Origin of the sequence: Amycolatopsis arida (assembly GCF_900115565.1) — a bacterium.
GTDB classification, from domain to species: domain Bacteria; phylum Actinomycetota; class Actinomycetes; order Mycobacteriales; family Pseudonocardiaceae; genus Yuhushiella; species Yuhushiella arida.
In genome coordinates this window covers 167688-223633 of the sequence record NZ_FOWW01000010.1, presented here as the reverse complement: position 1 = coordinate 223633, position 55946 = coordinate 167688, and the positions used below count along the sequence as shown (strand labels likewise).

Annotated in this window: 57 protein-coding genes (2 of these 57 cut by a window edge); 29 read left to right on the top strand and 28 right to left on the bottom strand. The window is 73.8% G+C overall.

Annotated features, from left to right (window positions below; all coding sequences use genetic code 11):
* Nucleotides 1–1587, bottom strand: part of the annotated coding region (locus BM051_RS30395; RefSeq protein ID WP_177217000.1) for a caspase, EACC1-associated type (this coding region is incomplete at its 3' end). The annotated region extends 1404 nt beyond the left edge of the window; 1587 of its 2991 annotated nt are in view.
* Nucleotides 1562–1948 (bottom strand): hypothetical protein, encoded by a 387-nt coding sequence (locus tag BM051_RS24535; RefSeq protein ID WP_092535078.1) that lies wholly within the window; start codon nt 1946–1948, stop codon nt 1562–1564. The genes BM051_RS24535 and BM051_RS30395, both read right to left, overlap by 26 nt.
* Nucleotides 1949–2123: 175 nt before the next feature.
* Between BM051_RS24535 and BM051_RS24530 the strand changes: the two genes are divergently transcribed.
* The gene (locus tag BM051_RS24530; RefSeq protein ID WP_092535075.1) at nt 2124–3398 is read left to right on the top strand and encodes an amidohydrolase; all 1275 of its coding nucleotides are present in this window, start codon (nt 2124–2126) and stop codon (nt 3396–3398) included.
* A 39-nt stretch (nt 3399–3437) separates the two neighbouring features.
* Nucleotides 3438–3752, top strand: a complete 315-nt coding sequence (locus BM051_RS24525) for a DUF3099 domain-containing protein (RefSeq protein ID WP_092535174.1) — start codon at nt 3438–3440, stop codon at nt 3750–3752.
* Here BM051_RS24525 and BM051_RS24520 read toward each other — a convergent pair.
* Both BM051_RS24520 and BM051_RS24515 read right to left on the bottom strand, forming a co-directional pair.
* Complete coding sequence (locus tag BM051_RS24520) at nt 3749–4651, bottom strand: carbohydrate kinase family protein (protein WP_243859787.1); 903 nt, start codon at nt 4649–4651, stop codon at nt 3749–3751. The two genes, BM051_RS24525 and BM051_RS24520, sit on opposite strands and share 4 nt — an antisense overlap.
* Complete coding sequence (locus BM051_RS24515) at nt 4648–5664, bottom strand: pseudouridine-5'-phosphate glycosidase (protein ID WP_177216999.1); 1017 nt, start codon at nt 5662–5664, stop codon at nt 4648–4650. Before BM051_RS24515 ends, BM051_RS24520 begins: the two co-directional genes overlap by 4 nt.
* A gap of 82 nt (nt 5665–5746) precedes the next feature.
* On the opposite strand from BM051_RS24515, the gene BM051_RS24510 reads away from it, so the two are divergent.
* Nucleotides 5747–5992: a DUF3039 domain-containing protein gene (locus tag BM051_RS24510; RefSeq protein WP_092535072.1), complete on the top strand. Its 246-nt coding sequence runs from the start codon at nt 5747–5749 to the stop codon at nt 5990–5992.
* Nucleotides 5993–6108: 116 nt separating this feature from the next.
* Here the strand turns inward: BM051_RS24510 and BM051_RS24505 are convergent, their stop codons facing one another.
* Entirely contained in the window at nt 6109–7356 is a 1248-nt protein-coding gene (locus BM051_RS24505; RefSeq protein ID WP_092535069.1) for a YihY/virulence factor BrkB family protein, read from the bottom strand.
* Between the two features lie 264 nt (nt 7357–7620).
* On the opposite strand from BM051_RS24505, the gene BM051_RS24500 reads away from it, so the two are divergent.
* The 5 genes from BM051_RS24500 (at nt 7621) to BM051_RS24480 (ending at nt 14387) form a co-directional block, all read left to right on the top strand.
* Nucleotides 7621–9402: a DEAD/DEAH box helicase gene (locus BM051_RS24500; protein ID WP_243859785.1), complete on the top strand. Its 1782-nt coding sequence runs from the start codon at nt 7621–7623 to the stop codon at nt 9400–9402.
* A 345-nt stretch (nt 9403–9747) separates the two neighbouring features.
* Complete coding sequence (locus BM051_RS24495) at nt 9748–10872, top strand: sugar ABC transporter substrate-binding protein (protein WP_092535062.1); 1125 nt, start codon at nt 9748–9750, stop codon at nt 10870–10872.
* 115 nt (nt 10873–10987) lie between these two features.
* A complete protein-coding gene (locus BM051_RS24490) occupies nt 10988–11761 on the top strand; it encodes an ATP-binding cassette domain-containing protein (RefSeq protein ID WP_092535059.1) in 774 nt (257 codons plus the stop codon).
* A 14-nt stretch (nt 11762–11775) separates the two neighbouring features.
* A complete protein-coding gene (locus tag BM051_RS24485; RefSeq protein WP_092535056.1) occupies nt 11776–13194 on the top strand; it encodes a sugar ABC transporter permease in 1419 nt (472 codons plus the stop codon).
* A 23-nt stretch (nt 13195–13217) separates the two neighbouring features.
* A complete protein-coding gene (locus BM051_RS24480; protein ID WP_243859783.1) occupies nt 13218–14387 on the top strand; it encodes an ROK family transcriptional regulator in 1170 nt (389 codons plus the stop codon).
* A gap of 217 nt (nt 14388–14604) precedes the next feature.
* Here the strand turns inward: BM051_RS24480 and BM051_RS24475 are convergent, their stop codons facing one another.
* Nucleotides 14605–14787, bottom strand: coding sequence for a DUF7455 domain-containing protein (locus BM051_RS24475; protein ID WP_092535052.1), 183 nt, complete (start codon nt 14785–14787; stop codon nt 14605–14607).
* Between the two features lie 344 nt (nt 14788–15131).
* Here BM051_RS24475 and BM051_RS24470 point away from each other — a divergent pair, with 344 nt between their 5' ends.
* Genes BM051_RS24470 through BM051_RS24460 form a run of 3 tightly spaced genes read left to right on the top strand, consistent with a single transcriptional unit; the run spans nt 15132 to nt 18148 of the window.
* Entirely contained in the window at nt 15132–15950 is an 819-nt protein-coding gene (locus BM051_RS24470; protein WP_208326019.1) for an EamA family transporter, read from the top strand.
* Between the two features lie 39 nt (nt 15951–15989).
* The gene (locus BM051_RS24465) at nt 15990–17327 is read left to right on the top strand and encodes a type I glutamate--ammonia ligase (protein ID WP_092535049.1); all 1338 of its coding nucleotides are present in this window, start codon (nt 15990–15992) and stop codon (nt 17325–17327) included.
* Between the two features lie 8 nt (nt 17328–17335).
* A complete protein-coding gene (locus BM051_RS24460; protein WP_092535046.1) occupies nt 17336–18148 on the top strand; it encodes a DUF6885 family protein in 813 nt (270 codons plus the stop codon).
* Nucleotides 18149–18153: 5 nt separating this feature from the next.
* Here the strand turns inward: BM051_RS24460 and BM051_RS24455 are convergent, their stop codons facing one another.
* From BM051_RS24455 to BM051_RS24445, 3 genes are read right to left on the bottom strand one after another with little or no spacing between them, the layout of a single operon-like run.
* Nucleotides 18154–19629, bottom strand: coding sequence for an amino acid permease (locus tag BM051_RS24455; RefSeq protein WP_092535043.1), 1476 nt, complete (start codon nt 19627–19629; stop codon nt 18154–18156).
* A gap of 18 nt (nt 19630–19647) precedes the next feature.
* Entirely contained in the window at nt 19648–20304 is a 657-nt protein-coding gene (locus tag BM051_RS24450) for a response regulator (protein ID WP_092535040.1), read from the bottom strand.
* Complete coding sequence (locus BM051_RS24445; RefSeq protein WP_092535037.1) at nt 20301–21506, bottom strand: sensor histidine kinase; 1206 nt, start codon at nt 21504–21506, stop codon at nt 20301–20303. The genes BM051_RS24450 and BM051_RS24445 overlap by 4 nt, the downstream gene beginning before the upstream one ends.
* Before the next feature lie 102 nt (nt 21507–21608).
* Between BM051_RS24445 and BM051_RS24440 the strand changes: the two genes are divergently transcribed.
* Nucleotides 21609–22211 carry a hypothetical protein gene (locus tag BM051_RS24440; protein ID WP_092535034.1) on the top strand — a complete coding sequence of 201 codons (603 nt, stop codon included), beginning with the start codon at nt 21609–21611 and terminating at the stop codon, nt 22209–22211.
* A 31-nt stretch (nt 22212–22242) separates the two neighbouring features.
* On the top strand, nt 22243–22449 hold the full coding sequence (locus BM051_RS24435; RefSeq protein ID WP_092535031.1) for an MYXO-CTERM sorting domain-containing protein: 207 nt from the start codon (nt 22243–22245) through the stop codon (nt 22447–22449).
* A gap of 82 nt (nt 22450–22531) precedes the next feature.
* Here BM051_RS24435 and BM051_RS24430 read toward each other — a convergent pair whose 3' ends face one another.
* On the bottom strand, nt 22532–23947 hold the full coding sequence (locus tag BM051_RS24430; RefSeq protein WP_279587071.1) for an RNA polymerase sigma factor: 1416 nt from the start codon (nt 23945–23947) through the stop codon (nt 22532–22534).
* A gap of 264 nt (nt 23948–24211) precedes the next feature.
* On the bottom strand, nt 24212–24973 hold the full coding sequence (gene ppgK, locus BM051_RS24425; protein WP_092535028.1) for a polyphosphate--glucose phosphotransferase: 762 nt from the start codon (nt 24971–24973) through the stop codon (nt 24212–24214).
* 73 nt (nt 24974–25046) lie between these two features.
* On the opposite strand from ppgK, the gene BM051_RS24420 reads away from it, so the two are divergent.
* Nucleotides 25047–25856 (top strand): inositol monophosphatase family protein, encoded by an 810-nt coding sequence (locus tag BM051_RS24420; RefSeq protein WP_279587070.1) that lies wholly within the window; start codon nt 25047–25049, stop codon nt 25854–25856.
* Nucleotides 25857–25951: 95 nt separating this feature from the next.
* Here BM051_RS24420 and cei read toward each other — a convergent pair whose 3' ends face one another.
* Nucleotides 25952–26632 carry an envelope integrity protein Cei gene (cei, locus tag BM051_RS24415; protein WP_092535022.1) on the bottom strand — a complete coding sequence of 227 codons (681 nt, stop codon included), beginning with the start codon at nt 26630–26632 and terminating at the stop codon, nt 25952–25954.
* Nucleotides 26633–27065: 433 nt separating this feature from the next.
* Here cei and BM051_RS24410 point away from each other — a divergent pair, with 433 nt between their 5' ends.
* Nucleotides 27066–27374 (top strand): DUF4193 domain-containing protein, encoded by a 309-nt coding sequence (locus BM051_RS24410; RefSeq protein ID WP_092535019.1) that lies wholly within the window; start codon nt 27066–27068, stop codon nt 27372–27374.
* Between the two features lie 141 nt (nt 27375–27515).
* Here the strand turns inward: BM051_RS24410 and BM051_RS24405 are convergent, their stop codons facing one another.
* Nucleotides 27516–28064, bottom strand: a complete 549-nt coding sequence (locus BM051_RS24405; protein ID WP_092535156.1) for a DUF3093 domain-containing protein — start codon at nt 28062–28064, stop codon at nt 27516–27518.
* A 78-nt stretch (nt 28065–28142) separates the two neighbouring features.
* Between BM051_RS24405 and dut the strand changes: the two genes are divergently transcribed.
* Both dut and BM051_RS24395 read left to right on the top strand, forming a co-directional pair.
* Complete coding sequence (dut, locus tag BM051_RS24400; RefSeq protein ID WP_092535016.1) at nt 28143–28598, top strand: dUTP diphosphatase; 456 nt, start codon at nt 28143–28145, stop codon at nt 28596–28598.
* Between the two features lie 29 nt (nt 28599–28627).
* Nucleotides 28628–29320: a DUF3710 domain-containing protein gene (locus BM051_RS24395; RefSeq protein WP_092535013.1), complete on the top strand. Its 693-nt coding sequence runs from the start codon at nt 28628–28630 to the stop codon at nt 29318–29320.
* Nucleotides 29321–29387: 67 nt separating this feature from the next.
* Here BM051_RS24395 and BM051_RS24390 read toward each other — a convergent pair whose 3' ends face one another.
* From BM051_RS24390 to BM051_RS24380, 3 genes are all read right to left on the bottom strand, one after another.
* Nucleotides 29388–29774, bottom strand: a complete 387-nt coding sequence (locus BM051_RS24390; RefSeq protein WP_092535010.1) for a type II toxin-antitoxin system VapC family toxin — start codon at nt 29772–29774, stop codon at nt 29388–29390.
* On the bottom strand, nt 29771–30100 hold the full coding sequence (locus BM051_RS24385) for an AbrB/MazE/SpoVT family DNA-binding domain-containing protein (RefSeq protein WP_134046352.1): 330 nt from the start codon (nt 30098–30100) through the stop codon (nt 29771–29773). Before BM051_RS24385 ends, BM051_RS24390 begins: the two co-directional genes overlap by 4 nt.
* Nucleotides 30101–30197: 97 nt before the next feature.
* Nucleotides 30198–30917 carry an alpha/beta fold hydrolase gene (locus tag BM051_RS24380; protein WP_092535007.1) on the bottom strand — a complete coding sequence of 240 codons (720 nt, stop codon included), beginning with the start codon at nt 30915–30917 and terminating at the stop codon, nt 30198–30200.
* A 104-nt stretch (nt 30918–31021) separates the two neighbouring features.
* Here BM051_RS24380 and BM051_RS24375 point away from each other — a divergent pair, with 104 nt between their 5' ends.
* Together BM051_RS24375 and BM051_RS24370 are read left to right on the top strand one after the other, a co-directional pair.
* Nucleotides 31022–31399: an OB-fold nucleic acid binding domain-containing protein gene (locus BM051_RS24375; RefSeq protein ID WP_092535004.1), complete on the top strand. Its 378-nt coding sequence runs from the start codon at nt 31022–31024 to the stop codon at nt 31397–31399.
* A gap of 275 nt (nt 31400–31674) precedes the next feature.
* Complete coding sequence (locus tag BM051_RS24370) at nt 31675–32346, top strand: DUF3159 domain-containing protein (RefSeq protein WP_092535153.1); 672 nt, start codon at nt 31675–31677, stop codon at nt 32344–32346.
* Nucleotides 32347–32429: 83 nt separating this feature from the next.
* Here the strand turns inward: BM051_RS24370 and BM051_RS24365 are convergent, their stop codons facing one another.
* From BM051_RS24365 to BM051_RS29240, 3 genes are all read right to left on the bottom strand, one after another.
* Nucleotides 32430–33086 (bottom strand): potassium channel family protein, encoded by a 657-nt coding sequence (locus tag BM051_RS24365; RefSeq protein ID WP_092535001.1) that lies wholly within the window; start codon nt 33084–33086, stop codon nt 32430–32432.
* Entirely contained in the window at nt 33086–33751 is a 666-nt protein-coding gene (locus BM051_RS24360) for a potassium channel family protein (protein WP_092534998.1), read from the bottom strand. The genes BM051_RS24365 and BM051_RS24360 overlap by 1 nt, the downstream gene beginning before the upstream one ends.
* A gap of 90 nt (nt 33752–33841) precedes the next feature.
* The gene (locus tag BM051_RS29240; protein WP_166677839.1) at nt 33842–33985 is read right to left on the bottom strand and encodes a hypothetical protein; all 144 of its coding nucleotides are present in this window, start codon (nt 33983–33985) and stop codon (nt 33842–33844) included.
* Here BM051_RS29240 and BM051_RS24355 point away from each other — a divergent pair.
* Nucleotides 33978–36068 carry an APC family permease gene (locus BM051_RS24355; protein WP_092534995.1) on the top strand — a complete coding sequence of 697 codons (2091 nt, stop codon included), beginning with the start codon at nt 33978–33980 and terminating at the stop codon, nt 36066–36068. The two genes, BM051_RS29240 and BM051_RS24355, sit on opposite strands and share 8 nt — an antisense overlap.
* Nucleotides 36069–36094: 26 nt before the next feature.
* Nucleotides 36095–37294 carry a class I SAM-dependent RNA methyltransferase gene (locus BM051_RS24350; RefSeq protein WP_243859780.1) on the top strand — a complete coding sequence of 400 codons (1200 nt, stop codon included), beginning with the start codon at nt 36095–36097 and terminating at the stop codon, nt 37292–37294.
* Here the strand turns inward: BM051_RS24350 and BM051_RS24345 are convergent.
* The gene (locus BM051_RS24345; protein ID WP_092534989.1) at nt 37281–38843 is read right to left on the bottom strand and encodes a GMC family oxidoreductase; all 1563 of its coding nucleotides are present in this window, start codon (nt 38841–38843) and stop codon (nt 37281–37283) included. The two genes, BM051_RS24350 and BM051_RS24345, sit on opposite strands and share 14 nt — an antisense overlap.
* Before the next feature lie 35 nt (nt 38844–38878).
* The gene (locus BM051_RS24340; RefSeq protein ID WP_092534986.1) at nt 38879–40363 is read right to left on the bottom strand and encodes an aldehyde dehydrogenase family protein; all 1485 of its coding nucleotides are present in this window, start codon (nt 40361–40363) and stop codon (nt 38879–38881) included.
* A 281-nt stretch (nt 40364–40644) separates the two neighbouring features.
* Between BM051_RS24340 and dxs the strand changes: the two genes are divergently transcribed.
* The 5 genes from dxs (at nt 40645) to BM051_RS24315 (ending at nt 46223) form a co-directional block, all read left to right on the top strand.
* Nucleotides 40645–42558: a 1-deoxy-D-xylulose-5-phosphate synthase gene (gene dxs / locus BM051_RS24335; RefSeq protein WP_092534983.1), complete on the top strand. Its 1914-nt coding sequence runs from the start codon at nt 40645–40647 to the stop codon at nt 42556–42558.
* A 5-nt stretch (nt 42559–42563) separates the two neighbouring features.
* Nucleotides 42564–43499 (top strand): homocysteine S-methyltransferase, encoded by a 936-nt coding sequence (gene mmuM, locus BM051_RS24330; protein WP_092535150.1) that lies wholly within the window; start codon nt 42564–42566, stop codon nt 43497–43499.
* A 1-nt stretch (nt 43500) separates the two neighbouring features.
* On the top strand, nt 43501–44175 hold the full coding sequence (locus tag BM051_RS24325) for a response regulator transcription factor (protein ID WP_092534980.1): 675 nt from the start codon (nt 43501–43503) through the stop codon (nt 44173–44175).
* A gap of 131 nt (nt 44176–44306) precedes the next feature.
* On the top strand, nt 44307–45380 hold the full coding sequence (locus BM051_RS24320; protein WP_092535147.1) for a sensor histidine kinase: 1074 nt from the start codon (nt 44307–44309) through the stop codon (nt 45378–45380).
* A gap of 15 nt (nt 45381–45395) precedes the next feature.
* Nucleotides 45396–46223 carry an aldo/keto reductase gene (locus BM051_RS24315; protein WP_092534977.1) on the top strand — a complete coding sequence of 276 codons (828 nt, stop codon included), beginning with the start codon at nt 45396–45398 and terminating at the stop codon, nt 46221–46223.
* A 169-nt stretch (nt 46224–46392) separates the two neighbouring features.
* Here BM051_RS24315 and BM051_RS24310 read toward each other — a convergent pair whose 3' ends face one another.
* From BM051_RS24310 to BM051_RS24300, 3 genes are all read right to left on the bottom strand, one after another.
* A complete protein-coding gene (locus tag BM051_RS24310) occupies nt 46393–47634 on the bottom strand; it encodes an HRDC domain-containing protein (protein WP_092534974.1) in 1242 nt (413 codons plus the stop codon).
* A gap of 174 nt (nt 47635–47808) precedes the next feature.
* Entirely contained in the window at nt 47809–48525 is a 717-nt protein-coding gene (locus BM051_RS24305; RefSeq protein WP_092534971.1) for a response regulator, read from the bottom strand.
* 408 nt (nt 48526–48933) lie between these two features.
* Complete coding sequence (locus BM051_RS24300) at nt 48934–49497, bottom strand: DUF3000 domain-containing protein (protein ID WP_166677837.1); 564 nt, start codon at nt 49495–49497, stop codon at nt 48934–48936.
* 97 nt (nt 49498–49594) lie between these two features.
* Here BM051_RS24300 and hemE point away from each other — a divergent pair, with 97 nt between their 5' ends.
* From hemE to hemQ, 3 genes are read left to right on the top strand one after another with little or no spacing between them, the layout of a single operon-like run.
* Nucleotides 49595–50677 (top strand): uroporphyrinogen decarboxylase, encoded by a 1083-nt coding sequence (gene hemE, locus BM051_RS24295; protein ID WP_092534965.1) that lies wholly within the window; start codon nt 49595–49597, stop codon nt 50675–50677.
* A complete protein-coding gene (gene hemG, locus BM051_RS24290; protein WP_092534962.1) occupies nt 50674–52116 on the top strand; it encodes a protoporphyrinogen oxidase in 1443 nt (480 codons plus the stop codon). The genes hemE and hemG overlap by 4 nt, the downstream gene beginning before the upstream one ends.
* Before the next feature lie 26 nt (nt 52117–52142).
* The gene (gene hemQ / locus BM051_RS24285; RefSeq protein WP_092534959.1) at nt 52143–52844 is read left to right on the top strand and encodes a hydrogen peroxide-dependent heme synthase; all 702 of its coding nucleotides are present in this window, start codon (nt 52143–52145) and stop codon (nt 52842–52844) included.
* Between the two features lie 195 nt (nt 52845–53039).
* Here hemQ and msrB read toward each other — a convergent pair whose 3' ends face one another.
* The 4 genes in view from msrB to BM051_RS24265 are tightly spaced (at most 34 nt apart) and all read right to left on the bottom strand, a layout consistent with a single transcriptional unit that may run on beyond the window.
* The gene (gene msrB, locus BM051_RS24280) at nt 53040–53480 is read right to left on the bottom strand and encodes a peptide-methionine (R)-S-oxide reductase MsrB (RefSeq protein ID WP_092534956.1); all 441 of its coding nucleotides are present in this window, start codon (nt 53478–53480) and stop codon (nt 53040–53042) included.
* A 10-nt stretch (nt 53481–53490) separates the two neighbouring features.
* Nucleotides 53491–53790, bottom strand: a complete 300-nt coding sequence (locus BM051_RS24275) for a hypothetical protein (protein WP_092534953.1) — start codon at nt 53788–53790, stop codon at nt 53491–53493.
* Between the two features lie 34 nt (nt 53791–53824).
* Entirely contained in the window at nt 53825–55378 is a 1554-nt protein-coding gene (locus BM051_RS24270; RefSeq protein ID WP_092534950.1) for a serine/threonine-protein kinase, read from the bottom strand.
* On the bottom strand, nt 55375–55946 hold the 3' portion of the coding sequence (locus BM051_RS24265) for a TVP38/TMEM64 family protein (RefSeq protein WP_092534947.1). The gene runs 247 nt beyond the window's last position; only the last 572 of its 819 coding nucleotides appear in the window; its start codon lies beyond the right edge, outside the window; it ends in the stop codon at nt 55375–55377. Before BM051_RS24265 ends, BM051_RS24270 begins: the two co-directional genes overlap by 4 nt.

Genomic DNA, 55946 nt, shown 5'->3' with positions numbered 1-55946 from the left:
TCCGTCGACCTCCGGCGCCGCGATGACGAACCGCCCGCCGTCGTGCAGCCCGACGCCGGAGCGCTGGGGTAGCGTCGCCGCGAGGTCAGGGTCGATCCGCGACTCGGCCGGGTCGCTCAGCCGCAGCTCGACCCGGCCGAGCAGGAGCCGTTCCAGGTCCGGCGGCAGCTCCCGCCAGCTCCGCGCGGTGACCAGCACGTGCAGGCAGAAGTGCAACCCGGCGCTGGCGAGGGTGTGCACGGCACGGGCGAGCTCGGGGTGGTCCCGGGTGGCCTGCTCCCAGCCGTCCACGACGAGGAAGAGATCGGCGTGCTGGCCGGCGGGGAAGTCCGGGTCCCTGCGGGCGGCGCGGAACTTCTCCGCCGAGGTGATGCGCCGCTGGCGGAACAGCATTCGGCGCTCGTCCAGTGTCCTGGTGAGGTGAGCCAGCATCCTGGACAGCCGCGGCCCCCGCTCCGCGGAGTCGATCACCGCCCGCACGTGCGGCAGCCGGTCGAGCCCGACGAGCTGGCCGCCGGGGTCCACGCAGAAGAAGAGGGCCTCGTCGGCGGAGTGCGTCAGCGACAGGCTCACCACCAGCGTCTGCAGGAACGTCGACTTGCCCGAGTGCAGCTGGCCGACGACGGCGACGTGCCCGCCGTGGCCGGTGAGGTCGAGCTGCACGATGCCGCTGTGGCCGAGCGGCTCGGCGAGCTGCCCGACCGGCGCGCTGAGCGGAACGCGCTCGACCGGGGCCTCCCCGTCCGCGTGGGCCGGCAGCACCCGGTCGAGCGTGACCACCACCGGCTTGCCCGCCGGCCGCAGCGGGCCCATCGCGAGCCGGGTCCTGGCGACGGTGAAGTCGCCCTGGAGCTGGTTGTGCCGGGTGGGGGTCTGCTTGCCCTGCCGCCGGACCTCGGCGAACACGTAGCGGTACAGCTCGTCGCCGGTGACCACGCCGTCCCGGTCCAGGTCGGCGTCGCCGGTCTCCAGGCCCTTGATGACCGCCGAGGTGAACACCGACCGGTGCACGTCCCGGTCGAGGTACTGGTGCTCGCCCTCGAACGCGTACTGCAGCTCGTCGGTCGCGGTGATCACGCAGGTGCCCCGCCCGGCCAGCTGCGCCACCGGCACGTCGGCCGCCTTCGGCACCATGCCCCGGGTGAACGCGCCGCTGTAGCAGCAGTCCAGCAGCACCAGCTTCGTGCTGGCCCTGCAGTCCTCCAGCACACCCTGCACCAGCGCGCCGGACACCGCGGTGGACCGGGGCAGGGCCAGCTTGGTGTTGCTGGCGGCGAAGAACAGCTCGCCCTGGTCGTTCTTGATCCCGTGGGTGGAGACGTAGAGCAGCACCAGGTCGCCGGGCTCGCGGTCGAGGAACAGCGCCTCGAGCTGCTCCTCGATCTCGCCCTTGGTGCCGTCGACGATCTTGGTGACCGTGTCGAAGAAGCCGACGGCCGGGTCGAGCAGCAGGTCCTTGAGGTGGCCGGCGTCCTCGGCGGGCGCGCGCAGCCGGTGCAGCTTCGCGTCGAGGTAACGGGAGTTGGCGACCAGCAGGGCGTGCCGCTCGCTCCGCTCCGGCTCAGGCGTCGGCCGAGGACTGCTCATCGTCGGTCTCCGCCAGCAGCGACCGCAGGACGGCGAGCTGCTCCTCGGTCGAGTGGCCGGTGAGGGTGATGGTCCGGTCGCCCCGCTGCCAGGTGACCGACCGGCCCTCGTGGCGCTTGAGGTAGGCGACCACCACCTGGGCGACGGCGGCGATCGTGCCGGCCGAGAGCAGGCCGGTGAGGGCCAGCTGGCCGATGGCGGCCGCGCTGCCCGACTTCGCGCCGTCCGGCACCGCCGCCGCGGGCCGGGCCACGGTGACCCCGGGCACCGCGCGGAGCTCCCGGCCGAGCGCGGTGGTGAGCCGGTCGAGCTCCGCGCCGGTCTCCCGGGTGCCGGCCAGCGTCACCAGCAGCTCACTCATCGCGCATCCCCTCGGCACGGGCCTTCCCGGAGCGGGATTCCCCTCGGCACGGCCGCCGGCCCCACCCGGCCGGCCTCACGGACGGTCCTTGACTGTATACCAGCCGGATCCGACGGTTCCGCGGTTTCGCCGAAGTCGCCGTGCCCGGCACCGGCCGCCGTGATCGGATGGGGCGATGAGCGTCGAGAACCGCCGCGCCGTGCTGGCCGGGTTGGCCGAGCGGGTGCCCGCGCTGGAACGGCTGTACCGCGACCTGCACCGCCACCCCGAGCTGTCCTTCGCCGAGCACCGCACCGCGGGGGTCCTCGCCAACCTGCTCACCGGGGCTGGCTACACCGTGCACACCGGCATCGCCGGCACCGGCGTGCTCGGCGTGCTGCGCACCGGCCCGGGGCCGACCGTGCTGCTGCGCGCCGACATCGACGCGCTGCCGGTGGCGGAGCGGACCGGGCTCGACTACGCCAGCACGGCCCGCGGCGTCGACGCCGACGGTCGCGAGGTACCGGTGATGCATGCCTGCGGGCACGACCTGCACGCCACCTGGCTGATCGGCGCCGCGCAGCAGCTGGCCGCGCACCGCGACCGGTGGTCGGGCACCGTGCTCGTGGTGTTCCAGCCGGGGGAGGAGCGCGGCGAGGGCGCCGCGGCGATGGTGCGGGACGGGCTGTTCGACCACGCCGGCGCACCCGACGTCGTGCTCGGCCAGCACGTCGTGCCCGGCCCTGCCGGCTGGGTGCTCACCCGGCCCGGCGTGCTCATGGCCGCCACCGACGCGCTGCGGGTCGTGCTGCACGGCCGCGGCGGGCACGGCTCCCGCCCGGAGACCACGGTCGACCCCGCGGTGCTGGCGTCGTCGGTGGTGCTGCGGTTGCAGACCATCGTCTCCCGGGAGCTCGCGGCCACCGAGTCCGCGGTGGTCACCGTCGGCGCGATGCACGTCGGCACCGCCGGCAACGTCATCGCCGACTCCGCCACGCTCGAGCTGAGCGTGCGCACGTTCGACGAGCCGGTGCGCGCCAGGGTGCGGGCCGCGATCGAGCGGATCGTGCACGGCGAGGCCACCGCCGCCGGCAGCCCGCGGCCGCCGGAGATCACCGAGACCGCTTGGTTCCCGCTCACCACCAACGACCCCGCGGCCACGGAGGAGATCGCCGCGGTGTTCGGCGAGCACTTCGGTGCCGAACGGGCGACGGAGGCACCGCTGGTCACCGGCAGCGAGGACGTTGGCGAGCTGGCCAGGGCGGCGGGCGCGCCGCTGGTGTACTGGCTGGTCGGCGGGTTGGATCCGGACCAGGTGCTGGGGGCGATGGCGGCCGGCCGGTTCGAGCGGGACGTGCCGACCAACCACTCGCCGCTGTTCGCGCCGGTGCCGCACCCCACGCTGCGCACCGGCGTGGAGGCGATGGTCGTCGCGGCGCTGCATCGGTTTGCCGCCCCGGGTGTCGGGTAGCCGCCTGCGGTGGGAACATGGAGGCAGGAGGTGGTGTCGGTGAGCGGTCCGGACAAGCGGGACGCGCCGGTGTTGATCACCGCCGCCGAGCCCTCCTACGACGACCAGCACGCCGCGCGCAAGCGCAAGTACATGATCATGATGGGGCTGCGCTTCCCGTTCCTGGTGCTGGCCGGGATCTTCTACCACACCTGGTGGCTGGCGGTGCTGCTCATCGTGCTGTCCATCCCGCTGCCCTGGGTCGCGGTGCTGATCGCCAACGACCGGCCGCCGCGCAAGCGGGAGGACGTCCACCGCTACCAGCCCCAGCCGCGGGCGATCGAGCGCGTCGAGCACCGGGTGATCGACGGCTAGCCTCCCGGTGAGCGGACCGGCTGCGCGCCCACCTGGCGCACCGCGTCGCTGCCGGCCCGCACACCCGCCCGCACCGCCGCCTCGGGCCCGGCGCCGCGCAACCACGCGGTGAGCACGCCAGCGTCGAACGCGTCGCCCGCGCCGGTGCTGTCGACGCAGGTCGCCGGGGGCGCCGGCACCGAGACGACCCCCGCCGCGTCCACCCAGCTCGCCCCGGCCGGACCCGCCGTCACCGCCACCGCGCCGACCGTGCCCAGCAGGTCGCCCGCCGCCGCCGGGTCGGACCGCCCGGTGAGCGCGCGCAGCTCGGCGATGTTCGGCAGCAGCAGGTCCACCCCGCGCACGTCGGCGAGGAAGGCGTCCGGGTCGGTGAGCAGCGCCGCGGCCTGCGGGTCCACCGAGGTGGACAACCCCGCGGCGCGGGCGGCGGCCAGCGCCGCCAGCCCGGCGGGGCGCGAGGTCGGGTCCAGCAGCACGTAACCCGACAGGTGCAGGTGGGCGGCGCCGGCCAGCGCCGCCGGGGCCACGTCGGCCGGGGCGAACCGCGCGTTGGCGCCACGGTCGGGCAGCATGCTGCGCTGCCCCTCGCCGTCCACCAGCACCACCACGCAGCAGGTGGCCGCGTCCGGGTCGACGGCGAACGCGCAGCGCACCCCCGCGGCCTCCAGCTCGGCCCGCACCAGCCGCCCGCCGGTGTCGTCGCCCACCCGGGCCACCAGGGTGGGTCGCGCCCCGCACGCGCGCAGCCACAGCGCGGTGTTCGCGCCGGCGCCGCCACCGGTGAGCCGCACCTCGGCGCGGGCGTCCCCGCCGTGCACGATCGGGCCGTCGTGCCGGGCCACCACGTCCAGTCCGGCATCGCCGACCACCACGACGGCCGGCGCGTCCGGGCCGGTCACGCCCCCTCCTCGCCGCGCTCGTCGGCGGCGTTCCCCGGGGGTGCTGTGTCGAATCGTTCGCTCACACGCTCGCTCATGGCCGCGCCTCGCACGGCCACCTCCGCGGCCAGCCGGGCGTTGGCCACCACCAGCTCCTCGTTGGCGTTCAGGCTCGCCCCGCCGCTGGCGGTGTGGAAGTGCTCCAGCAGCACCGGGGTGACGGCGGAGCCGCGCACCCCGCGTTCGGCCAGCAACGCCATGCCCTCGGTCAGCAGCCGGTCGTGCAGCGCGGCGTCCAGCTCGGCCTCCGGCGGGATCGGGTTGGCCAGCACCACCCCGGAGCCGGCCAGTGCCCGGTGCGCGGCCACCGCTGCCGCCGCCTGACCGGGGTCGTCCACCCGCAGCGGCACCGGCAGGCCGGAGGAGCGGCGGTAGAACGCGGGGAAGTGGTCGGTGCGGTACCCGAGCACCGGCACCGAGTGGGTCTCCAGCACCTCCAGGGTCGCGGGGATGTCCAGCACCGACTTCACCCCGGAGCACACCACGAGGATCGGGGTGCGGGCCAGCACGCCGAGGTCGGCGGACACGTCCCAGGTGCCGGGCTCGCCCGGCGCGGGCAGGTGCACGCCGCCGAGCCCGCCGGTGGCGAACACCCCGATGCCCACCGCGTCGGCGAGCGCGGCCGTGCCGGCCACGGTGGTCGCACCCGACCGGCCGAGGCCGAGCGCGGGGCCGACGTCGCGCAGCGACAGCTTGGCCAGCCCGGCATCCGGGTCACACACCCTGTCCAGTTCGGCCGGGGTGAGGCCGATCATGGCGCGGCCGTCGAGCACGGCGATGGTGGCCGGGACGGCGCCGGCGTCTCGCACGGCCCGCTCCAGCCGCCGCGCCACGGCGAGGTTGCGGCCGGGCGGGAGGCCGTGGGACAGCAGGGTGCTCTCCAGCGCCACCACGGGGTGGCGCAGGGCCAGTGCGTCGGCCACCTCGGCGGCGACCGCCAGCCGGTCGCGGCGGGTCGGGGATGCGCTCGTCACGGGGGCACATCCTCACCGATCGCGGTGGTCGGGGGCGCACCGGCCTGGTTGTCGGCGCGGTCCGGTCGGGCATTATGGAGAGGTGAGTACGCAGACGTTGCCCGATGTCGACACCCGCCCCGAGGGCACCGACACCACCGACGACGACGCGCCGAAGATGTTCCACTACGTGCGCAAGAACAAGATCGCCGAGAGCGCGGTCATGGGCACGCACGTGGTGGCACTGTGCGGCGAGGTGTTCCCGGTGACCAAGTCGCCGAAGCCGGGTTCCCCGGTGTGCCCGGAGTGCAAGCGGATCTTCGACGGCCTGCCGCCCGGCGGCGAGTGACCGCGCTCCGGGTGCGCTGACCGCCGGGTCACACCTCGGCGGTCGGTGCACGCTGCCCGGACCCGTCGCTCACGCCACCTCGTCGTGCATCCGCGACCCAACTCACGTCGCGGTGATCACCGGTGCTCCGAGCGCTGTTCGGCCCGCCGGTCGGGCTGGTCCGGGTCGTCCCCGGACCGGTCCGGCTCCGGCCGGCCGGGCGGCTCCCCGCCCGGCCGGTGCGGCTCGGGCTCCCGCTCCTCCGCGGCGGCGTCGTCGGGCGGTGAGTCGCCGACCGGGGAGTCGGTGGACCGCCGCGGGTCGGCTCGGCGGGGGCGGCGCAGCGGCATGGTGGTGCGCTCCCACAGCCGGCGGCCCTCCTCCGCGCGCATCCGCACGTTGGCCCGCTCCATCTCCAGCCGGCGCCACTTCCGCCGCTGTCGCCGGGTCGGGCTCGCCGGCCACAGCTCCTGGATCGCGCTGTTGAAGTACGCGCCGCCGACGATGGCCAGCCCGATGAAGAACGTGAACAGCAGGAACGCGATCGGGGTCGCCAGCGCGCCGTAGGTGTAGCCGGTCGTGGTGATCCACGAGATGTAGAACCGCAGGGCCACGCTGGAGAGCAGGAAGACCACCATCGCCAGCGCCGCGCCGGGCAGGCCCCGGTGCCATGGCAGCTTGCGGGGCAGCGCCAGCTTGTACAGCGTCGCCAGCGCGAGCACGATGAGCACCCCGAGCGTCGGGTAGTAGAGCGCGCCGATCCAGAGGCTGATGGTCGGTTGCCAGGACGGCGGGAAGAACTCCGGCAGCAGGTCGGGCCCGATCGCGATCACCGGCAGCCCGATCACCACCAACACCAGCCCGGCCAGGTACAGCAGCAGCGCGAAGACCCGCTGCCACACCTCGTTGCGCACGCCGTACTGGCCGTGCGCGACGGTGATCGCGTCGACGAACGACGACATGGCCGACGAGCCCGCCCACAGCGAGATCAGGAAGCCGACCGAGACGATCTCGCCCTTCCCGGTGGTCAGGATGTCGTCGACGGTCGGCTCGATGATCTGGGTGACCACGCTGTCGTTGAAGATCTTGTCGGAGAACCCGAGGATTTGGTCGTGGATGGCCTGCACGATCCGCGGTCCGAACCAGTCGCCCATGAAGCCGACGCTGCCGAGCAGGCCGAGCAGCAGCGGTGGCAGGGACAGCGTCTGCCAGAACGCCGCCTCGGCCGACTCGGAGAAGATGTTGCCGCTCCACGCCTTGCTCAGGGTGCGGCGCAGCAGGGTCACCGGGCCCTTGCGCGCGTTCCGCCGCGCGGGTGACCGCTGCACATTCTCACCGTCCGGGGCACCGCCCGCCGCTGGTCCGCTCATCGCAGTGCCCAGCATGGTCCATCGGCCGGGGGATGGTGCGCCGCCCCCCACCGGCGTGTTCCATCTCGCGCGCGCCGGGGCCGGCCGTTGTCGGTGCGGGCCGGTAGGCTCGGCTCGGCGCCCTCACCCTGGGCCTCGGCTTGATGGGACTCGGTTCGAGTGGACTCGGTTCGATGGGACTCGGTTCGATTCCACCGGCCCGGCCCCGACCCGTGAGGGCCTTCGCATGCCGCTGGAGGGGTGTGCGCACCCATGGCCGCGAGAGGAGTTGGACCATCCTTGTCGGAGACGGCCCAACGGAGTTCCGCGCTGGCTGACGGGACCGCCCAGCGCGGGTTCTCCGCACCCGAACCGCAGCACGACGCCACCGCCCGCCCGCTGCGCGCCTGGCAGCGGCGCGCCCTGACGAAGTACCTGACGCGACGGCCGAAGGACTTCCTGGCGGTCGCGACGCCGGGCGCCGGCAAGACGGTGTTCGGCCTGCGGGTGGCCGCCGAGCTGCTCGCCGACCGCACGGTCGAGGCGGTCACCATCGTGACCCCCACCGAGCACCTCAAGCACCAGTGGGCGCAGGCCGCGGCCGTCGCCGGGATCGCCATCGACGCCAACTTCCGCAACACCACCGGCGTGACCTCCTCCGACTACCAGGGCGTCGCCCTCACCTACGCGCAGGTCGCCGCGCATCCGACCCTGCACAGGGTGCGCACGGAGAACCGCAAGACGCTCGTCATCCTGGACGAGATCCACCACGGTGGCGACGCGAAGTCCTGGGGCGAGGCGATCCGGGAGGCGTTCATGCCGGCCGTGCGCAGGCTCGCGCTGACGGGTACCCCGTTCCGCAGCGACGACGCGCCCATCCCGTTCGTGACCTACGAGCCCGACGGCGAGGGCGTGCTGCGCAGCAAGGCCGACTCCACCTACGGCTACGCCGACGCGCTCGCCGACGGCGTGGTCCGGCCGGTGGTGTTCCTGGCGTACTCGGGCGAGGCGTCGTGGCGGACCAGCGCGGGGGAGGAGTTCACCGCCCGGCTGGGGGAGCCGTTGACCGCCGAGCAGACCGCCAGGGCGTGGCGCACCGCGCTGGACCCCGGTGGCGAGTGGATCCCGGCCGTCCTGCAGGCCGCCGACACCCGGCTCACCCAGATCCGCGGCGGGGGCGTGCCGGACGCCGGCGGGCTGGTGATCGCCACCGACCAGGAGTCGGCGCGGGCCTACGCCAGGATCCTCGCCCGGATCAGCGGGGAGGCGCCGGCGGTGGTGCTCTCCGACGACCCGAGGGCCACCAGGCGGATCGCCGAGTTCGCCGAGTCCGAGCAGCGGTGGCTGGTGGCCGTCCGGATGGTGTCCGAGGGCGTGGACGTGCCCCGGCTGGCGGTCGGGGTGTACGCCACCAGCGCGTCGACGCCGCTGTTCTTCGCCCAGGCGATCGGCCGGTTCGTCCGGGCGCGGCGGCCGGGGGAGACGGCGAGCGTGTTCCTGCCCAGCGTGCCGGTGCTGTTGGAGCTGGCCAGCCAGCTGGAGGCCGAGCGCGACCACGTGCTGGGCACGCCGCACCGGGAGAAGGCCGGCTGGGACGACGAGTTGCTCGCCGCGGCCAACCGCACCGAGGACGAGCCGGGTCAGGAGGAGAAGGCGTTCACCTCACTGGGCGCGTCGGCCGAGCTGGACCAGGTGATCTACGACGGCAACTCGTTCGGCACGGCGGTGTTCTCCGGCAGCGAGGAGGAGCAGGAGTACCTGGGGTTGCCCGGGCTGCTCGAGCCCGACCAGGTGCGGGCCCTGCTGCGCAAGCGGCAGGAGGAGCAACTCGCCGACGCGAAGCGACGCAAGCCGGCGGAGGAGCGGAAGAAGGAGGAGGCGCCGCGGCCGCGCAGCGTGGGGGAGCGGATCCACGCGCTGCGCAAGGAGCTGAACGCGCTGGTGGGGATGTACCACCACCGGACCAACAAGCCGCACGGCGTGATCCATAACGAGCTGCGCCGAGTCTGCGGCGGCCCGCCCACGGCGATGGCCACCGTCGAGCAGCTCGAGGAGCGCATCGCCACCCTCCGCTCCTGGTAACCCCACCCGGCACACCGGCGTGTCCGCGGCCCGTGCACGTGTGTCCGCGTTCTGCGTACGGGTGTTCGCGTCACAGGGCGCGGACACCCGTCCATAGCGCGCGGACACAGGGGTACGGGTCAGCGCTGGTGATCTTTGTTGCCGAAACGTTTCCGACACAGTTACCTGGATCGATTCAGGTTCCCTTCCGTGAGGCGGAATCCGGGCATATGTTGTCGCGCACAACATTTCCGTGGGTGTGCCGGACCGACCGGGCGGGCGCGCTCACCACAGCGCCGGACCGCGACCATCTCGACGGTCCACTGACCTCCGACCAGCAGTGTCACCCGGAAAGGCTCGACCACGATGCGCACCAGACCCTTGGCCCTCGCCGCGGCGATCATGAGCGCCACGTTCGCCCTCGCCGCGTGCGGCGCGAACACCGCCCCCTCCGGCGACGGCGGCACGGGCGAGACCACCGCCGGCGGCGGTGCCAACGGCACCGTCGGCGTGATCCTCCCGGAGACCGCCACCTCCGCCCGCTGGGAGGGCTTCGACAAGCCCATGCTGGAGAAGGCCCTGCGCGCGGAGGGCTTCGAGCCCGATGTGCAGAACGCCCAGGGCGACGTCCAGAAGTTCACCACCCTCGCCGACGGCATGATCAGCCAGGGTGTCGACGTCCTGATCATCGCCTCGATCAACAGCGAGGTCGGCGGCGCGGTGGCCGCCAAGGCGAGGAACGCCGGCATCCCCACCATCGACTACGACCGGCTCAACCTCGGTGGCGGCTCCGACTACTACGTCTCGTTCGACAACGTGAAGGTCGGCGAGTTGCAGGGCCAGGGCCTGGCCGACGCGCTGAAGGACAAGCCCGGCGCGCAGGTGATCGAGATCCAGGGTGCCCCCACCGACAACAACGCCACGTTGTTCAAGGAGGGACAGCGCAACGTCCTCCAGCCGCTCTACGACTCCGGCGCCCTGTCCCTGGTGCAGAGCCAGCCCATCGACGGCTGGGACAATCAGAAGGGCGGCGTCGTCTTCGAGCAGATCCTCACCGGCAACGGCGGCCACGTCGACGGCGTGGTCGCGGCCAACGACGGCCTGGCCGGCGCGGTCATCACCGTGCTGAAGAAGAACGGGCTCAACGGCACCGTCCCGGTCACCGGCCAGGACGCCACCCCGGAGGGGCTCAAGAACATCCTGCGCGGCGATCAGTACATGACGGTCTTCAAGCCGATCCAGCAGGAGGCGAACGCGGCGGCCGAGTTGGCCGCGGCGCTGGCCAAGGGCGACACCGCCGCGGCCGACGCCATCGCCTCCGCGGTCAGCAAGGACCCGCAGGGCAACCGCGACGTCAGGTCGGTGCTGCTGGAACCGCAGCTGGTCACCAAGAACGAGGTCAAGACGGTCGTCGACGAGGGTTACGTGCCCGCCGCGGAGATCTGCGGCGGCGACCTGCAGCCGGTCTGCGCCGAGCTCGGCATCTCCTGACCGACCACAAGAGACGGTCCTGATCGGACCTGGGTGGGGGTGCGCGCCCCGACGGCGCGCCCCCACTCGCCGTGAGCCGGGACGGACCGGCGCGGACCGACGCGAAGGAAGCCCGATGACCGAACCCACCCTCCAACTGCACGCGCTGAACAAGAGCTTCGGCCCCGTGCACGTGCTGCACGACGTGGACTTCGCCGTTCGCGCCGGCGAGGTCACCGCCCTCGTCGGCGACAACGGTGCCGGCAAGTCCACTTTGGTCAAATGCATCGCCGGTATCCACGCCGCCGACTCCGGCACGGTCGCCTTCCAGGGCCGGCCGGTGCACATCCGCGGCCCCCGCGACGCCGCCGAGCTCGGCATCGAGGTCGTCTACCAGGACCTCGCCCTGGCTGACAACCTCGACATCGTCCAGAACATGTTCCTCGGCCGGGAGCGTGGCAACGTGTGGCTGCTCGACGAGGCCAGTATGGAACGCGCCGCCAGGGAGACCCTCGCCTCGCTGTCGGTGCGCACGGTGAAGTCGGTGCGCACCCCGGTCTCGGCGTTGTCCGGCGGGCAGCGGCAGACCGTCGCCATCGCCAAGGCCGTGCTGTGGGACAGCAAGGTGGTGCTGCTCGACGAGCCGACCGCCGCGCTCGGCGTCGCGCAGACCCGTCAGGTGCTCGACCTGGTGCGCCGCCTCGCCGAGCAGGGCCTCGGCGTGGTGCTGATCAGCCACAACATGGCCGACGTGTTCGAGGTCGCCGACCGGATCGCCGTGCTGTACCTGGGCCGCATGGTCGCCGAGGTGCGAGCCAAGGACGTCACCCACGCCCAGGTCGTCGAGCTGATCACCGCCGGCCGCTCGGGCGACCTCGGCCTCGCCCGCCCCGAGACCGCCGTTCTGTGAGCGAGAGAGATCCCATGACCCAGATCCCCACCGCCCCGCGCAACGCCGCGATCTCCGACTTCGGTATCGACACCACCACCATGTCCACGGGGGAGGCACTGCGCGACTACGTCGCCCGGCTGCGCGCCGGCCAGCTCGGCTCGTTGCCCGCGCTGCTCGGCCTGATCGCGCTGGTGGTCGTGTTCGCCGCGCTGTCGGACGTGTTCCTCTCGCTGACCAACGTCGCGAACCTGCTCGCCCAGGGCGCCGGCCAGACGATCATCGCGATGGGCATCGTGTTCGTGCTGCTGGTCGGCGAGATCGACCTGTCCGCCGGCACCGCATCCGGGGTCGCCGGCGCGGTGCTGGCCATGCACTACGTCGAGCAGGGCAACCTGCTGGGCGGCATGGGCACCACGGTGTTCACGATCTTCGTCCTGACGCTGGCGCTGGCCGCGGCGCTGGCCGCGCTGCTGCGGATCTGGGCCGGGACGGCGATCTCCACGCTGGGCATCGCCATCGCGGTGTCCGGCATCCCGGCCAACCCCTGGATCGAGATGCTGCTCGCGCTGTGCGTGGGCACCGCGATCGGCTGCATCACCGGCTTCCTCGTCTCCAAGATCGGAATGCCGTCGTTCGTGGTGACCCTCGCGCTGTTCCTGGCCTGGCAGGGTGTGATCCTGCAGTTCATCGGGGAGGGCGGGGTGCTCGGGATCAGCTCGTCGCCGGTGCTGAACCAGGTCGCCAACGGCAACCTCTCCACGCTGGGCAGCTGGCTGCTGTTCGTGGTGGCGACCGGCGGGTTCGCCGCGGTCACCCTCGGCCGGCACTTCTCCCGGCTGCGCCGCGGGCTGGTCACCCAGCCGACCCCGCTGGTGCTGGCCAGGGTGGGTGCGCTGGCCGTGCTCGGCGCGGTGGCGACCTACCTGCTCACCCTCAACCGCTCGGTGAACGCCAGCGTGGAGATCTCCGGCGTGCCGTACGTGGTCCCGATCGTGCTGGCGCTGCTGGCGATCGGCACCTACGTGCTCAACCGCACCCGCTACGGCCGGCACATCTACGCCGTCGGCGGCAACCGGGAGGCCGCCCGCCGCGCCGGGATCAACGTCACCAAGATCCGGGCGAGCGTGTTCGTGGTGTCCTCGTCGGTCGCCGCGATCGGCGCGATCGTGTACTCGTCGAAGGTCGGCTCGGTGGACCCCCAGGCCGGTGGGCTGAACACGTTGCTGTTCGCGGTGGGCGCCGCGGTGATCGGCGGGACCTCGCTGTTCGGCGGCAAGGGGCGGGTGTCCGACGCGGTGATCGGCGGCACGGTGCTGGCGGTGGTGGCCAACGGGCTCGGCCTGCTCAAGCAGCCCGCCGCCGTGGTCGCGATCGTCACCGGCCTGGTGCTGCTGCTCGCGGCGACGGTCGACGCGCTGTCCCGGCGGCGGGCGGCCGTCGCACCCCGCTGAGCGCCGATGCGAGACTGTCGGCCGTGAGCAGCACTGCGGTGGCCCGACCGGACGAGGTGCGCCGGCACAACCGCACGACCCTGCTCCGGTTGCTGCACGTGGCCGGCCCGCGGACCAGGGCCGCGCTGGGCACCGAGCTCGGGCTGAACCGCAGCACGATCAAGACGCTGGTGGACGGACTGGCCGAGGCGGGCGTGGTCGAGGAGCGGGTGCCCCGCCCCGGCCGGGGTGCCGGCCGGCCGTCGCTGCTGGTGCTGCCGCAACCCCAGGCCGCGGTGGTGCTGGCCGTGGACGTGTGGGTGGACCACGTGGCGGTCGCGCTGGTCGGGTTGGGCGGCCAGATCCTCGCCCGGCACAGCTGGAACCTGCACGGCAACGCGCGCGAGCCGGACGAGGTGATCACCCACGTCGTCGAGTCCGCGGCCGTGCTGGCGGCCGAGGAGGACGTGGCGCCGATGGCCGCCGGGGTGTCCGTGCCCGGGGTGGTGCGCCGGGCCGACGGGCGCGTCCACGAGGCGCCGAACCTGCGCTGGTCGGACGTGGCGCTGGGGGAGCGGCTCGGCGCGGTGCTGCGGATGCCCGTGGTGGTCGGCAACGACGCGGAGCTGGGCGCGCTGGCCGAGCACCTGCGCGGGGCGGCCCGCGGGGCGCAGGACGCGGTGTGGGTGTCGGCGGACGTGGGCGTGGGCGGTGGCGTGATCGCGCAGGGGGCGTCGCTGCGCGGCGCGACCGGCTACGTGGGCGAGATCGGGCACATGGTGCTGCGGCCCGGCGGCCGGCCCTGCTACTGCGACAACCGCGGGTGCTGGGAGACCGAGGTGGGGGAGGCGGCGCTGTGCCGGGCGCTGGGGCTTCCGGAGAGCGCGCCGCGCGGGGCGGTGGTGGCCGAGCTGCGCCGGCTGGACGGCGACGCCGGCGTGGCGCTGAGCCGGCTGGCCGACTTCGGTGAGTGGCTGACCCTCGGGCTGGTGAACGTGGTGAACCTGCTCGGGCCACAGCTGGTGGTGCTCGGCGACCTGTTCACCGCGCTGCCCGCCGCGGTGCTGGAGCACGTGGGCGCCGAGGTGCGCCGGCGCAGTATGGTCAGCAGGGCGGTCGGGGGCGTGCGGATCGAGACCTCCGCGCTCGGCAACGACGTGAAGCTGCTCGGCGCCGCGGAGGCCGCGTTCGAGGACGTGCTCGACCGGGTGTGACGGCGACCGGCGCGGCAGGTGAGGAGAGCACGGCAGAAGAGCGTGATCTCCATCACAAACACCGGAAATCCGGGCCTGGCGGCGCGCTGGCGGGCCGGCCGAGGTGCGCCGCCCGCGGTGCCCTCGGTGCCGACGACACGGGCGGGGACCCGATATGTCGGATCCCCGCCCGGAGTCGTCTCGTGCCGCCGAACCCGTCCCGGCGGCGCCAGCGGCCTCAGCCGTGCTGGATGTCGGCCGCCAGCTCCTTCAACCGTGCCTCGTGCTCGCGGCCGTGGTGGCCGCAGAACAGCAGCTCACCCCCGGTCTTGAGGACGGCTCGCACCTTGGCGGCTGCTCCGCACCGGTCGCAACGGTCTGCAGCGGTCAGTTCGGGGCGGGTGAGCGTCGGTGAAGTCATGGGAGTCTCCCTCCGTCCCGGCACCGGCAGCACCGATGCCATCATTCCAGCCGCGACCACTCTGGTGTTACCCCGGCGACCCGAAGGTCAACCGGCTCCGCGGTGCTCGCAGCCTCCACTCTTGCAGACGCCTGGCGGGTCGCAAGTGTTCCCGGCCCGGTGGGAGGCGCGTCACGGTGAATTACGCCGAACGTCGTAGACCGGTTCCGCACAGTGGGAGAAACGCACCCTCGCCACCGGTGTTTCCGGTGGTCAGGCACGATGCCAGGGTGGGAGTGCAGCTGTCCGGGGCCCGGCTGGGGGCCGTTCCGGCGCCGGGATTGTTCGTTCTCAGCGGAATGTCGATGTACCTCGGCGCGGCGCTGGCGGTCGGCCTCTTCGACGTCGCCGCGCCCGCCGGAGTCGCCTGGCTGCGCACGCTGGGCGCCGCGCTGGTGCTGCTCGCCTGGCGGCGGCCGGGCCGCGCGGCGTGGCGGGGCCGGCCGCTGCTGCTCGCCGGCGCCTTCGGCGTGGTCACCGCCGGGATGAACATGCTGTTCTACGAGGCCATCGCCCGGCTGCCGCTGGGTACCGCGGTGGCGCTGGAGTTCGCCGGCCCGGTCGCCGTGGCCGCGGTCGGCTCGCGCGGCGTGCGGGACATCGCCGCACTGGCGCTGGTGGCCTCCGGCGTGATCTGCATCGCCGACGTGCGGCTCACCGGCAGCCCGCTCGGGCTGGCCCTGGCCCTCGGCGCCGCGGCGGCCTGGGCCGGCTACATCCTGCTCGGCCGGCGGGTCGCCCTCGGCGGGGGCGGCCTCGACAGCCTCGCCGTCGGCTTCGCGGTGGCCACGGTCCTGCTGTCCCCGGTGGCGGTCACCACCGGCCCGGTCTGGAGCTCGGCGCACCTGCTGCTGCTCGGAGTGGGCGTGCTCGCTGTGTCCTCCACGGTGGTGCCCTACTGCCTCGACCAGATCGTGCTGCGCCGGGTCGGCCGGTCCCGGTTCGCACTGCTGCTCGCGCTGCTCCCGGTGACCGCCACGGTCATCGGCCTGGTCACCCTCGGCCAGGTCCCCACACCGCTGGAGGCGGTGGGCACGCTGGCCGTGGTGGCCGGCGTCGCGCTGGGCGCGCGGACCCGCCGCGGCGCCGGCGACCGCAACGACCCGATGCCGGAACCGCCGTAACCAGGTGACGGCACGCCGTCGCGCTGGCAGGATGCAACGATGACGACGGCGGAGGAGCTCGCGGACGCCGGAGTGCGCGGCGTGCAGCTCGCCTGGTGCGACAACAACGGCGTCCCCCGCTCCCGGATCGTGCCGATCGACGGGTTCGCCGACGTCGTCACCAGGGGCGTCGGGGTCACCTCGCTGTTCGCGGTGTTCGACAGCCACGACGGCATCACCTACGACCAGGACGTGTTGCCCACCCCGTCGGGGGACGTGCGGTTGCTGCCGGTGGTCGAGCGGGTTCGCCGGCTCGCCGGCCAGCCCGCGCTCGCCTGGGCGCCGGCCCGGCAGGTCGCCGCCGACGGCTCGCCGTGGCCGTACTGCCAGCGCGCCGTGCTGGAACGCCAGGTGGCGGAGGCGGCCCGGCGCGGCTACGAGCTGCGCGCCGGCTACGAGATCGAGTTCGCCGTCACCCCGCTCGGCAGCCGGAACGTGCTCTCCGCGCCGGGGCACCGCGGTCCCGCCTACAGCCCGCACGCCCTGGTGGAGCTGGACGGCTTCGTCGCCGCGCTGCTGCACGACCTCGAGGCCAATGGGCTGCGGGTCGGGCAGCTGCACGCCGAGTACGGGCCCGCGCAGCTCGAGCTGTCCCTCGCCGCGACCGACCCGGTCGCCGCGGCCGACGACCAGCTCCTGGCCCGGCAGACCATCCACGCCGCGGCCCACGCGCACGGCCTGCGGGTCTGCTTCGCGCCGCTGATCGCCCCGCACGTGCCCGGCAACGGCTGGCACCTGCACACCTCGCTCTGGCGGGACGGGCGCAACCTGCTGGCCGGTGCCGACCGGCCGGAGGGCGACGGCGCGGCCTACCTGGCCGGCCTGCTGCGCGACCTTCCGGCGCTCACCGCGATCACCGCGCCGAGTGTGCCGTCGACGATCCGGCTGCGCCCCGGCTACTTCGCCAGCGCCTACGTCTTCTGGGGCGTGCAGAACCGGGAGGCGCCGCTGCGGTACGTGCCGAGCACGCCGCTGCTCGGCGCCGGCCACGCCAACGTCGAGCTCAAACCGTCGGACGCCTCGGCCAACCCCTATCTCGCGCTGGCCGCGGTGCTCGCCGCCGGGCTCGGCGGTGTCGAGGACGGGCTGACCCCGCCCGACCCGATCAACGAGGACCCGGGCACCTGGTCGCCGGCCGAGCGGGTCACCCGCGGCGTGCACCGGCTGCCCGTCTCCGCCGGTGAGCAGGACGCGGCGCTGCGGGCCGCCGACCGGGTCTCCGGGGTGCTCGGGGAGGAGCTGCTCGCCGCCTTCCAGGCCGTGCGGGCCTCCGACGCGGCCTGGGCGGCGGAGCGTGACCTGGTCGAGATCGTCGAAGCGCACCTGTGGCGATACTGAGCCGGCGAGTGGGCGGTACCCGAGTCGCGTGGTGGGAGGAGGCCCGGTGGCTGCCGGGCGGCCGCGCGGTGGTCGACCTCGCCCGCGCGGAGCTGCCGCAGAAGGACGACCTGTGCGGGGCGTTCACCGTGCTCGTCGCGCTGCGCGCGCACGGCGTCGAGGTGCCCGACCAGGACACGGTCGCCGAGGCGGCGGGCACCGTGCGGCTCGCCGGTGGGCGGGCGAGCCGGCCGCCGGGGGAGCCGGAACGCCTCGACTTCCGGCTCCCGCCGCCGAGCACCACCGACCCGGCGCGGGCCGGTACGTCGGCGGCCGGGCTCGCGCGGGCCGTGCGCCGGCTGTCCGCCGACCGGCTACGGGCGGTGCCCGCCCGCGGCGACTGGACGGCCACCGCACTGCGCCGGCTGCTCACCGGCGTCGAACGGCTGCCCGTGGTCGCGCTCGTCGCGAACGTGGCGACCGGCGAGCTCGCCGCGCCGGACACCCCGTGGCGGGCGGTGGCCGACTACCTGGCCACCGGCATGCCACCGCTGTGGCTGTCCCGCTGGCGGGTCGGCCACTTCGTGCTCGTGGCCGGCCGGCTCGACGGCCCGGAGGGCAGCGCCGCGGTCGTCGTGGACGGCTACCCGTCACTGGGTGAGCGCGGGGTGTACCTGCAGCCGCTGCCGCACCTCGCGGCCGCGCTGCGCCGGGAGGGCAGGGCACCGGGCGGGGTGCTGCTGGTGGTGCGGGCCGCCGATGCCGCGGCCGCGCGGGACGTCGTGCTGGCCGCCGGGCTGACCCCCCGGCTGTGGGACAACGGGAGCCCGGCGCCGGACTGAACGCGCTAGTCCCGTAGCTCGTGAAAGTCCCGCGCGGCCGCGCGCTCGGCCTCCGCGAGGCGGGAGTGGCGGCGACCGTAGCAGGCGTAGAGGAGAAGCCCGGCGCCCAGCCACACGGCGAACCGGATCCAGGTGAGCACGTCGAGGTTCAACATCAGGTACAGGCACGCCAGCGCGGCCACGACCGGCAGCACGGGGGAGAGCGGCACCCGGAACGGTCGGCGCAGGTCCGGCCGCCGCCGGCGCAGCACCGGCACCGCCAGCGCGACGATGATCATCGCGGAGAGCGCGCCGATGCTCACCATGTCGGCCAGCTCGCTGATCGGCACGAACGCCGCGAGCAGCGCGATGAGCACCGCGCCGCCGATGGTCATCCGGTGCGGGGTGCCCCACCGCGGGTGCACCGTGCCCAGCGCCTTCGGCAGCAGGCCATCGCGGCCCATGGCGAAGCCGATCCGGCCGATGGTGACCAGTTCCACCATCATCACCGAGGTCAGCCCGGTCACCGCGCCGAGCGCGATCAGCGCGCCCACCCAGTGCATCCCGACCGAGTTGAACGCCGCGGCCAGCGGGGCGCCCTCGTCGATGTTGACGAACGGCACCATGCCGGTCAGCACCAGCGACACGCCGACGTAGAGCAGCGCGCACACCCCGAGCGCGCCGAGGATGCCCACCTTGAGGTCCCGGTCCGGGCGGCGGGCCTCCTCGCCGAGGTTGGCCAGCGCCTCGAACCCGGTGTAGGCGAAGAACACCACCGCCGCCGCGGTGAGCATGCCGGCGATGCCGTAGATCGACTGCTCCATCCCGAGCGCGGCCCGCACCACCGGCTGGTGCAGCACGTCACCGCCGCTGTCCGGGGGCCGCGCCGGCGGGACGAACGGCACGAGGTTGGCGCCACGGACGAAGAACACGCCCACGGCCAGGATCAGCACGCACACCGCGACCTTCACGACGACCAGGGTGTTGGTGAACAGTGCCGACTGCCGGATCCCGGCCACCGCCACCACGGTGAGCACCGCGATGACCAGCACCGCGCCGACGTTCACCGTGGCGTCCTCGCCGAACAGCTCCGGCGGCAGACCGAGCAGGTTGGCCAGGTAGCCCGACCAGCCGCGGGACACCACCGCGGCGCCGAGCGCGAACTCCAGCAGCAGGTCCCAGCCGATGATCCAGGCGAAGATCTCACCGAGCGTGGCGAACGCGTAGGTGTAGGCGCTGCCCGCGGTCGGCACGCCGGAGGCCAGCTCGGCGTAGCACAGCGCGGCCAGCCCGGCGACCACCGCGCTGATCACGAACGACAGCGTCACCGCCGGCCCGGCGTGGTTCTTCGCCTCCACCCCGGCAAGGGTGAAGATCCCGGTACCGATGATGATGCCGATGCCGAAGCCGACCAGGTCACGGCCACGGAGCCGGCGGCGCAGGCCGCCGGTGCGCTGCCGGTCGAGGATGTCGTCGACGTCGAGTGTCCGGAGCACGCCCATCGCGGGCACGGTAGCCGATCATCCGCGCGCGGCGTCCGGGTGTTCCCTGGCGAGGATCGCGGCCTGCACCCGGGAGCGCAACCCGAGCTTGGTGAGCACCCGGGACACGTGCGTCTTCACCGTCGTCTCGCCGATGACCATCCGCCGGGCGATCTGCGCGTTCGACAGGCCCTCACCGAGGCAACCGAGCACCTCACGCTCCCGCTCGGTGAGTTCCGCCAGGCCGGGCGGGGGCGCCGAAGGAGCGGCCGGGGCACTGGCGGCGAAGGCCGCGATCAGCGCCCGGGTGACCTGGGGCGCGAGCACCCCCTCCCCGGCGGCGACCAGGCGCACCGCCTCCACCAGCCGGTCCGCCTCGACCGACTTGAGCAGGAACCCCGCCGCGCCCGCGCGCAGCGCCGAGTAGACGTACTCGTCCAGGTCGAACGTGGTCAGCACCAGCACCTGGGCCAGCCCGTCGGTCACCAGCTCCCTGGTCGCCGTGATCCCGTCGGTGCCCGGCATCCGCACGTCCATCAGCACCAGGTCCGGCTTCAGCGCGCGAGCCTGGCGCACCGCCACGGCACCGTCGGCCGCCTCGCCGACCACCTCGATGCCGTCGGCACCGTCGAGGATCATCACCAGCCCCGCGCGGATCGCGGCGTGGTCGTCGGCCACCAGTACCCGGATGCTCATCCGCCGGGCTCCGGTATCGGCAGCACGGCACGGACGTGCCAGCCCGTGCCCGCGGGCCCGGCCGACAGCGACCCGCCGATCGCGGTGGCGCGTTCCCGCATGTTCAGCAACCCCGTTCCGGTGTCGGCGGTGGCCACGCCACCGCCGGTCAACTCGTTGCTCACCTCGACGCTGAGCTCGGCGCCCCGACGCAGGACCAGCAGCCGGACCCGCGTGCCCGGTGCGTGCTTCATCGCGTTGGTGAGCGCCTCCTGGGCGATCCGGTACGCCGTGAGATCCACCGCGGCCGGCAGCGCGTCGCCGTCGCCGACCTCGGAGTGCAGGTCGACGGTGATCCCCGCGGCCCGCGCCGAGCCGACCAGCCGGGACAGCTCGCGCAGCCGCGCCGGGGCGGCGAGGTCGTCCTCGGCGCCGTTGGCCCGCAGCAGGTCGATCATCGCCCGCATCTCCTCCAACGCGTGCACGCTGTTCTCTCGCACCGAACGCAGCACGACGCCGGCGGTCGCCGGGTCGCCCCGGGACAGCGCGGCCGACGACTGGATGGCGATCGCCGAGAGGTGCCCGGAGATCACGTCGTGCAGGTCCCGCGCCATCCGGGCGCGCTCGGCGGCCAGGGCGGCCGTACGGTCCAGCTCGGCGATCCGGGCCAGCTGGTCGGCGTTGGCCCGCTCGGCGGCGGCGATGTCGCGCTGCTCCCGCACGTTGATCGCCCACCACACGGGGGTGGCGACGAACGGCACGGTCACGACGGCGGCGAGCACCGCGAGCCGCCACTCGGGCACCAGCACGAGCGCGACCACCATCGCCCCCACGGTGAGCACGGCAGCCATCGGGATCATGGCCCGGCTCAGGCGGCGCGAGCCGTAGAGGGTGGCCGCGTAGATCAGGTCGGAGAGGACGATCAGCGGGGGCACGGACAGCCCGAGCACAGCGTCGACACCGACGCCCAGCGCGCCGAGGCCGAGTGCCATGGCAGGCGCCCCGCGGCGCAGCAGCTGCGCCGCGCAGATCGCCGCCAGCACGGCGAAGCGCGCCCACAGCGGCGCCGTGTCGTCGGGGCGGAACAGGACGTAGTACCGCGTGGTGTACAGCAGACCGCCCACGACGAAGAAAGCCACCGCGATCACCACGTCCTGCTGCGGTGGCGGCAACCGGTTCACCCGCAGCCGGGCGAGCCTCGTCCAGTCCGGCACGAGCACCATCACAGCACATCCCCGCCGGGCCGGCCGTCCTACCAAGTGATGACCCCGATGTCGTGCCGCCGCCCGACGCGCCATCGGCCGCCCCACCACAGACTCGGCGTCGTGGACAACATCGTCGACTTCGTCGCCGACAACCCGATGGCCGCGGTGATCGCCGCGGGCGAGGTGGGTTTCTGGGTCTTCATCGTCGCCGGGCTGACGGCGCGATACCTGCTGCGCCTGCCGCGCACCGGCGTCGTGCTGCTCGCCGCGACGCCGCTGATCGATCTCGTCGTGCTCGTCGTGACCATGGTCGACCTCACTCGCGGTGCGCAGGCGACGTGGGTGCACGGCCTGGCCGCGGTGTACCTCGGCTTCAGCGTCGTGTTCGGCCCCAGCATGATCCGCTGGGCCGACGCCCACGTCGCGCACCGGTTCGCCGGCGGGCCGGCGCCGACCAGGCCACCCCGCGGCAGCACGGCGAAACGGCGGCACGAATGGCGGGAGTGGGGCAAGTGCCTGCTCGCCTGCGCGCTGGCCGGCGGGGCGATGCTGCTGCTGATCTTCGTCGCGGGCTCGCCCGAGCAGACCAGGCAGTTGTGGGCGACCGGCGGCTGGCTGCCCCGGCTCGGCTGGGTGGTGGGGATCTGGTTCGTCGTCGGCCCGCTGTGGGCGGAGCTGGGCCCCCGGGACGGCGACCGCGCCGCGGCCCGCGACGGCTCGTGACAGGCTCGCGACAGAAGGGAAACGTCAGAACATGGTCGAGGCACTGGGGATTCTGCTGGTGATCCAGGGAGTGGGCGGGTTCGTCAACCGCGTCGCGGAGAGCTCGTCGTACAGCTGGTTCGTCCAGCTGCACCTGCTGCCGGCGTCGCTGCACATCCCGGCCAGCGTGGTGATGGCCGTGGTCGGCCTGCTGCTCGCCGGCGTGGGGGCACGGCGGCGCGGCAACTCGACACCGTGACCGGCCGTGAATCCGGCCGAGCCCCGGACACGGCATCGGCCCCGGACCGTGGTGGTCCAGGGCCGACGCCGTGGTCGTGCGCTCAGTCGAGATAGTCGCGCAGCACCTGCGACCGCGAGGGGTGGCGCAGCTTCGACATGGTCTTCGACTCGATCTGCCGGATCCGTTCCCGGGTGACCCCGTAGACCTGGCCGATCTCGTCGAGCGTGCGCGGCTGGCCGTCGGTGAGGCCGAACCGCAGCCGGACCACGCCCGCCTCGCGCTCGGACAACGTCTGCAGCACCGACTGGAGCTGGTCCTGCAGCAGCGTGAACGACACCGCGTCCACCGCCACCACGGCCTCGCTGTCCTCGATGAAGTCGCCGAGCTGCGAGTCGCCCTCGTCGCCGATGGTCTGGTCCAGCGAGATCGGCTCCCGCGCGTACTGCTGGATCTCCAGGACCTTCTCCGGGGAGATGTCCATCTCCTTGGCGAGCTCCTCGGGCGTCGGCTCGCGGCCGAGGTCCTGCAGCAGCTCGCGCTGGATCCGGCCCAGCTTGTTGATCACCTCGACCATGTGCACCGGGATGCGGATGGTGCGGGCCTGGTCGGCCATGGCGCGGGTGATGGCCTGCCGGATCCACCAGGTGGCGTAGGTGGAGAACTTGAAGCCCTTGGTGTAGTCGAACTTCTCCACCGCGCGGATCAACCCGAGGTTGCCCTCCTGGATCAGGTCCAGGAACGCCATGCCGCGGCCGGTGTAGCGCTTGGCCAGCGACACCACCAGGCGCAGGTTGGCCTCCAGCAGGTGGTTCTTGGCGCGCTCCCCGTCCCGGACGATCCACCGCAGGTCGCGACGCATCTGGGTGGAGAGCTTCTCGCCCTCCTCCTCGGCGGCCCGCAGCCGGTCCGCCGCGTAGAGCCCGGCCTCGATCCGCTTGGCCAGCTCCACCTCCTCCTCGGCGTTGAGCAGCGCCACCTTGCCGATCTGCTTGAGGTAGGCACGCACCGAGTCGGCGGAGGCGGTGAGCTCGGCGTCCTTGCGCGCCTGCCGCAGCGCCTCGGACTCCTCCTCGTCCCAGACGAAGTCGGGGTCGGTCGGCGACTTCACCCTGGCGGCGGGTGCGCCGTCATCCTCGTCCTCCGGCTCCTCGGCCTCCTCGGTCACCGTGGCGTCGACGACGTCGACCTCCACCGCGTCGACGTCGAGGTCGGACAGGTCGACGTCCTCCAGCTCGACGTCCTCGCCGGGGCCGTCCTGGTCGAGCTTGACCTCGTCGCCCTTGGTGGCCGACTTGGTGCCCTTGCGCCCCTTGCCCGCGGACTTCGCGCCGGACTTGCTGGTGGACTTCGCGGCGGTCTTCCGCGCGGCTGGCTTGCGGCCGGGCGACTTCGCGTCCGCCTCCGTGGCCGCGTCACCCGTGGTGGGGCCGGCCGCCGTGTCCTCGTCGGCGGTCGAGGTCTTGGCGGCGCTCGTTGATTTCGTCCCGCTTCGGGTTGCGGTTCTTGCGGCTGCCACGTACGCCCTTTCACAGCGGTCGATCACGACGAGCCGAGACACGGAGGCCTCAGCTGCCTCAGATTCGGGGATTCCGCCACGGCCTGCGGTTTTGCCGCCGCAGCCGTGGGCCGTGTTCCATTGTAACGACGATGCGCCGGTGAGTCGCCAAGCGATCAACTCCGGCGCGTGCGGCGGCGGCGGGGACCAGGCACGGACCATGGTCGGACCCGGGTACGGGCCGGTCACTGGCCGGTCACCGGCCGCGGAGGTGGGTACCCGGATTCAGTGCCCGAGGCCCTCGGCCGCGGCCAGCGCCGCGCCCACGATCCCGGCGTTGTTCTGCAACGACGCCACGACGATCCTGGTCCGCACGTCCAGCAGCGGAACCCACTTCTCCGCCTTCTTGCTCACCCCGCCGCCGACGATGATCAGGTCGGGCCAGACGAGGTTCTCCAACACGGTCAGGTAACGATCCACCCGCCGCGCCCATTCCGGATACGACAACCCCTCGTTGTCCTTGACCGACGCCGCCGCGCGCGACTCCGCGTCGTGGCCGTCGACCTCGAGGTGACCGAACTCGGTGTTCGGGACGAGCCGACCGTCGAGGAACAGGGCACTGCCGATGCCGGTGCCGAAGGTCAGCAGGGCGACCAGCCCGCTGCGCCCGGCCGGGTCGCCGAACCGGACCTCGGCGAGCCCGGCGGCGTCGGCGTCGTTGAGCACCGACACCTCGTCGAGGTCGCGGCCGATCCGCTTGGCGAACAGCGCGTCGGCGTCGGTGCCGATCCACGACTTGTCGATGTTGGCCGCGGTGCACGCCGTCCCCCGCTTGACCACGGCCGGAAGGGTGACGCCGACCGGGCCGTCCCACGCGAAGTGCTGGACGATCCTGGCCACGACGTCGGCGACCGCCTCCGGGGTGGACGGTTGCGGGGTGTCGATCCGGAGACGGTCGCCGATGAGCCGGCCCTTCTCCAGGTCGACCAGCGCGCCCTTGATCCCGCTGCCGCCGATGTCGATGCCGAAGCCCCGGGTCGCCGTCATTGGCGTCGTCCCTTCCTTCTCGATTCAGAAAGCCGTGTTCCGGCACTGTAGCCGGGTGTGGTCCCATGTTTGCGTGGGAGTTATCGAATCCGCACTCGCCGACGTTGCCGACAGGGTGGCCACCGCCGCCGCCGACCGGGTGCGCACCGCCGGCGAGGAGATGCGCGGTGGCCGGTCGGTGCGGGTGGACACCAAGAGCAGCATCACCGACGTGGTGACCGCGGTGGACCGCGACACCGAGCGGTTCGTCCGGGACATGTTGGCCGAGCTGCGGCCGGGGGAGGCCGTGCTCGGCGAGGAGGAGGGCGGCGCCCCGGGGGAGGGGGTGACCTGGGTGGTCGACCCCATCGACGGCACGGTCAACTTCCTCTACGGCTACCCGTGGTTCGCCGTCTCGGTGGCCGCGCAGGTGGACGGTGTGTCCGTGGCCGGCGCGGTGGTGGAGCCGGTCAGCGGCCGGCGGTGGACCGCCGCGCGCGGCGCGGGGGCCCGGGTGGACGGTCGCCCGCTGCGGGTGTCCGCGCCGACCGGTCTCGACGTGACGCTGCTGAGCACCGGCTACGCCTACCGGCGGGACCGGCGGACCCGGCAGGCCGAGATGGTCGCCGCGATGCTCGGCCGGGTGCGGGACGTCCGCCGTGCGGGCGCGTCGTCGCTGGACCTGTGCGCCGTGGCCGCCGGATGGGTGGACGCCTACGTCGAGCACGGGCTGTCCCGGTGGGACTGGGCGGCCGGCGCGCTGATCGCCGCGGAGGCCGGCGCCGTGGTCGCGCTGCCCGGCGAGGCCGCAGACCTCGGCGAGGACGCCACCTTCGCCGCGGCGCCCACGATCGCCGCGCCACTGCGCGCCGCACTGGTCGAGTCCGGCGCCGCCAAGGTCTGACCTACCCACCGGCCCCTCCGCGTGTCCGCGGCCCGCGCACGTGTGTTTGCCGTTCGCGTCGCCGCGTTGGCGCTTCCCGTCAGTGGTTCACCGGGTCAGCAGTGCGCGTCGCGGGCGGCCCTCAGCAGCGCCGGGTCCAGGTCGGGTGCTCCGCCGGCCGACTGCTCTCCGCCGGTGGCCTCGCCCTGGCTGTTCGACCACTCCCGCAGGTGCCGGAGGATGTCCAGGGTCTCCGTGCGCGGGCGGACGTCCCCGAACCGGGTGCCAATGGCCAGGTCAACGCTGGCGTCCTGGCGCTCGTCCCTGATCAGCTCGGCGCACGGCTCCACCAGGCTCAGCGTCCGCGCGGCGGCGGCACCGTTCGTGCCAAAACGGATCTGGCCTCGGCAGTCCGCCTCCGCCTTCTCGTACGCGGGGTCGTTCGCCGGCTCACTGGCCGCGGTGAACCCGAGCTGCCTCAACTCCTCCGTGGTGACCGCCGCCTGGTTGCGCGCCGCGCCGGCGTTGAGGACTCGGACCCCGACCTTGTCCGGCGGGAGCGGCGTGACGCCGTCCAGCCCGTCGTGCCCCAACCGGGTGTACGTCATCCCATCGGGCGGTTTCGCGGCGGGCTCGCAGCGGATGGCCTCGTCGATGTCGGCCCGGTTGGTGATCGCGTAGCCCCAGACGGACAGGGCGAGCACGGCGAGCACACCGAACACGATCAGCGCGGGCCCCGGCCGGCGCCTGCGGTACGGCCTCACCCCGCGCCCAGCCCGGCCGATTCCCGACGCCACCTGCCCCGTCCCCTTCCCCGATTCGAACGTGCCGTTATGAGCACTGTCGTTGCTGATGAGCCTAGGCGTTACCGGGGTAAGGGGACACCGTTGGGGCACCCGCCCGGTGGGCGTTTCGGCGCGCCGCGCTCTTGTCCCATGTCAGGGCGCCGCACTGGCCGCCAGCGACCCGAACGGGCGAACACCGTCCGAGTGGAGCTGGGCCTGTCGAGTGACATACGTCCCGCCCCCGGGAACCTGTTTCCTCGGCGGGAGACCCATGGGCTACCCTCTGCGGGCTCCGGGCGTAGATCGAGAACACGGAACAGAGATCTGCCTCACTGCGACGCCGGGCACAAAAAGGGGCGCTGGGACGTTGACCAGCGGCACGAAGGACTATCGCGATGGCCTCGGTCGGGCCATCGACACAAGCTGATCGCAGGGGTGAGGGACAATGGCGACCGACTACGACGCTCCGCGCCGCAGCGAGGCCGACGAGCTCGCCGAGGACTCGTTGGAGGAACTGAAGGCGCGGCGCAACGAGACCCAGTCTGGCGTGGTGGACGTGGACGAGGACGCCACCGCGGAGAACTTCGAACTGCCTGGCGCCGACCTGTCCGGGCTCTCCGGCGAGGACCTGACCGTCAAGGTGGTGCCCAAGCAGGCCGACGAGTTCACCTGCTCGGTGTGCTTCCTGGTGCACCACCGGAGTCGCCTGGCCGAGGAGAGCGGCGGTCGGACGATCTGCCGCGACTGCGCCTGACCGGCCTGACCGGCGACCACGCCGGCGGAGCCGGTCACGCGCCGGCCCGCGGGGCGTCCGCGGAAGGCGTGCGGCTCGGGGGATCGTCCACGGGGGCGGTCGAGCACCGCGCTCGGCCGCCACTCGCGTCTGTGACGTCGCTCACGCCTGGTCCGGCCGCGGCTCCGGCGGGGCCGGGCGGTGCTCGCGCAGCAACCCCGCCAGCTGTTCGGGGCGGCGAGTGCTGATCACCCAGTAGGGCGTCGGGTCGGCCGGGTCGGTGAGGTGGATCCGCAGCACCGGTCCCACCCAGCCCCGGTGCACGACGAACGCCGCCGGGTCGAGCTCCGGGCCGAGGGCCTTGCGCTTGCGGTCCCGGTCGATCACGTCGACCTCGCCGACGAACCGCAGCGGCAGGTGCGCGTCGCCGACCCACAGCTCCGGCTCCCCGGACTCGCCGGTGTCCCGCACCTCGACCTTGATCCGCCCCAGCGCCAGCAGCAGCGCGACCACCACCGGGAGCACGATCAGGTAGGGCAGCCAGGCGCGCACGCCCGGGTAGCCCATGTGCACCTCGGCGGCGAGCAGCGCGCCACCGACGAGCGGCAGCGGCCAGCCCCACCATGGAACGTGGAGGCGCTCGGTGTAGCGCGGCCGGCCGGAAGCACCCGCGGTGCCCGGCCCGCCCGGTGCCGTGCCCGGTGTCGTCATCGTGTCGGCCGTCCTGTCCGCCCGCCGTTCGGCCGCGCCCGTGCTGTCACCCACACCACCAGGGTAGTCTCGCCGCCCGTGTCCAGCGTGCAGGTCCTGCTGTCCCGGGTCGACCCCGACGTTCCACTGCCCAGCTACGCCCGGCCCGGTGACGCCGGCGCCGACCTGGTCACCACCTCCGACGTGGTGATCGAGCCGGGAGAGCGGGCGGTGGTCGGCACCGGTGTGGCGATCGCGTTGCCGCCCGGGTACGCCGGGTTCGTGCATCCGCGCTCCGGGCTGGCGGCCAGGGCCGGGCTGTCCGTGGTGAACACACCGGGCACCATCGACTCCGGCTATCGCGGCGAGATCAAGGTCTGCCTGATCAACCACGACCCGCGCGCCCCGATCGTGCTGACCAGGGGGGACCGGATCGCCCAGCTGGTCGTCCAGCGGGTCGAGCACGCCGAGTTCGTCGAGGTCGACCGGCTCGACGAGTCCGAGCGCGGCGCGGGCGGCTACGGTTCGACGGGTGGACACGCCGTCCTCGGCTAGGTTGGACGTGGGAAGGAAACGGAGAGTCAGTGGGGATTTTCGGACGTAAGCGCCGGGCGGACGGGGCCACGTCCCGGGGGCGGCACGCGGCCCCGGAGGTCGACGAGCTGCCCGACGGCGAGGCCGTCGAGGAGGCGGACACCGCCCTGCCGGACTCGGAGCCGGAGACGACCGGCCCGTTCGACGTCGCCGACGCGCCGGAGGACGAGAGCCCGCGGATCGACCTCGGGTCGGTGCGGGTGCCGGTGCCCGACGGTTCCCAGGTGCAGGTCGAGATGGACCAGCAGACCCAGCAGGTGCGCGCGGTGCACGTGGTGACCCCGCACGGCCAGGTCACGGTGAGCGCGTACGCGGCACCGCGCTCCGGTGGGCTGTGGGACGAGGTGGGGGTCGAACTGGCCGACCAGCTCCGCTCCGACGGCGCGAAGGTGGCCACCGGCGAGGGCGAGTGGGGCCTGGAGCTCTCCGCCGTGGTCGGCGAGGTGGCGCTCCGCTTCGTCGGGGTCGACGGGCCGCGGTGGATGCTGCGCGGGGTGATCGCCGGGCCGCAGTCGCTGGCCGCGCAGGCGCCGGCGACGCTGCGGGACATCGTGCGCGACACGATCGTCGTGCGCGGCGACGGGCCGATGCCGGTGCGCACCCCGTTGCCGATCACCCTGCCCCCGGCCGTCGCCGAGCACATCGCCCAGCAGCAGGCCCAGCAGCAGGCCCAACAGGGCTGAGTCCTGCCGTCAGGTCCTGCCGTCAGGCTGAGTCCCGTCGCCAGCGGGCGGAACTCAGCGGATCCCCTCAGCGGATGAACCGAACGCGGATGTCGAGGCCGAGCTCGGCCCACGCGCGGTCGGCGGTGACCGCCACCCCGTCGGCGAGGTCGGCGGCCAGGGCCAGGCAGGCCCGGTCCGCCAGGGACAGCCCGGCCCGACGGGTGGCCGGCCAGAGCCGCGCCGCGTTCGTCGCGGCGCGCACGTCGAAGGCGGCGACGGTCGTGCCCAGCGCGACGAGCGCGGCGGCGTCGTCCTCGGCGGTGTCGCTGCCGAGTTGGGCGAGCTTCTGGACGACCTCGGAGTAGTTGACCGCCGAGATCACCGAGCCGGGAACCAGCTCCGCCACCTGCTCGTGTCCTGGCTCGGCGCGCAGCAGGGCCAGCACGGCGCTGGCGTCCAGGACCGCCGTCACGCCGGGTCCGGCCCGTGCGCGCCGCGCCCGGCCAGCGTGGCGTCGGCGCTGACGTCCTCGTGGGCCGCTTCGGCCCTGCGGTCGGCGATCAGCGCGTCCGCCGCGCTCCCGCTGTGGCCGGAGGTCGCCGCGATCACCCGGCGCTGCACCCGGCGCAACAGGTGCTCCCACTCCTCGAGCACGACGCGGCCGTCCTCGACGTACGCGACGAGCCGTCGACCCGGCTCGATCCCGGCGGCCCGCCGGAGCGGCGCCGGGATCGTCACCCTGCCGTCCGGGCTGGCGGTGAGTTGCGCCCGGGGGGTCTGGTCGTCAACGGCTGCCATGACTCCACCATACCGGACAGGTTCCGATTTCCTGGCGGACAACCGTCGATCCGCCAGACCCGCGGGCCCTCGCCGGATCTCAGCCGGCTCGCCACGATCAGGCACTCGCGCGGGCCTGGAGCCAGGCGAGCACGGCGGCGCGGCCGAGCGACTCGGGGTCCCGGCCGAGCGCCACCAGCGTGGTCTCCCGCACCGTCGCGCGGGGCAGGGCACGTGCCCAGGCGTACGCGGTGGCCGCCGGGTGCACCGGGTCGTCCCCGCACGCCGCGATCCCCACCGGCACCCGCAGCGCGGCCAGCGCGGTCGCCAGCGGAGCCGGGTGCGCCGCCGCGGCCCGCAGGCTCGCCGCCAGGCCCGTGCCGTGCCGTTTCCACGCCCGCCGCAGCTCCGCGGCCAGCCAGTCGGGCACGCCGTCGGTCGCCAGCGCCAGCGCGGCGCTCACCCCGTGCCGGTCCACCAGGTCGGCCGATGCCCGCGCGGCCACCGCGGCCGGGGCGTCCGCCCGCCGGCCGATCCACGCCGGCAACGCGGCCAGGACACCCGCGCACCGCCGCGGGTTGCGAACGGCCCACTCGGTGGCGAGGTGCGCGCCGAGGGAGATCCCGCCGACGACGATCGGCTCACCGGCCGCCGCGGCGAGCTCGTCCAGCACGGCCAGCGACCCGGTGACCAGCGCCGCGCCGGCCGGCGGGGGCGGCGCCACCGCCCGGAGGCCCACCGCGCGCAGTGGCCCCTCGAACACGGCGCGGGCGAACACCTCGTCGGATCCGGTGCCCGGCAGCACCACGGCCTGACGCGCGGGGATAACGGAGCTCACGGTCCGATCCTTTCGTATGGGGGCGGGGCCGCCCGCGGAACGGCTACGCTGGAATCGCATGGGCCGAGAAAGTCGGGGGCCCCGGAGCACAGGAGCAGGCGCCTATGTCCGCCAAAGACGGCGGCTACTTCAGCCGGTTGGTGCGCAAGCTGACCAGCGACGTCGACGTCCTCGACGCCGACGACCTGTCCCAACGGTCCGCGGCCGGCGGTGCTCGGCGGGCCTGCGACTGCCGGTCCGGCGAGGAGGTGACCGTCCTCGGCCGGTTGCGCAGCGTGGAGCTGTGCCCCAGCAGCGAGGCGGCCACGCTGGAGGCCGAGCTGTTCGACGGCACCGAAGGGGTGATCCTGGTGTGGCTGGGCCGGCGCCGCATCCCGGGAATCGAGCCCGGCCGTACCATCAAGGCGCGGGGCCGGATGGCCGACCGGGACGGTCGGAAGGTCCTGTACAACCCGTACTACGAGCTGCAGACGACGTCGTAGCGGCGATCGCGGGTCCAACCTCCACCGACAAGAAGAAGTGGTCGCACACCGTGAGTGAACCCGCCCGCACCGAGCACCGGGCCGCGCCGGCCGACACCCGAGCCGAGGCCCAGGGCGCCGCGGACACGCCCGCCGGCACGGACACCGCCAACACCGGACCGGCTCCGGCTGGCACCGAGCTCCGTCCGCGGACCCCGGTGGAGGCCGGGACCACCGAGGACACCGAGGACACCGAGAGCTCGGACGGCGAGGGGGACGCCGAGGAGCAGGAGCGCATGCCGACCCTGCTCGAGCAGATGGGCGGCGTGTCCGGGCTGATCTACTCGTCGGTGCCGGTCATCGTGTTCGTGCTGGCCAACGCGCTGTTCGGGCTGCAGGTCGGGATCTGGAGCGCGGTCGGCAGCGCGGTCGCCATCACCGTACTGCGGATCGTCCGCAAGGAGCCGCTGCAACCGGCCATCTCCGGCTTCTTCGGGGTGGCGATCGCGGCCTTCATCGCCTACCGCACCGGGTCGGCCAAGGGCTTCTTCCTCTTCGGTATCTGGGCGAGCCTGGTGTACTGCGCGGCGCTCGTGCTGTCGGTGGTGGTGCGCTGGCCGCTGGCCGGCGTGGTGTGGAACGTCCTGAACGGCACCGGCATGGCGTGGCGCAGGGACAAGCCGTCCCGGCACGGCTTCGACATCGCCACCCTGGCGTTGGCGTCGGTCTTCGCCGCCCGGTTCGTGGTGCAGCGCTGGCTCTACGACGAGGACCACACCGGCTGGCTCGCGTTCGCCAAGATCGCGATGGGCTACCCGCTCTACGGGCTGGCCCTGCTCGTCGTGGTGTGGGCGGTGCGCCGCTCGGACAAGCGGCTCAAGGCGCTGGCCGAGGCCGAGGAGGCCGACGAGGCCGACATCGAGACCCGGCTGCGGGCCAAGTACGCCGCCCCACCCCAGCAAGCCTGACCCGTGTCCGCGTTCCCTGCACGCGTTCCCGCGTCGTGCGGCGCTGACACCTGGTCACAGAACGCGGACACACGGTGTGGGGGTCAGTAGCCGAGGGCGGTACGGATCTGGGGCTCGACGTCGGAGTGGGAGACGAACAGCAGCTCGTCGCCGGGCTCCAGCGGGTCGTCCGGGGACGGCACGATGACCCGCTCCCCACGCAGGATGGTGACCAGCGCGGCGTCCTTCGGCAGGTCCACATCGCGCACCGGCCGCCCGGCCAGCGGCGTCTCCTCCGGCAGGGTCAGCTCCACGAGGTTGGTCTGGCTCTGCCGGAACGTCATCAGCCGCACCAGGTCGCCGACGCTGACCGCCTCCTCGACCATCGCGGCCAACATCCGCGGCGTGGACACCGCCACGTCGACGCCCCACGCCTCGGTGAACAGCCACTCGTTGGCCGGGTTGTTCACCCTGGCCACCACCCGGCGGACCGCGAACTCCGTCTTGGCCAGCAGCGACACCACGAGGTTCACCTTGTCGTCGCCGGTGGCGGCGATCACCACGTCGCACAGCTCGAGCCCGGACTCCTCCAGCGTGGACACCTCGCAGGCGTCGCCGAGCACCCAGTCGGCCTGCTCGACCGTCTCCGGCACGAACTGGTCGGACTCCCGCTCGATGAGCATCACGGTGTGCCCGTTCTCCAGCAGCTCGGTGGCGATGGAGCGGCCCACCGCGCCGGCACCGGCGATCGCGACCCGCATCAGCTCTCCTCCTCGGGGGCGGTGGCGGCCACGGTCGTCACGTCACTGACCGTGCCCGAGTGCGCGGCCGCGTAGACGACGTCGTCGGCCTGCAGCACGGTCCTGGAGTCCGGCAGCACGCCGGTGCCGAACCGCATGACGAACGCCACGCGGGCGCCGGTGGCCCGCTGCAGGTCCCGCACGCTGCGGCCGATCCACGCCTCGTGCAGCGGCAGCTGCAGCAGCGCCATCGTGCCGGTGGGGTCCCGCCAGGTCGTCGCCACACCGTCGGGCAGCAGGGTGCGCAGGAACCGGTCGGTGGTCCACGGCACGGTCGCCACCGTGGGGATGCCGAGCCGCTCGTAGACCGCGGCCCGCTTCGGGTCGTAGATCCGGGCCACCACGTGCTCCACGCCGAACGTCTCGCGGGCCACCCGGGCGGAGATGATGTTGGAGTTGTCCCCGCTGGACACCGCGGCGAACGCGCCGGCCCGCTCGATCCCGGCCTCGACCAGCACGCCCCGGTCGAACCCGACCCCGACCACCTGCTGGCCGTGGAAGTCGCTGCCCAGCCGGCGGAAGGCCTGCTGGCTCTTGTCGATCACCGCCACGTCGTGGCCCAGCCGCTCCAGCGCGGCGGCGAGGGACGCGCCCACCCGGCCGCATCCCATGATCACCACGTGCACGCCTGCCTCCTCACCGTGTCGGTGCGTGTCGGTGCGTGTCGGTGCCGTGTGGGTTCCACCTTGCCGCGCCGAACCTACCCGTCGCGGACCCTACGCCGCGATCACCCGGCCCGTCGTCCGCCGGGAGTCGTACGGGCGCCCCGGCGGCTCGTCGCCTCCGTTGGAGAACGGGCGGCCCGGCGTGGGCCGGTCCGGGAGGGTGAACCGGGCGACATACCCTTTCGCGGTGCCCAAGTTCACCACGGTCGCGAAGAGGCTGGTCCTGGGTCGGCCGTTCCGCAGCGACCGGCTCTCGCACACGCTGCTGCCCAAGCGCATCGCGCTGCCCGTGTTCGCCTCCGACCCGATGTCGAGCGTGGCCTACGCGCCCGAGGAGATCCTCCTCATGCTCTCCATCGCGGGGGCCTCGGCATACGTGTTCAGCCCCTGGATCGGGCTGGTGGTCGCGCTGGTCATGGTCGCGGTGGTGGCCTCCTACCGGCAGAACGTGCGGGCCTACACCTCCGGCGGCGGCGACTACGAGGTGGCCACGGTCAACCACGGTCCGCGCTGGGGGCTGATGGTGGGCAGCGCGCTGCTGGTGGACTACGTGCTCACGGTGGCCGTGTCGATCGCCTCGGCCGCGGCCAACATCGGCTCCGCCATCCCGTTCGTCGCCACCCACAAGGTGGAGTTCGCGGTGGCGGCGATCGTGCTGCTCACCGCCATGAACCTGCGCGGCGTCCGGGAGTCCGGCACCACGTTCGCGATCCCGTCCTACGCCTTCGTGCTCGGCATCCTGGCGATGATCGTCTGGGGCGCGTTCCGAGTGTTCGTGCTGGACGAGTCGGTCCGCGCGGAGAGCGCCGACCTGGTCCTGCAGGAGGAGGGCGACCACCTCGTCGGGTTCGGCCTGGTGTTCCTGGTACTGCGGGCGTTCTCCTCCGGCAGCGCGGCGCTGACCGGGGTGGAGGCGATCGCCAACGGCGTGCCCGCGTTCCGCAAGCCGAAGGGCCGCAACGCCGCCACCACGCTGCTGATGATGGGCACGCTGGCCATCACGATGTTCCTCGGCCTGCTGTTCCTGGCCGGGGCCACCGGGGCGGTGCTGGCCGAGCACCCGGAGACGCAGCTGGTCAACGCCCCCGAGGGCTACGAGCAGAAGACCCTGGTCGCGCAGCTGGCCAACGCCGTCTTCGCCGACTTCGACCCGGCCATCTGGTGGGTGATCTTCTTCACCGGCCTCGTCCTGGTGCTGGCCGCGAACACCGCGTTCAACGGCTTCCCGGTGCTCGGCTCGATCCTCGCCCAGGACCGGTACCTGCCCCGGCAGCTGCACACCCGTGGCGACCGGCTGGCGTTCTCCAACGGCATCCTGTTCCTCGCCGGGTTCGCCATCGTGCTGGTGGTGGTGTTCGAGGCCGAGGTCACGAAGCTCATCCAGCTCTACATCGTCGGCGTGTTCGTGTCGTTCGTGCTCAGCCAGAGCGGGATGATCCGGCACTGGAACCGGTTGCTGCGCACCGAGACCGACCCGGAGGCGCGGCGGCGGATGCGCCGCTCCCAGGCGATCAACTCCTTCGGCCTGTTCATGACGGCCTCGGTGCTGGTCATCGTGCTGGCGACGAAGTTCCTCGCCGGGGCATGGATCTCGATCGTGGCGATGGCCGCGATCTACTGGTTGATGCGCGCGATCCGCCGGCACTACGACCGGGTGGGCGAGGAGTTGCGCGCCGAGGACCGCAGGCCCGCAGTGCTGCCCTCCCGCAACCACGCCGTCGTGCTGGTGTCGACCCTGCACAAGCCGACGCTGCGGGCGCTGGCCTACGCGAAGGCGACCCGGCCGGACGTGCTCGAGGCGGTGACCGTCAACGTCGACGACGCCGACACCCGCCGGCTGGTCGACGAGTGGGACAAGCACGACTTCCGCATCCCGCTGAAGGTGATCGAGTCGCCGTACCGGGAGATCACCAAGCCCGTGCTGGACTACGTGAAGCGGGTGCGCGGCGACAACCCGCGCGACGTGGTGACCGTGTTCATCCCGGAGTACGTGGTCGGGCGCTGGTGGGAGCAGCTGTTGCACAACCAGAGCGCGTTGCGGCTGAAGGGCCGGCTGCTGTTCCAGCCGGGCGTGATGGTCACCAGCGTGCCATGGCAGCTCGAGTCCTCGAAGCTGCGGTCCCGCCGCTCGACACTGGAGCGGCCGGCCGCCGGCGACGTCCGGCGCGGCCTGTACGGCGCGCAGCGGATCACCGAGCCGCGCGAGCCGCGCGGCTCGCGCGCCGACGCCGGCGCGCCGGCCCGCGGCGAGCCCCGGGAGCGGGAAACCAGGTCGTGACCGGCGGGCGGCGGGCAGAGAGCTGGGTGGGTCGCACGGTCGAGGCCGAGGTCGGCCCGGTCGCGCACGGCGGGCACTGCGTGTCCAGGGTGGAGGGCCGGGTGGTGTTCGTCCGGCACGCGCTGCCGGGGGAGCTGGTGCTGGCCGAGGTCACCGAGGACAGGGGTGGTGGGTTCTGCCGGGCCGACGCCGTGCGGGTGCTGCGCTCCTCACCGCACCGGGTGGAGCCGGTGTGCCCGCTGGCCGCGCCCGGGCTGTGCGGCGGCTGCGACTGGCAGCACGCCACCCCTCAGGCGCAGCGGGAGCTCAAGGCGCAGGTGGTCGCCGAGCAGCTGCGCCGGCTGGCCGGGCTGGACCTCGCGGTCGAGGTCGAGGCGCTGCCTGGCGGCCCACTCGGCTGGCGCAGCCGGGTGCGGCTGGTCGTCGACCCCGCCGGCCGGCCGGGCCTGCGGGCGCACCGCAGCCACCGGGTGATCCCGCTGGCCGGCTGCCCCATCTCGGTGCCCGGTGCGCTCGACGAGGCGCTGACCGGCGGGTGGCGGCCGGGCAGCGAGTTGGAGGTCACCGCCGACGCCGCCGGCCGCACCCACCTGCGCGAGCTGGCCCCCGCCCGCGGCGGGGCGGCCGGTCGCGGGCGGCACCGGGCCCGCCAGATCCAGGGCGGGGTGGCGGTGCAGTACGCCGCCGGTCGGGAGTGGCGGATCGCCGCGCACGGCTTCTGGCAGGTGCATCCCGCGGCGGCCGACACCCTCGCCACCGTGGTGGGGGAGTGGGCCGGCGCGCGGCGCGGTGGCCGCGCGTGGGACCTGTACGCGGGGGTCGGGTTGTTCGCGTCGGTGCTGGCCGAGCAGGTCGGCCCCGGCGGCGAGGTGCTGGCCGTGGAGTCCGGCCGGCGGGCCGTGGCCGACGGCGAGGCGAACCTGGCCGACCTTCCGCAGGTGACGTGGCGGGCCGGCCGGGTGGAGCAGGTGCTGGACCAGCGGGACGACCGCCCGGAGGTGGTCGTGCTGGACCCGCCGCGCAAGGGCGCCGGCGCTGCCGTGGTGGAGGCCGTGGCGCGGGCCACCCCGGATCGGGTGGTGTACGTGGCGTGCGACCCGGCGGCACTGGCCCGCGACGTCGCCACGTTCGCCGGCCACGGCTACTCGCTGGCGAGGCTGCGGGCGTTCGACGCGTTCCCGATGACCCACCACGTGGAGTGCGTGGCCCTCCTCACCCGCGACTGACCCCGGCGTCCTCCCTGAGCAGGTCGGCGCACTTCTCCCCGATGGCCATCGTGGTGATGCACGGGTTGACCGTGACCAGGAACGGCATCACCGACCCGTCGGCGACCCGCAGCCCGTCGACGCCGCGCACCCGCAGCCGGGCGTCCAGCGGCGCCATCCGGTCGCCGTCCGGGCCCATCTTGATGGTGCTCGACGGGTGGTAGACGGTGTTGTGCGTCTTGCGGATGTAGTCGGCGATCTCGTCGTCGCCGCGAGTGTCCACCCCCGGCGCGAGCTCCGGCCCCGCCCACTCCGCCATCGCCGGCTGCGCCACGATCTCGCGGGCCAGCCGGATGCCGTGGGTCATCACCCGGATGTCATGGGGATGGGTGAAGTACCGCGGGTCGACCCTGGGCTTGTCGCGGAAGTCGCGGGTGCGCAGCCGGACGGTGCCGGTGGACCGGGCGCGGGTCACGTTGGGTGTGAGGCAGAACCCGTTCTCGGTCGTGGGGTAGCCGTGCCGCAGGGTGTTCAGGTCGAACGGAACCGAACCGTAGTGGAACATCAGGTCCGGCCGGTCCAACCCGTCCTCGGTGGTGGTGAAGATGCCGATCTCCCACCACTGGGTGGAGACGGTGACCATCGGCCGCTTCGCCTCCCACTGGACCAGCCCCTCCGGGTGGTCCTGCAGGTTCTCCCCGACGCCGGGCGCGTCGACCAGCACGTCGACGCCGACCTCGCGCAGGTGCTCGGCCGGCCCGATGCCGGAGAGCATGAGCAGCTTCGGGCTGTCGATGGCGCCGGCGCTGACCACCACCTCGCGCCGGGCCCGCACCTCCTCGCTGTGCAGCAGGTCCTCGGTGAGCACCTCCACCCCGGTGCAGCGCCGGCCGTCGAACGTCAGCCGCTTGGCCCGCACGCCGGTGCGCACCTCGAGGTTCGGCCGCCGACCGAGGACCGGGTGCAGGTAGGACACCGAGGCCGACGCGCGCACGCCGTCCTCCCTGGCGTTGATCTGGAACCAGCTCGCGCCGCGCACCACGGTCTTCCCGGCGTTGAACTCGGTCCGCGGGATCCCCGCCTGCTCGCACGCCCGCAGCAGCGCCGTGCCGGCCGGGTCGGTGCCGGGCACCGTGCGGATCCGCACCGGGCCGGAGCGCCCGTGGTGCTCGCCGGGGCCGTCGTTGTTCTCCAGCCGGCGGTACAGCGGGAAGACGTCCGCGGCCGACCAGCCAGGCAGGCCGAGCGCGGCCCACTCGTCGAGGTCCTCGGCCGGCGCCCAGAACGCGATGCAGGAGTTGTGCGAGGAGCACCCGCCGAGCACCTTCGCCCTGGCGTGCCGCAGGAACGAGTTGCCCGACTCCTGCGGCTCCACCGGGTAGTCCCAGTCGTAGCCGGACTCCAGCAGCGCCATCCACCGGTCCAGCTCAAGCACCGCCTTGTCGTCCACATCGGACGGACCGGCCTCGAGAAGGCACACCGACACGTCCGGGTCCTCGGACAGCCGGGCGGCCACCACCGATCCCGCCGTGCCACCGCCCACCACGACGTAGTCGAACTCCCGCGTCACCGAACTCCTCCTCGCCTCGTTCGCCGCTGTCGCCGTCATCGGCGGGGGTCGCCGCCGGAGAACCAGCCGGACGGCGCCGGCCGCAGGTTCTGGTAGATGTGCTTGGTCTCCTGGTACTCGGCCAGCCCGGTGGGGCCCAGCTCGCGGCCGAAGCCCGACTGCTTGAACCCGCCCCACTCCGCCTGAGGCAGGTAGGGGTGGAAGTCGTTGATCCAGATGGTGCCGTGCCGCAGCCGCTGCGCCACCCGCTGCGCCCGCGAGGCGTCGTCGGTGAACACCGCGCCGGCCAGGCCGTAGTGGGTGTCGTTGGCGATCCGCACCGCCTCGTCCTCGTCGGCGAAGGTCTCCACGGTGAGCACCGGCCCGAACGACTCCTCCCGCACGGCCGTGTCGCCGCCGCGCACGCCGTCGAGCACGGTCGGCAGGTAGTAGAACCCGTTGGCGAGCCGGGGGTCGTCCGGGCGGCGACCGCCGGTGAGCAGCCGGGCGCCCTCGTCGAGTGCCGCCGCGACGTAGGCCTCGACCTTCTCCCGGTGCCCCGCCGAGATGAGCGGGCCGGCCTCGGCGTCCGGGTCGAACGGCCCGCCCAGCCGGATCCGCTCGGCCCTGCGCACCACCTCGGCGACGAACTCGTCGTGGATCTCGCGCTGCACGATCAGCCGGGAGCCGGCCGAGCAGACCTGCCCGGAGTGCAGGAAGATCGCGGTGACCGCGTAGTCGGCGGCGGTGTCGAAGTCGGCGTCGGCGAACACCACGTTCGGGTTCTTCCCGCCCAGCTCCAGCGCCACCTTCTTGACCGTCGCGGCCGCGGCGGCGGCGATCGTGCGCCCGGTGACCAGGCCACCGGTGAACGACACCAGGTCGACGTCCGGGTGCTCGGCCAGCGGTGCCCCGGCGTCGGCCCCCGGGCCGAGCACGAGGTTGGCCGCCCCGGCCGGCACGCCCGCGTCGGTGAGCAGCCGCATCAGCAGGATCGCGGTGCTCGGGGTCAGCTCGCTCGGCTTGAGCACGAACGTGTTGCCCGCGGCCAGCGCCGGCGCCACCTTCCAGGCGGTCTGCAGCAACGGGTAGTTCCACGGCGTGATGAGCCCGCACACGCCGACCGGCTCGTGCACCACCCGGCTGATCGCGTTCGGGTCGCCGCTGTCGACGACCCGGCCGGCGTTCATCGCGGCCAGCTTGCCGAAGTACCGGAAGCAGGCGGCGATGTCGTCCATGTCGATCTCGCTCTCCACCAGCCGCTTGCCGGTGTCCAGCGACTCGGCCCTCGCGAACTCCGCCTTGCGCTCCACCAGCAGGTCGGCCGCGCGCAGCAGCACGTCGCCCCGCTCGGCGGCCGGGGTGTGCGGCCACGGCCCGCTGTCGAAGGCGGCGCGGGCGGCGGCGATCGCCGCCTCGGCGTCGGCCCTACCACCCTCGTCGACGGTGGTCACCAGCGTGCCGTCGGCGGGGCAGCGGATCTCCCTGGTCCCGCCGCCGGCCGCGCCGACCCACTCGCCGCCGATGAAGAAGTCCGGCATCTGCTTGGCCTCCCCGTTTCCGTGCGGTGATCGCGATCGGGGCCGGATCCTACGTGCCGGGGAGGCGCCGGCCCATGCGTGACGAGACGCCGCTCACCCAGCACATCCGAACGGGTGGCTCGCGCGTCCCCCGAGGGAGTGGCCCGCCATCCCCGGTCCCCGCGGACCTCGTCCTGGAGCGCCGGCGGAGAACGGAGCAAGCCGTCGGCCGGGGTGGCGCCCGCTCCGTAGACTGGGCGGACGACCCGGAAACGCCGGAGACGGTCGAGGCGAGGTGGAGCGTGACGTTGCTGGAGTCCGTGCACGGACCCGCGGACCTGAAGCGGATGGACCACGTCGAGCTGGGCAAGCTCGCCGAGGAGATCAGGGCCTTCCTGGTCGAGAAGGTGTGCAAGGTGGGCGGCCACCTGGGGCCGAACCTCGGGGTCGTCGAGCTGACCATCGCCCTGCACCGCGTGTTCGACTCGCCGCGGGACGCGCTGCTGTTCGACGTCGGGCACCAGTCGTACGTGCACAAGATCGTCACCGGGCGGCACGGCGAGTTCGACACGCTGCGCCAGCTCGGCGGGATCGCCGGCTACCCGGCGCGCGCGGAGAGCGAGCACGACCTCGTGGAGAACAGCCACGCCTCGACCGCGCTGTCCTACGCCGACGGGCTGGCGAAGGCGTTCCAGCGCGCCGGCGGCGGGCGGCACGCCGTGGCGGTGGTCGGCGACGGCGCGCTCACCGGCGGCCTGTGCTGGGAGGCGCTGAACAACATCGCCGCCGACCCGCACCGGCCCATCGTCATCGTGGTCAACGACAACGGGCGGTCGTACTCGCCGACCATCGGCGGGCTCGCCGAGCACCTCGCGGCGCTGCGGCTGCGGCCCGGCTACGAGCGGATCCTCGACGGCGGCCGCGAGCTGCTGCGGCACACCCCGGTGGTGGGCCGGCCGGTCTACGCCGCGCTGCACGCCGCCAAGGCCGGCATCAAGGACGCGCTCAGCCCGCAGGTGATGTTCTCCGACCTGGGCCTGAAGTACCTCGGCCCGGTGGACGGGCACGACGTCGCGGCGCTGGAGAAGGCGCTGCACAGCGCGCGGTCGTTCGGCGGTCCGGTGATCGTGCACGCGGTGACCGAGAAGGGACACGGCTACCCGCCGGCGGTCAACCACGAGGCCGACCAGATGCACCAGACCGACCCGATCGACCCGGCCACCGGCCGGCCCCCGGTGAAGGGGCCGAGCTGGACCTCCGTGTTCGGCGCGGAGCTGGTGGCGATCGGCGCCGAGCGGCCGGACGTCGTGGCGATCACCGCGGCGATGCTGCGCTCCACCGGCCTGGAGCCGTTCGCCGAGGCGTTCCCGGACCGCTGGTTCGACGTCGGCATCGCCGAGCAGCACGCCGTGACCTCCGCCGCCGGGCTCGCCATGGGCGGGCTGCGCCCGGTGGTCGCGGTGTACTCGACTTTCCTCAACCGGGCGTTCGACCAGGTGCTGATGGACGTCGCGCTGCACCGCCAGCCGGTCACCCTGGTGCTGGACCGGGCCGGGATCACCGGCCCGGACGGGCCGAGCCACCACGGGATGTGGGACCTGTCGCTGCTCGGCATGGTGCCCGGGATGCGGGTGGCCGCGCCGCGCGACGCGGCCACCCTGCGCGAGGAGCTGCGCGAGGCGGTCGCCGTCGACGACGGCCCGACCGCGCTGCGGTTCTCCAAGGGCGGCGTGGTGGAGTCGCTGCCGGCGGTGCGCCGGATCGGCACCGTCGACGTGCTGCGCGACCCCGCGGCCGGCGCCGGCCGGGACGTGCTGCTGGTGGCGGTCGGTGCCTTCGCCGCGCTCGGCTGCGCGGCCGCGGACCGGCTGGCCGACCAGGGCATCGGGGTCACCGTGGTGGACCCACGCTGGGTGCTGCCGGTACCCGGTGAGCTGGTCGAGCTGGTCCGGGACCACCGGCTGGTGGTGACCGTGGAGGACAGCGGTCGGCACGGCGGCTTCGGCTCGGCGCTGGCCGCCGCGCTGCGCGACGCCGAGTGCGACACGCCGTTGCGCGACCTCGCCGTGCCGCAGCGGTTCCACGAGCACGGCTCCCGCGAGGAGGTGCTCGCCGGGATCGGGCTCACCGCGCAGGACGTGGCGCGCCGGGTCACCGAGTGGGCCGCCAACCGGATCGGCGAGCCGGAGCGCGCCACCCCCGCCCCGCGGGACTGACCGCGATGCGGTTGCGCGACGCGCTCGCCGCCGGCGAGCCGCTCGTGCTCGACGGCGGGCTGGCCACCGAGCTGGAGGCCCGCGGCCACGACCTGTCCGACGCGTTGTGGTCGGCGCGGCTGCTGCTGGACGACCCGGCCGCCGTGGTCGCCGCGCACGAGGCGTTCTACCGGGCCGGCGCCGTGGTCGCCACCACGGCGAGCTACCAGGCCGACTTCGCCGCGTTCGCCGCGCGTGGGCTGTCCCGCGCCGAGACCGCGGCGCTGCTGCGGCGCGGCGTCGAGCTCGCCGCGCGGGCCCGCGACCGGGTGGCCGGCGACCGCGTGCCGCGCTGGGTGGCGGCGTCGGTCGGCCCGTACGGCGCGACGCTGGCCGACGGCTCGGAGTACCGCGGCCGGTACGGGCTGAGCGTGGCCGAACTGGTGGCCTTCCACCGGCCGCGGCTGGAGGTGCTGGCCGACGCCCGGCCGGATGTGCTGGCCCTGGAGACCGTGCCGGACGTGGACGAGGCCGAGGCCCTGGTCCGTGCGCTGGACGGCCTTGGCGTCGACGCGTGGCTGTCCTACACCGTCGCCGGCGGCCGGACCCGCGCCGGCCAGCCGCTGGCCGAGGCGTTCGCGGTGGCGGCCGGGGTGGACGCGGTGGTGGCGGTCGGGGTGAACTGCTGCGACCCGGCGGAGGTGGCGGACGCGGTCGAGATGGCCCGCGCGGTGACCGGCAAGCCGGTGGTGGCCTACCCGAACAGCGGGCAGGGGTGGGACGCCGAGCGGCGGGTGTGGACGGGGACCCCGCGGTTCGCGGCGGGGGCGACGGCCGAGTGGGTGCGCCGGGGCGCGCGGCTCGTCGGCGGCTGTTGCCGGGTCGGCCCCGGCGAGATCGCCGATCTCGCCGGTCGCGAGCCCTTCTCAGGTGCTCTCAGGAATCTGTGGCACCGTGGATGACGTGCGGATCCTGGTGGTGGAAGACGAAGCGCCCCTCGCCGAGGCGATCGCCCGCGGGCTGCGCCGCGAGGGGATGGCGGTGGACGTCGCGTTCGACGGTGACGAGGGGCACGAGAAGGCCTCGATCACCCGGTACGACGTGGTGCTGCTGGACCGGGACCTGCCCGGCATGTCCGGTGACGACCTGTGCCGGGAGATCGTCACCTCCGGCGAGCTGACCCGGGTGCTGATGCTCACCGCGAGCGGGGACGTCGCCGATCGGGTGGAGGGCCTGTCCCTCGGCGCCGACGACTACCTCGCCAAGCCGTTCGCGTTCCCCGAGCTGGTCGCCAGGGTGCGGGCACTGGGCCGGCGGGCCACCCCTGCCGCGCCGCCGCTGCTCACCGCCGGCGACGTCGTGCTCGACCCGGCCAAGCGCACCGTCTCCCGGGGCGGGCGGCCGGTCGAGCTGACCCGCAAGGAGTTCGGCGTGCTGGAGGTGCTGCTCGCCGCCGGCGGGTCCGTGGTGAGCAGCGAGGAGCTGCTCGAGCGGGTGTGGGACGAGAACGCCGACCCGTTCACCACGACCGTTAGGGTCACCGTGATGACACTGCGGAAGAAGCTCGGCGAGCCCGGCGTCATCGAGACGGTCGTCGGGTCGGGCTATCGGGTGCCCGGCGCGGGCCGCGCGGGCTGAGCCGGGGGAGAGGGACAACGGATGGTGACCCCAACGGGCCGGCGAGCCGCCGGCCCGCGCTGACGCGATTGCCCGCGACGAGGCCGCTTCCGGTGCGCAGCCTGCGTGCCCGCATCACCCTGCTCGCCACGATGCTGGCCGCCGCGGTCAGCATCGTGTTGCTGTGGCTGGCGTGGCGGCTGGTCGGTGACGCGGTCGCCGCGGTGCCGCAGCTCCCGCCGGGCAGCATGGTGCGGGTGGACGGTGTCGACGTCGAGGCGTCGGCGCTGGCCGAGCACCTGCGGGAGCACGCCCGCGGGCGGGTGCTGGTGGTCGGCGCGGTGGCGTTCTGCTTCGTGGTCGCCGCCGCCGGGATCCTCGCGTGGACGCTGACCTCGCGGGTGCTGCGGCCGCTGCGGGAGATCACCGACACCGCGCACCGGCTGTCGGTGGACTCGATGGGGGAGCGGATCGGCCGGCTGTCCACGAAGGACGAGCTGGCCGAGCTGGCCGAGACGTTCGACGCGATGCTGGACCGGCTGCAGGCGGCGTTCGAGGCGCAGCGGCACTTCGTCGCCAACGCCAGCCACGAGCTGCGCACCCCGCTGTCGGTGATCCGCACCGAGCTGGACGTGACCCTCGCCGACGACGGCGCCGACGCGGCCGAGCTGCGTCGGATGGCCGCGGTGGTGCGCGACGCCACGTCGCGGGCCGAGCGGCTGGTCGGCTCGCTGCTGCTGCTCGCCCGCACCGACGGCGCCGGGGTGGTGATCACCGAGCCGGTCGACCTCGCCGCCGTGGTGGACAGCGCGTGGAAGGCGGTGCGGGCGGAGGCCGAGCGGCGGGGGCTGCGCGCGACGTTCGGCACCGCGCCGGCACCGCTCACCGGTGATCCCGCGCTGCTGGAACGGGTCGCCGGCAACCTGCTGGAGAACGCCGTGCGGCACAACGTCGACGGCGGGTGGATCGAGGTGTCCACCCAGGCCGGGGCGGGCGTGGCGGTGCTGCGGGTACGCTCCTCCGGCGGGCTGGTGGACCCGACCACCGTGGACGAGCTGTTCGAGCCGTTCCGGCGGGCCGGGATCGCCCGCACCGCCCGCTCCGGCGCCGGGCTGGGACTGTCCATCGTGCGGGCCGCCGTGCAGGCGCACGGCGGCACGGTGACGGCGGAGCCGGTGGTCGGTGGGGGGTTGGCGATCACCGTGCGGCTGCCCGTCTCCCGGTGAGCTACCGTGCCGGTCATGACTGTGACGTCACGGACGGTCGAGATACGCGAGAACGTGTTCATGCCCCGGCTCGGGTTCGGGGTGTACAAGATCCCCGCCGACGAGACGACCACCCTGGTGCGCACCGCGATCGAGCTGGGCTACCGCGGCATCGACACCGCGTCGTTGTACGGCAACGAGCGCGGGGTCGGGCAGGCGGTGCGCGACTGCGGCCTGCCGCGGGAGGAGCTGTTCGTCACCACCAAGCTGTGGAACACCGAGCACGGCTACGACGCGGCGCTGCGGGCGTTCGACACCAGCCGGCGCGAGCTCGGCCTGGACTACGTGGACCTCTACCTGGTCCACTGGCCGCAGCCGCGACTGGACCGGTACGTGGAGACGTGGCGGGCGCTGGAGAAGATCCTCGCCGACGGCGGCGCCAGGGCGATCGGGGTGTCCAACTTCCAGGCGCCGCACCTGGAGCGGCTGCTGGCCGAGACGGACATCCCGCCGGCGGTCAACCAGGTCGAGCTGCACCCGTGGTTGCAGCAGGCGGCGCTGCGGGACTTCCACCAGCGGCACGGCATCGTCACCGAGGCGTGGCGGCCGCTGGGCGGCGGGCCCGAGCTGTTCGCCGAGGAGGTGGTCCGGACGGTGGCTCAGAAGCATGGCAGGACGCCGGCCCAGGTGGTGCTGCGCTGGCACCTCGAGATGGGGCACGTGGTGATCCCGAAGTCCGCGCACTCGGAGCGCATCGCGGAGAACGCCGCGATCCTCGACTTCGAGCTGGACAGCCAGGACATCGCCGGCTTCGCCACCCTGGAGCGTGGCCAGCGCCTCGGCCCCCACCCCGACGAGACCTAGCGCGTAGCACATCCGTGGCAAGCGAGGCCCATTAGTGCTACGGCGGGCCTCCCGACGTATAACGACCTATACCGTCGCGCTCTTGTTCGCCGGCGGCACGACCGAAGCCAGCCAGCCCTCGCCCGCCGACTGCCGCGGAGGCCGCGGACAGGGTCAGGGCCAGCCGCGGTCAGGCGGTGGCGTGGAGGGCGCGGCTGAGCGACTCGGCGGTCAGCTCGACCTGCCACGGTCGGGCGCCGCCGGCGCGCAGCGTCTCGGCCACGCCCTCGGGGGAACGATCCTCCGGCGGCTGCCAGCACGTGCGGCGTACGAGGTCGGGCAGCAGCAGGTTCTCCACCGGCAGCCGGTGGTGCTCGGCGAGCGAGGTCAGCTCCGTCCTGGCGGCCGCCAGCCGGGCCGCGGCGTCCGGATCCTTGTCCGCCCACCGATTCACCGGGGGCGGGCCCTCGGGTGGTCCCGCCGGCGCCGGCAGCTCCGACTCCGGCAGCACCCGCGCGGCCTGCAGCCGCCGCAGCCAGTGGCTGGAGTACCGGCGCTGCACCCGCCCGCCGAAGACCGGCAGTGCCTGCAGGTCGGCCGCGGTGCGCGCGTCGGCGAGCACCGCGCTGATGATCGCGCTGTCCGGCAGGATGCGGCTCGGCGCTCGGTCCCGCTTGCGGGCCAGCTCGTCCCGCGCCTCCCACAGCGCCCGCACCGCCGCCAGCTTCCGCGGGCTGCGGATCTTGTGGATGCCCGAGGTCCGCCGCCACGGCTCACTGCGCGGCGCCGCCGGCGGCGCGGTCCGCACCGCCTCGAACTCCTGGTAGGCCCACTCGAGCTTGCCCTGCGCGGACAGCTCGGCCTCCAACTTCTCGCGCAACGGGATCAGCAGCTCGACGTCCAGCGCCGCGTAGTTCAGCCACGGCTCGGGCAACGGCCGGGTGGACCAGTCCACCGCGCTGTGGCCCTTCTCCAGCCGGTAGCCCAGCAACTGCTCGACGAGCGTGCCCAGCGCCACCCGCTCGAACCCGGCGAGCCGCCCGGCCAGCTCGGTGTCGAACAGCCGCGCCGGCCGCAGGTCGAGCTCGGCAAGGCAGGGCAGGTCCTGCGACGCCGCGTGCAGCACCCACTCCTCGCCGTTGATCACCTCGACCAGCGGTGACAGGTCGCCGTCCAGCGCGACGGGGTCGACGAGGACGCTGCCCGCGCTCTCCCGGCGCAGCTGCACCAGGTACGCCTTCGGCCAGTACCGGTAGCCGGACGCGCGCTCGGTGTCCACCGCGACCGCGCCGGTGCCGGCGGCCAGCCGCGCGCACGCCGCCCGCAGCGTGGCGGGGTCGGTGACGACCGGGGGAGTGCCCTCGGTCGGCTCGGTCAGTGGGATGGGCGCGGACTCCTCCGCCGCCTCGGAACCGGATGCCGCGTTCTCCACTGTGTCTTTACCGCTGCCCTCTACCGCTGTCCTGCCGCTGCCGTACCGCTGTCGCTCGTGATCGCCGTGCCCTGATGAGGCCGTCCCGCACCGAACCCTCGATCGAGGGATCGAACCATGACCCTACGGGACGGGCGTGCCGCGCCTGGTCGCCCGCCCCGCAGGGCCGTCGGTTCAGCGGATGACGCCGGCACGCATGGCCAGTGCGACCATCTGCGCCCGGTCGCCGGTGCCGAGCTTGCGCCCGATCCGCGACAGGTGTGACTTCACCGTGAGCGCGGACAGGCTCAGCTCCTCACCGATCTCCTTGTTGGACTGGCCGTCGGCGACCAGCTGCAGCACCTCGACCTCCCGCGCGGACAGCTCGCGCGGCGTGTTGTCGGTGCCGGCGACCCTGGTGCCGGTGGCCAACACGGGTGCCACGCTCGGGTCGGCGTACACGCCGCCCTCGAGCACCCTGCGGACGCCGTCGGTGACCACCACCGGCGACGCGGACTTCAACAGGTACGCCTGCGCGCCCGCCTGGAACGCCGAGCGCACCGCGTACGGATCGTCGGACGACGCGAGCACCACCACACGTGGCCAGCCGCTGCTACGGAGCTCCGTAACCAGCTCGATGCCACTGCCGTCGGGCAACCCGAGGTCGAGGATCGCGAGGTCGCACGGCCCGGTGGCCGACGCCCTCGCCCTCGCCTCGGCCACCGTGGCGGCCTCGTGGACGGTGCCCGCGCCCATCTGTGCGAGTCGTGCGGCGATTGCCTCCCTCAGCAGCGGGTGGTCGTCGACCACCAACACGGAAAACAGCTCTTCCCGCGGATGCGGAACCATGCTCGCCGGCAATGCGCCGGCTGGCGTGGATCGGACGGCCTGAGATAAGCCGACGGCAGCCACGTCACTACCTCCCTGGAGTCGGTCGTGCCCCCCGACCGGCACCGGGACTTTCGGCCGATCAGCCGCGCCAGCTTTAGACCGAAAGTGGTGTCGTCGGAAGCACTCTAGCCGCACGAGTGGGTCAGCGGGGGGTTCTAACGGGTATGGATCTGGATCTGTTGGTGACTTCAGGCCCCGACGTAGCACGATCGGGCGACAACACGCCGAGTGGCTAACGTATTGCGCTGGGAGCACGATGAAGAAGGATTACCGGCACCGCTCAGCGCGTGCAGACGGCGTGTGCACCGGGCCCGGCGGGCACCGGGAGCCGGGCACGGACGGTCGTCGAGGCGGTCGCCGAGTCGTGCTCCGGGTCGTCTCACCCGGGTGACCGCCGTCGCGACGGGGAGCGGCTCGGCGGGAGCGGGCTCAGGAGGACTGGCGCTGGCCGAACATCGTCACGCCCACGGGCGGCAGCCCCACCATACTCGCCAGCAGCTGGCAGAACGCGGCGCCGTGCGGCCCCAGGTCGGCGTTTGTCGGCGTCCACGACGCCCGCACCTCGAGGTCGTCGGTGCGGGCCGGCCCGGCGATGTCGCCGAACCGCGCGGAGGAGGTCTCGGTGACCGTGCCGCCGAGCGCGGTCCAGGTCGCCTCGGAGTTCTCCAGCGCCTCGGTCAGCCACGACCAGCCCACGGCCGGCAGGAACGGGTCGGTGGCCAGCTCCCGGTCGAGCTCCGCGCGCACGTACACGACGAGGCGGAGCACCCCGTTCCACGACTCCTGGCCGTCCGGGTCGTGCAGCAGGACCAGCCGGCCGGACGCGAGCACGTCCGCGGGTCCGGTGACCTCGCCGGCGAGCGCGTAGGACCAGGGCGCCAGCCGCTGCGGCGGGCGGATCGGCTCCAGGGTCACCTCGGGCCGGGGCCGCACCGAGCGCAGCGCCGCGACGGCCTCGCGGAACAACTCGGGCGCTTGCGTCTTGGCGGTCACCGCCCGACCATACGGCGCCGAGCGCCCGGGTGGGGCGCAGGCACGCCGAGCGAGCCGCCCCGAACGTCCCATGTCTGCCCGTGGGACGATAATCCCGATGCCTCTCCCTTCGCAGTCCGAGCAGACGGAGCGCTCCCAGCCCCCGGCGGCGCGCCGGGACCTCGCCGACGCCCCGTTCCTCGTCGCCGCCCGCGGCGGCCGCCCCGCGCACCTGCCCGTGTGGTTCATGCGGCAGGCGGGCCGGTCGCTGCCGGAGTATCGGGCGCTGCGCGCCGACGTGTCGATGCTGCGCGCCTGCTTCGACCCGGAGCTGCTCACCGAGATCACCCTGCAGCCGGTACGCCGGCACGGGGTCGACGCCGCCATCCTGTTCAGTGACATCGTGGTGCCGCTGCGCGCCGCCGGCGTCGGCATCGACATCGTCGCCGGCACCGGCCCGGTGGTCGCCCGGCCGGTGCGGTCGGCGGCGGACGTCGCGGCGCTGCCCGCGCTCGAGCCGGACCAGGTCAATCCGGTGGCCGACGGGGTGCGGCTGCTGGTCGACGCGCTGGACGTCACCCCGCTGATCGGCTTCGCCGGCGCGCCGTTCACGCTGGCCTCCTACCTGATCGAGGGCGGCCCGAGTCGGCACCACGAGCACACCAAGGCGTTGATGCACGCCGAGCCCGCGTTGTGGCACCGGCTGGCCGACCGGCTGGCCGACATCGCGCTGACCTTCCTGCGCACCCAGCTCGACGCCGGGGTCGACGCGGTGCAGCTGTTCGACTCCTGGGCCGGCGCGCTGTCCGAGCGGGACTACCGCGAGTTCGTGCTGCCGCACTCGGCCAAGGTGCTCGGCGGGCTGGCCGACGCCGGGGTGCCGAGGATCCACTTCGGGGTCGGCACCGGTGAGCTGCTCGGCGCGATGCGCGACGCGGGCGCCGACGTCGTCGGGGTGGACTGGCGGGTCCCGCTGGACGAGGCCGTGCGCCGGTTGGGCGGGCCGCCACCGGTGGTGCAGGGCAACCTCGACCCGGCCCTGCTGCTGGCCCCGTGGCCGGTGGTCGAGGCGCAGGCCCGGCGGATCGCCGCCGAGGGCAGGGCCGCCGGCGGGCACATCTTCAACCTCGGCCACGGCGTGCTGCCGGAGACCGACCCGGCCGTGCTCACCCGGCTCGTCGAGCTGGTCCACACGCTGTGAGCGGGACCGTCGCCGTCGTGGGCGGCGGGATCGCCGGCCTCACCGCCGCCTACCGGTTGCGCACGCTGCTCGGCGACCGCGTCGAACTCCTCCTCTGCGAGGCCACCGGGACGCTCGGCGGGAAGCTGCGCACCGTCGAGCTCGCCGGGTGGCACTACGACGTGGGCGCCGAGGCGTTCCTCGCCCGCCGGCCCGAGGCCGTGCGGTTGGCCGAGGAGCTGGGCCTCGGTGCGGCGCTCACCCACCCCACCCCCGCGCGGCCGCGGATTCGCGCCGGCGGTGTCACCCGCGAGCTGCCCCGGGACACGGTGATGGGGGTGCCGGCCGCGCGGGGTGCCGTGGACGCCGTGCTGTCGCCGGCGGGGCGGCGCGCGGTGGCCGTCGAGCCGAACCTGCCGCTGGCCCTGCCGACCGGCGACGTCGCGCTCGGCCCGCTGTTGCGTGCCAGGTTCGGCGACGAGCTGGTGGACCGGCTGGTGGACCCGCTGCTCGGTGGCGTCTACGCGGGCGGCGCCGACTCCCTCGGGCTGCGCGCGACGTTGCCCGCGCTGGCCGCCGCCGTCGACGCGGGCGCCGGCTCGCTCACCGCCGCGGCCGCCGCGGTGCGCCCGGCGACTGGATCATCGGCGCCGGTGTTCGCCACGCTCACCGGTGGCCTGCGCGCGCTGGTGGACCGGCTGACCGAGCGGGCCGGCGCGCGGCCGCGCCAGGGGGTGCCGGTGCGCGCGCTGCGCCGCCGGCCGGGTGGGTGGCGGCTGGTGTTCGGCGCCGCCGCGCCCGGCCACGCCCCCGAGGGGGCGGCCGAGCTGGACGCCGACGCGGTGCTGCTCGCGGTGCCCGCGCCGGCGGCGCGCAGGCTGCTCGCCGAGCCGGTGCCGGCCGCGTCCGCCGCGCTCGGCGAGATCGAGCTGGCGTCGATGGCGGTGGTGGCGCTGGCCCTGCCCCCCGGCACTCCGCTGCCGGAGGCGTCCGGGGTGCTCGTCGCGGCGGGGGAGCGGCACGCCGACGGCACGCCCTTCGCCGCCAAGGCGTTCACCTTCTCCAGCCGCAAGTGGGCCCACCTCGCGGACCCCGCCGCGCCGGTCCTGGTCCGCGGGTCGGTCGGTCGGTTCGGCGAGCCGGACGCGGTGCGCCCCACCGACGCCGAGCTGGTCCGGCGGGTGCGGGCCGACCTGGCCGAGCTCACCGGGGTCGCCGCCGAGCCGGTGGCGAGCCGGGTGGTGCGGTGGGGTGGCGGGCTGCCTCAGTACGGCGTCGGGCACCGGGAGCGGGTGGCCCGCGTGGAGCGCGCCGTCGCCGAGGTGCCCGGGCTGGCCGTCGCCGGGGCGAGCCTGCACGGCGTGGGCATCGCCGCGTGCGTCGCCACCGCCGAGGCCGCCGCCCGCGCGCTCGCCGCCGGTGTCGGTGGCGGTGCCGGCGGTGGCCTCGCCGCCGGCTGAGCCGGGCGTGGTGGGACGATGGGCGCATGGCGAGGCTGAACTACGCAGAGCTCAACGAGACCATCCGTTACACCGCCTGGTCGGTGTTCCGGGTCGAGCCGGGCCGGCTGCCCGGTGATGTCGCCGACCGCGCCCGCGCGGCCGGTGAGACGGCCGAGTACCTGGACGGGCTGGCGGACAAGGGCGTCGTGGTCCGCGGCGTGTATGACGTCGCCGGTCTGCGCGCCGACGCCGACTACATGGTGTGGTGGCACGCGGAGGCCGTCGAGCAGGTGCAGGCCGCCTACACCGGCTTCCGGCGGACGCCGTTGGGCCGGGTGTCCACCCCGGTGTGGAGCCAGGTGGCGCTGCACCGGCCGGCGGAGTTCAACCGCAGCCACATCCCCGCGTTCCTCGCCGGTGAGGAGCCCCGTCGGTACGTGTGCGTGTACCCGTTCGTGCGGTCCTACGAGTGGTACCTGCTGCCCGACCAGGAGCGCCGCGCGATGCTCGCCGAGCACGGCAAGGAGGCGCGGGACTACCCGGACGTGCGGGCCAACACGGTGGCCTCGTTCGCCCTCGGCGACTACGAGTGGATCCTCGCCTTCGAGGCCGACGAGCTGCACCGCATCGTCGACCTCATGCGGCACCTGCGCGGCACCGAGGCGCGCCGGCACGTCCGCGAGGAGATCCCGTTCTACACCGGCACCCGCGTGCCGGCGGCCGAGCTGGTCGCCAACCTCCCGTAGCCAGGCTGTCGTGAAAGCCCGGTGGGTCGCTCGTTCCGGCCTGCCGGCGAACGCCGTGCGGGCCGTCGGTCGGCACGATCGCCGGGCTCCCGGCCTCGTCGTCGGGCGTGGTGGTCCACGTGTCGTGCCCGGACAGCAGGGCCAGCGCGCGTTCCAGACCGAGGTGCGCGGAATCGACGGTCACTGCGTCGACCGCTACCGCTGGTCCGCGGGGGCCAGCTTCAGCGCGATCGAGTTGATGCAGTAGCGCTGGTCGGTGGGGATGTCGTAGCCCTCGCCGGTGAAGACGTGGCCGAGGTGGCTGTGGCAGGACGCGCACAGCACCTCGACCCGGTGCATGCCCATGCTGCGGTCCTCGCGCAACAGCACGGCATCGGAGTCGGCGGGGTCGTAGAACGACGGCCAACCGCAGTGGCTGGCGAACTTGGTGTCGCTGCGGAACAGCTCGGCGCCGCACGCCCGGCACAGGTACACGCCGGTGGTCTCGGTGTCGGTGTACTCGCCGGTGAACGGCGGCTCGGTGCCGGCCTCGCGCAGCACCGCGTACTCCCGCGGGGACAGCTGCGCGCGCCACTCCTGCTCGGACTTCACCACCCGGGGGGTGGCGCCGATGACGGGTTTCCTGTCGGGAGTCATCACCGCCAGGTTACCCGCCCAGCCACTCCAGCGCCCTGCCGATGGTGTCCCAGGCGGAGACCAGCACCCCCACCAGGATCAGGCACACCACCACGACCGCGACCAGCCAGCGCAGGCCACCGGTCCGGTTGGTGGAGTCGGCGAAGTCGGCGATCCCGGCGAGGGACGCCTCGACGGTGAAGGTGGGACCGGAACGCTGCATCCGGTCCAGGTGCGCGGCGAAGGCCTGGGCCTCCGGGTCGTCCGGGTCGAGGCCCACCAGGTCGTCGTCGAACCGCGGGTGCCGCACCGGGCCCCTGTTATCGACCATGGCTCAACGGTAGGCCACGGCCGGCCGTAGCGCATCAACCTTCGGAGTCGCCGCCTGGTCGGGGATCCCCGTCGATGAGCAGCACGCCGCCGGACTCGATCACTCGGAGGACCACCGTCTGCGGTCCTTCGCCGAGGTCGACGTTGAGCTGCATGTCAACGGAGCCATCGGCGTTGTTGCCCTTGTACGCGTGGATGCCGCGGTAGCCCCGCACGGTGTGCTCGGCCCAGTACTCGCGGAAGTCCTCCTGGCTGCCGAAGCGTGCCTGCGCGGCGGGCGTCAGGAGGTTCCACGACCCCGCGGGGTTGTCGTAGAAGTCCTCGATTCGTTGCCCGGCCGTCTGCCACTGCAACTGGCCCCCGGTGTGCTTGGTCTGACCGAGCGGAGGAACGGGCGGGCTGGACGATGGCTGCTCGGAGGTGGGAGCCGAGGGCTGGGCCTGGGCTCCGGGGTCCTGACCGCCGCCGCTGTTGACGAGCACGATGGTGAGCAGGGTCGCGGCGAGGACGACCACGGCGGCGATCGCGCCGAGGACGAGGGGCTTGCGTCTGCCCGTGCCGCCCCCGCCCGACGTGTTCCCCGAGGTGGGCGGCACCGAGTCGAACGTGGAGGTCGGCGGGGGAGCCGTGGCCGCGCCCGGCTTGTCGGCGCCCGGCCGGTCGGCGCGCTGCCACGGCGGCCGGACCGCGCCGTTGCTGAGCGGTGCCGGCACCGCCGCCGGCTGCCGGCCGCCGTGCCCGCCTCCGGTCAGTGGCGGGGACACCAGGGTGGGGGACGGGCCCGGGCTGTCCCCGGCGAGCGCGGCCAGCTGCTGCCGGGCCTCGCTCATCGACGGCCGCTCGGCGGGGTCGCTGCGCAGCAGGCTCATCAGCAGCGCGGTGGCCGGCCCGGCCGACTTCGGCGGGATGATCTTGCCGTTGGCGGCGGCGTAGAGCAGGGCGAGCTGGTTGGCGTTGTTGCCGTACGGCGGCTGGCCCTCGATCGTGTGGTAGAGCGTGGCGCCCAGCGCGAACACGTCGGAGCTGGGCGCCGGGTCGGAGCCGCGGGCCAGCTCCGGCGCCAGGTAGGCGGGTGTCCCGCCGATCAGCCCGGTCTGGGTCAGCGTGAGGTCGCCCGCCGCCCGGGAGATGCCGAAGTCGGTGATCTTCGCGACGCCGTTCTCGGCGACCAGGATGTTGCCCGGCTTGACGTCGCGGTGCACGATGCCCGCCCGGTGCGCGGCCACCAGCGCGGCCGCCACCTGCTGTCCGATCGCGGCCACCTCGCCCAGCGGGAGGGTGCCGCGCTCGGCGATGATCGCGGACAGGCTCTTCGACGGCAGGTACTCCATCACCAGGCACGGGTCACCCGCGTGCTCGGCGATGTCGAACACCACGACCGCGTTGGGGTGCTGGAAGCGGGCGGCGTTCTTCGCCTCGCGCATGGCCCGCTGGCGCACGTTCTGCCGCTCCGCCTCGGACAGTCCCGGCTGGGTCAGGATCTGCTTGATCGCGACCGACCGCTCGAGGCGCTCGTCCAGGGCACGCCACACGACGCCCATGGCGCCGCTGCCGATGTGCTCCTCGAGGCGGTAATGGCCTGCGATCACGTGACCGGTGTCGATGACGGCTGCTCCTCGCCCAACTGTCCGCAAGAGTTCGGATTGGTGGCACGCGTCCCGGGCGCGCCCGCGGCCGAGTGTAGCGGGCGCAGGGCCGCGGTCGCCGTCAGCCGCCGCCGCGGGTCGCCGTGCCGGCGATCCTTGTGATGGCACGGATTCCCGCGCGCCGGGCGGGATCCGACCGGGCGCACGGCGCGGTACAGACCGGCCGCGCCGGCGAGGGCGAACGCCGCGTAGCAGATCAGCAACGCCGGTGGCGTGCCGCCGGTGAGCGCGTCACCGAGCAGCACCACGGCGGCCGTTCCGGGCAGGCTGCCGACCACCGTGCCGGCGAGGTAGGGCCGCGGCCGTACCGACGACAGCCCGCAGCAGTAGCTCAGCGGCGCGAACGGGATCACCGGGATCAGCCGCAGCGACGCCACCGCGAGCGCCCCGCCGCCGGCGAGCCGCTCGTCGACCGTGCGCACCGCGGGTCGCCGCAGGTACTTCGCGACGAGGTCTCGGCCGAGCGCGCGGGCGAGCAGGAAGCCGAGCGCCGCGGAGATCGCGGTGGCCG

What these genes read in the sequence shown, in the direction of transcription:
- BM051_RS24535 (WP_092535078.1), bottom strand. Translation starts at nt 1,948, where the DNA reads ATGAGTGAGCTGCTGGTGACGCTGGCCGGCACCCGGGAGACCGGCGCG.
- BM051_RS24490 (WP_092535059.1), top strand. Translation starts at nt 10,988, where the DNA reads ATGACCGAACCCACCCTCCAACTGCACGCGCTGAACAAGAGCTTCGGC.
- hemQ (WP_092534959.1), top strand. Translation starts at nt 52,143, where the DNA reads ATGGCGAGGCTGAACTACGCAGAGCTCAACGAGACCATCCGTTACACC.
- BM051_RS24340 (WP_092534986.1), bottom strand. Translation starts at nt 40,363, where the DNA reads ATGCCGGACTTCTTCATCGGCGGCGAGTGGGTCGGCGCGGCCGGCGGC.
- BM051_RS24475 (WP_092535052.1), bottom strand. Translation starts at nt 14,787, where the DNA reads ATGACTTCACCGACGCTCACCCGCCCCGAACTGACCGCTGCAGACCGT.
- BM051_RS24275 (WP_092534953.1), bottom strand. Translation starts at nt 53,790, where the DNA reads ATGGTCGATAACAGGGGCCCGGTGCGGCACCCGCGGTTCGACGACGAC.
- BM051_RS24445 (WP_092535037.1), bottom strand. Translation starts at nt 21,506, where the DNA reads ATGGTGCTCGTGCCGGACTGGACGAGGCTCGCCCGGCTGCGGGTGAAC.
- BM051_RS24385 (WP_134046352.1), bottom strand. Translation starts at nt 30,100, where the DNA reads ATGGCAGCCGTTGACGACCAGACCCCCCGGGCGCAACTCACCGCCAGC.
- BM051_RS24435 (WP_092535031.1), top strand. Translation starts at nt 22,243, where the DNA reads ATGGTCGAGGCACTGGGGATTCTGCTGGTGATCCAGGGAGTGGGCGGG.
- BM051_RS24505 (WP_092535069.1), bottom strand. Translation starts at nt 7,356, where the DNA reads ATGCTGGGCACTGCGATGAGCGGACCAGCGGCGGGCGGTGCCCCGGAC.
- ppgK (WP_092535028.1), bottom strand. Translation starts at nt 24,973, where the DNA reads ATGACGGCGACCCGGGGCTTCGGCATCGACATCGGCGGCAGCGGGATC.
- BM051_RS24410 (WP_092535019.1), top strand. Translation starts at nt 27,066, where the DNA reads ATGGCGACCGACTACGACGCTCCGCGCCGCAGCGAGGCCGACGAGCTC.
- BM051_RS24495 (WP_092535062.1), top strand. Translation starts at nt 9,748, where the DNA reads ATGCGCACCAGACCCTTGGCCCTCGCCGCGGCGATCATGAGCGCCACG.
- BM051_RS24365 (WP_092535001.1), bottom strand. Translation starts at nt 33,086, where the DNA reads ATGCGGGTCGCGATCGCCGGTGCCGGCGCGGTGGGCCGCTCCATCGCC.
- BM051_RS24470 (WP_208326019.1), top strand. Translation starts at nt 15,132, where the DNA reads ATGTACCTCGGCGCGGCGCTGGCGGTCGGCCTCTTCGACGTCGCCGCG.
- BM051_RS24405 (WP_092535156.1), bottom strand. Translation starts at nt 28,064, where the DNA reads ATGACGACACCGGGCACGGCACCGGGCGGGCCGGGCACCGCGGGTGCT.
- BM051_RS24465 (WP_092535049.1), top strand. Translation starts at nt 15,990, where the DNA reads ATGACGACGGCGGAGGAGCTCGCGGACGCCGGAGTGCGCGGCGTGCAG.
- mmuM (WP_092535150.1), top strand. Translation starts at nt 42,564, where the DNA reads ATGCGGTTGCGCGACGCGCTCGCCGCCGGCGAGCCGCTCGTGCTCGAC.
- BM051_RS24315 (WP_092534977.1), top strand. Translation starts at nt 45,396, where the DNA reads ATGACTGTGACGTCACGGACGGTCGAGATACGCGAGAACGTGTTCATG.
- BM051_RS24450 (WP_092535040.1), bottom strand. Translation starts at nt 20,304, where the DNA reads ATGAGCATCCGGGTACTGGTGGCCGACGACCACGCCGCGATCCGCGCG.
- BM051_RS24375 (WP_092535004.1), top strand. Translation starts at nt 31,022, where the DNA reads ATGTCCGCCAAAGACGGCGGCTACTTCAGCCGGTTGGTGCGCAAGCTG.
- BM051_RS24530 (WP_092535075.1), top strand. Translation starts at nt 2,124, where the DNA reads ATGAGCGTCGAGAACCGCCGCGCCGTGCTGGCCGGGTTGGCCGAGCGG.
- BM051_RS24455 (WP_092535043.1), bottom strand. Translation starts at nt 19,629, where the DNA reads ATGGGCGTGCTCCGGACACTCGACGTCGACGACATCCTCGACCGGCAG.
- hemE (WP_092534965.1), top strand. Translation starts at nt 49,595, where the DNA reads ATGCCTCTCCCTTCGCAGTCCGAGCAGACGGAGCGCTCCCAGCCCCCG.
- msrB (WP_092534956.1), bottom strand. Translation starts at nt 53,480, where the DNA reads ATGACTCCCGACAGGAAACCCGTCATCGGCGCCACCCCCCGGGTGGTG.
- BM051_RS24320 (WP_092535147.1), top strand. Translation starts at nt 44,307, where the DNA reads ATGCTGGCCGCCGCGGTCAGCATCGTGTTGCTGTGGCTGGCGTGGCGG.
- BM051_RS24370 (WP_092535153.1), top strand. Translation starts at nt 31,675, where the DNA reads ATGCCGACCCTGCTCGAGCAGATGGGCGGCGTGTCCGGGCTGATCTAC.
- BM051_RS24485 (WP_092535056.1), top strand. Translation starts at nt 11,776, where the DNA reads ATGACCCAGATCCCCACCGCCCCGCGCAACGCCGCGATCTCCGACTTC.